54 protein-coding genes (1 of these 54 running past the window's edge) are annotated in these 55,403 nt (G+C 70.8%); 33 read left to right on the top strand and 21 right to left on the bottom strand.

The window, feature by feature from the left end; genetic code table 11:
- Positions 1–750, top strand: the 3' portion of a protein-coding gene (locus ACFY1U_RS47640; RefSeq protein WP_390700350.1) for a hypothetical protein. It extends 633 nt beyond the left edge of the window; 750 of the gene's 1,383 nt are visible here — the last part of the coding sequence; its start codon lies beyond the left edge, outside the window; its stop codon occupies positions 748–750.
- Between the two features lie 223 nt (positions 751–973).
- On the opposite strand, the gene ACFY1U_RS47635 is transcribed toward ACFY1U_RS47640, so the two are convergent.
- Complete coding sequence (locus ACFY1U_RS47635; RefSeq protein WP_390700349.1) at positions 974–2,311, bottom strand: PH domain-containing protein; 1,338 nt, start codon at positions 2,309–2,311, stop codon at positions 974–976.
- Positions 2,308–2,820, bottom strand: coding sequence for a PH domain-containing protein (locus ACFY1U_RS47630; RefSeq protein ID WP_390700348.1), 513 nt, complete (start codon positions 2,818–2,820; stop codon positions 2,308–2,310). The genes ACFY1U_RS47635 and ACFY1U_RS47630 overlap by 4 nt, the downstream gene beginning before the upstream one ends.
- Before the next feature lie 31 nt (positions 2,821–2,851).
- On the opposite strand from ACFY1U_RS47630, the gene ACFY1U_RS47625 reads away from it, so the two are divergent.
- Complete coding sequence (locus tag ACFY1U_RS47625; RefSeq protein WP_390700347.1) at positions 2,852–4,003, top strand: NADH-quinone oxidoreductase subunit D; 1,152 nt, start codon at positions 2,852–2,854, stop codon at positions 4,001–4,003.
- Positions 4,004–4,030: 27 nt separating this feature from the next.
- Here the strand turns inward: ACFY1U_RS47625 and ACFY1U_RS47620 are convergent, their stop codons facing one another.
- Positions 4,031–5,044, bottom strand: a complete 1,014-nt coding sequence (locus ACFY1U_RS47620) for an SAM-dependent methyltransferase (protein ID WP_390700346.1) — start codon at positions 5,042–5,044, stop codon at positions 4,031–4,033.
- 118 nt (positions 5,045–5,162) lie between these two features.
- On the opposite strand from ACFY1U_RS47620, the gene ACFY1U_RS47615 reads away from it, so the two are divergent.
- The 3 genes from ACFY1U_RS47615 to ACFY1U_RS47605 all read left to right on the top strand — a co-directional run bounded on the left by ACFY1U_RS47615 (position 5,163) and on the right by ACFY1U_RS47605 (position 7,816).
- Entirely contained in the window at positions 5,163–6,362 is a 1,200-nt protein-coding gene (locus ACFY1U_RS47615) for a sensor histidine kinase (protein WP_390700345.1), read from the top strand.
- Positions 6,363–6,461: 99 nt separating this feature from the next.
- Positions 6,462–7,133, top strand: coding sequence for a response regulator (locus ACFY1U_RS47610; protein WP_390700344.1), 672 nt, complete (start codon positions 6,462–6,464; stop codon positions 7,131–7,133).
- Positions 7,134–7,183: 50 nt separating this feature from the next.
- Positions 7,184–7,816: an AAA family ATPase gene (locus ACFY1U_RS47605; protein ID WP_390700343.1), complete on the top strand. Its 633-nt coding sequence runs from the start codon at positions 7,184–7,186 to the stop codon at positions 7,814–7,816.
- Positions 7,817–7,835: 19 nt separating this feature from the next.
- Here ACFY1U_RS47605 and ACFY1U_RS47600 read toward each other — a convergent pair whose 3' ends face one another.
- Entirely contained in the window at positions 7,836–8,936 is a 1,101-nt protein-coding gene (locus tag ACFY1U_RS47600) for a DUF5937 family protein (protein ID WP_390700342.1), read from the bottom strand.
- A 158-nt stretch (positions 8,937–9,094) separates the two neighbouring features.
- On the opposite strand from ACFY1U_RS47600, the gene ACFY1U_RS47595 reads away from it, so the two are divergent.
- Positions 9,095–9,310: a hypothetical protein gene (locus tag ACFY1U_RS47595; RefSeq protein WP_390700341.1), complete on the top strand. Its 216-nt coding sequence runs from the start codon at positions 9,095–9,097 to the stop codon at positions 9,308–9,310.
- Here ACFY1U_RS47595 and ACFY1U_RS47590 read toward each other — a convergent pair.
- Entirely contained in the window at positions 9,300–10,550 is a 1,251-nt protein-coding gene (locus tag ACFY1U_RS47590) for a threonine aldolase family protein (protein WP_390700340.1), read from the bottom strand. The genes ACFY1U_RS47595 and ACFY1U_RS47590 overlap by 11 nt on opposite strands.
- A 184-nt stretch (positions 10,551–10,734) precedes the next feature.
- On the opposite strand from ACFY1U_RS47590, the gene ACFY1U_RS47585 reads away from it, so the two are divergent.
- The 10 genes from ACFY1U_RS47585 (at position 10,735) to ACFY1U_RS47540 (ending at position 18,969) form a co-directional block, all read left to right on the top strand.
- Entirely contained in the window at positions 10,735–11,664 is a 930-nt protein-coding gene (locus tag ACFY1U_RS47585) for a Rossmann-like and DUF2520 domain-containing protein (protein WP_390700339.1), read from the top strand.
- Positions 11,661–12,662 (top strand): pantoate--beta-alanine ligase, encoded by a 1,002-nt coding sequence (gene panC / locus ACFY1U_RS47580; RefSeq protein ID WP_390700338.1) that lies wholly within the window; start codon positions 11,661–11,663, stop codon positions 12,660–12,662. The genes ACFY1U_RS47585 and panC overlap by 4 nt, the downstream gene beginning before the upstream one ends.
- Positions 12,659–14,380, top strand: coding sequence for an L-aspartate oxidase (locus ACFY1U_RS47575; RefSeq protein WP_390700337.1), 1,722 nt, complete (start codon positions 12,659–12,661; stop codon positions 14,378–14,380). The genes panC and ACFY1U_RS47575 overlap by 4 nt, the downstream gene beginning before the upstream one ends.
- 5 nt (positions 14,381–14,385) lie before the next feature.
- Positions 14,386–15,363, top strand: coding sequence for a carboxylating nicotinate-nucleotide diphosphorylase (nadC, locus tag ACFY1U_RS47570; protein ID WP_390700336.1), 978 nt, complete (start codon positions 14,386–14,388; stop codon positions 15,361–15,363).
- 9 nt (positions 15,364–15,372) lie between these two features.
- A complete protein-coding gene (locus ACFY1U_RS47565; protein ID WP_365831606.1) occupies positions 15,373–16,170 on the top strand; it encodes a type III pantothenate kinase in 798 nt (265 codons plus the stop codon).
- A 129-nt stretch (positions 16,171–16,299) separates the two neighbouring features.
- Positions 16,300–16,959 (top strand): hypothetical protein, encoded by a 660-nt coding sequence (locus tag ACFY1U_RS47560; protein WP_390700416.1) that lies wholly within the window; start codon positions 16,300–16,302, stop codon positions 16,957–16,959.
- Between the two features lie 72 nt (positions 16,960–17,031).
- Positions 17,032–17,211 (top strand): hypothetical protein, encoded by a 180-nt coding sequence (locus ACFY1U_RS47555; RefSeq protein ID WP_390700335.1) that lies wholly within the window; start codon positions 17,032–17,034, stop codon positions 17,209–17,211.
- 156 nt (positions 17,212–17,367) lie between these two features.
- The gene (locus tag ACFY1U_RS47550) at positions 17,368–17,799 is read left to right on the top strand and encodes a BlaI/MecI/CopY family transcriptional regulator (RefSeq protein ID WP_390700334.1); all 432 of its coding nucleotides are present in this window, start codon (positions 17,368–17,370) and stop codon (positions 17,797–17,799) included.
- A gap of 9 nt (positions 17,800–17,808) precedes the next feature.
- The gene (locus ACFY1U_RS47545; protein WP_390700333.1) at positions 17,809–18,360 is read left to right on the top strand and encodes an amino-acid N-acetyltransferase; all 552 of its coding nucleotides are present in this window, start codon (positions 17,809–17,811) and stop codon (positions 18,358–18,360) included.
- A gap of 273 nt (positions 18,361–18,633) precedes the next feature.
- Entirely contained in the window at positions 18,634–18,969 is a 336-nt protein-coding gene (locus tag ACFY1U_RS47540) for an Lsr2 family protein (RefSeq protein ID WP_007498879.1), read from the top strand.
- A gap of 8 nt (positions 18,970–18,977) precedes the next feature.
- Here ACFY1U_RS47540 and ACFY1U_RS47535 read toward each other — a convergent pair whose 3' ends face one another.
- Positions 18,978–19,589, bottom strand: a complete 612-nt coding sequence (locus ACFY1U_RS47535; RefSeq protein ID WP_390700332.1) for an SCO3374 family protein — start codon at positions 19,587–19,589, stop codon at positions 18,978–18,980.
- 431 nt (positions 19,590–20,020) lie between these two features.
- Here ACFY1U_RS47535 and ACFY1U_RS47530 point away from each other — a divergent pair, with 431 nt between their 5' ends.
- A complete protein-coding gene (locus tag ACFY1U_RS47530) occupies positions 20,021–22,546 on the top strand; it encodes an ATP-dependent Clp protease ATP-binding subunit (RefSeq protein ID WP_115906674.1) in 2,526 nt (841 codons plus the stop codon).
- A 68-nt stretch (positions 22,547–22,614) separates the two neighbouring features.
- Here the strand turns inward: ACFY1U_RS47530 and ACFY1U_RS47525 are convergent, their stop codons facing one another.
- Complete coding sequence (locus ACFY1U_RS47525) at positions 22,615–23,214, bottom strand: HAD family acid phosphatase (protein ID WP_390700331.1); 600 nt, start codon at positions 23,212–23,214, stop codon at positions 22,615–22,617.
- A gap of 447 nt (positions 23,215–23,661) precedes the next feature.
- Here ACFY1U_RS47525 and ACFY1U_RS47520 point away from each other — a divergent pair, with 447 nt between their 5' ends.
- Complete coding sequence (locus ACFY1U_RS47520) at positions 23,662–24,357, top strand: M23 family metallopeptidase (RefSeq protein ID WP_390700330.1); 696 nt, start codon at positions 23,662–23,664, stop codon at positions 24,355–24,357.
- Positions 24,358–24,371: 14 nt separating this feature from the next.
- Here the strand turns inward: ACFY1U_RS47520 and ACFY1U_RS47515 are convergent, their stop codons facing one another.
- Complete coding sequence (locus tag ACFY1U_RS47515; protein ID WP_390700329.1) at positions 24,372–24,968, bottom strand: TetR/AcrR family transcriptional regulator; 597 nt, start codon at positions 24,966–24,968, stop codon at positions 24,372–24,374.
- Between the two features lie 124 nt (positions 24,969–25,092).
- Here ACFY1U_RS47515 and ACFY1U_RS47510 point away from each other — a divergent pair, with 124 nt between their 5' ends.
- Positions 25,093–26,676 (top strand): MDR family MFS transporter, encoded by a 1,584-nt coding sequence (locus ACFY1U_RS47510; RefSeq protein ID WP_390700328.1) that lies wholly within the window; start codon positions 25,093–25,095, stop codon positions 26,674–26,676.
- Positions 26,677–26,921: 245 nt separating this feature from the next.
- Here ACFY1U_RS47510 and cseC read toward each other — a convergent pair whose 3' ends face one another.
- The 5 genes from cseC to ACFY1U_RS47485 all read right to left on the bottom strand — a co-directional run bounded on the left by cseC (position 26,922) and on the right by ACFY1U_RS47485 (position 31,453).
- Complete coding sequence (gene cseC, locus ACFY1U_RS47505) at positions 26,922–28,391, bottom strand: two-component system sensor histidine kinase CseC (protein WP_390700415.1); 1,470 nt, start codon at positions 28,389–28,391, stop codon at positions 26,922–26,924.
- Positions 28,280–28,984 carry a two-component system response regulator CseB gene (gene cseB / locus ACFY1U_RS47500; RefSeq protein ID WP_390700327.1) on the bottom strand — a complete coding sequence of 235 codons (705 nt, stop codon included), beginning with the start codon at positions 28,982–28,984 and terminating at the stop codon, positions 28,280–28,282. The genes cseC and cseB overlap by 112 nt, the downstream gene beginning before the upstream one ends.
- A 77-nt stretch (positions 28,985–29,061) precedes the next feature.
- Entirely contained in the window at positions 29,062–29,706 is a 645-nt protein-coding gene (locus ACFY1U_RS47495; RefSeq protein ID WP_390700326.1) for a hypothetical protein, read from the bottom strand.
- Complete coding sequence (locus ACFY1U_RS47490; RefSeq protein WP_030942678.1) at positions 29,694–30,233, bottom strand: SigE family RNA polymerase sigma factor; 540 nt, start codon at positions 30,231–30,233, stop codon at positions 29,694–29,696. Before ACFY1U_RS47490 ends, ACFY1U_RS47495 begins: the two co-directional genes overlap by 13 nt.
- 263 nt (positions 30,234–30,496) lie before the next feature.
- Positions 30,497–31,453: an A/G-specific adenine glycosylase gene (locus ACFY1U_RS47485; RefSeq protein WP_390700325.1), complete on the bottom strand. Its 957-nt coding sequence runs from the start codon at positions 31,451–31,453 to the stop codon at positions 30,497–30,499.
- 150 nt (positions 31,454–31,603) lie between these two features.
- Between ACFY1U_RS47485 and ACFY1U_RS47480 the strand changes: the two genes are divergently transcribed.
- On the top strand, positions 31,604–32,416 hold the full coding sequence (locus tag ACFY1U_RS47480) for a hypothetical protein (RefSeq protein WP_390700324.1): 813 nt from the start codon (positions 31,604–31,606) through the stop codon (positions 32,414–32,416).
- A gap of 98 nt (positions 32,417–32,514) precedes the next feature.
- Here the strand turns inward: ACFY1U_RS47480 and ACFY1U_RS47475 are convergent, their stop codons facing one another.
- The 3 genes from ACFY1U_RS47475 to radA form a co-directional block, all read right to left on the bottom strand.
- Positions 32,515–32,979, bottom strand: coding sequence for a ricin-type beta-trefoil lectin domain protein (locus ACFY1U_RS47475; protein WP_390700323.1), 465 nt, complete (start codon positions 32,977–32,979; stop codon positions 32,515–32,517).
- A gap of 138 nt (positions 32,980–33,117) precedes the next feature.
- Positions 33,118–34,242, bottom strand: coding sequence for a DNA integrity scanning diadenylate cyclase DisA (gene disA / locus ACFY1U_RS47470; RefSeq protein WP_390700322.1), 1,125 nt, complete (start codon positions 34,240–34,242; stop codon positions 33,118–33,120).
- 81 nt (positions 34,243–34,323) lie between these two features.
- A complete protein-coding gene (gene radA / locus ACFY1U_RS47465) occupies positions 34,324–35,733 on the bottom strand; it encodes a DNA repair protein RadA (RefSeq protein WP_390700321.1) in 1,410 nt (469 codons plus the stop codon).
- Positions 35,734–35,963: 230 nt separating this feature from the next.
- Here radA and ACFY1U_RS47460 point away from each other — a divergent pair, with 230 nt between their 5' ends.
- On the top strand, positions 35,964–37,652 hold the full coding sequence (locus ACFY1U_RS47460; RefSeq protein WP_390700320.1) for a hypothetical protein: 1,689 nt from the start codon (positions 35,964–35,966) through the stop codon (positions 37,650–37,652).
- Between the two features lie 12 nt (positions 37,653–37,664).
- Here ACFY1U_RS47460 and ACFY1U_RS47455 read toward each other — a convergent pair whose 3' ends face one another.
- Positions 37,665–38,540 (bottom strand): hypothetical protein, encoded by an 876-nt coding sequence (locus ACFY1U_RS47455; RefSeq protein ID WP_390700319.1) that lies wholly within the window; start codon positions 38,538–38,540, stop codon positions 37,665–37,667.
- Between the two features lie 71 nt (positions 38,541–38,611).
- Here ACFY1U_RS47455 and ACFY1U_RS47450 point away from each other — a divergent pair, with 71 nt between their 5' ends.
- The 4 genes from ACFY1U_RS47450 (at position 38,612) to ilvD (ending at position 43,125) form a co-directional block, all read left to right on the top strand.
- Positions 38,612–39,544, top strand: a complete 933-nt coding sequence (locus tag ACFY1U_RS47450; protein ID WP_390700318.1) for a Ppx/GppA family phosphatase — start codon at positions 38,612–38,614, stop codon at positions 39,542–39,544.
- A gap of 149 nt (positions 39,545–39,693) precedes the next feature.
- Entirely contained in the window at positions 39,694–40,515 is an 822-nt protein-coding gene (locus ACFY1U_RS47445; RefSeq protein WP_390700317.1) for a sugar phosphate isomerase/epimerase family protein, read from the top strand.
- Positions 40,512–41,126, top strand: coding sequence for a TetR family transcriptional regulator (locus ACFY1U_RS47440; protein WP_390700316.1), 615 nt, complete (start codon positions 40,512–40,514; stop codon positions 41,124–41,126). Before ACFY1U_RS47445 ends, ACFY1U_RS47440 begins: the two co-directional genes overlap by 4 nt.
- Positions 41,127–41,271: 145 nt before the next feature.
- Positions 41,272–43,125, top strand: coding sequence for a dihydroxy-acid dehydratase (gene ilvD / locus ACFY1U_RS47435; protein WP_390700315.1), 1,854 nt, complete (start codon positions 41,272–41,274; stop codon positions 43,123–43,125).
- Positions 43,126–43,170: 45 nt separating this feature from the next.
- Here the strand turns inward: ilvD and ACFY1U_RS47430 are convergent, their stop codons facing one another.
- Positions 43,171–45,249 (bottom strand): serine/threonine-protein kinase, encoded by a 2,079-nt coding sequence (locus ACFY1U_RS47430; RefSeq protein WP_390700314.1) that lies wholly within the window; start codon positions 45,247–45,249, stop codon positions 43,171–43,173.
- A gap of 181 nt (positions 45,250–45,430) precedes the next feature.
- On the opposite strand from ACFY1U_RS47430, the gene ACFY1U_RS47425 reads away from it, so the two are divergent.
- The 4 genes from ACFY1U_RS47425 (at position 45,431) to ACFY1U_RS47410 (ending at position 47,798) form a co-directional block, all read left to right on the top strand.
- Complete coding sequence (locus tag ACFY1U_RS47425) at positions 45,431–45,745, top strand: SH3 domain-containing protein (protein WP_390700313.1); 315 nt, start codon at positions 45,431–45,433, stop codon at positions 45,743–45,745.
- A gap of 21 nt (positions 45,746–45,766) precedes the next feature.
- Positions 45,767–46,111, top strand: coding sequence for an SH3 domain-containing protein (locus ACFY1U_RS47420; protein WP_390700312.1), 345 nt, complete (start codon positions 45,767–45,769; stop codon positions 46,109–46,111).
- A 43-nt stretch (positions 46,112–46,154) separates the two neighbouring features.
- The gene (locus ACFY1U_RS47415; protein ID WP_390700311.1) at positions 46,155–46,658 is read left to right on the top strand and encodes an EamA/RhaT family transporter; all 504 of its coding nucleotides are present in this window, start codon (positions 46,155–46,157) and stop codon (positions 46,656–46,658) included.
- A gap of 369 nt (positions 46,659–47,027) precedes the next feature.
- Positions 47,028–47,798, top strand: coding sequence for a class I SAM-dependent methyltransferase (locus ACFY1U_RS47410; protein ID WP_390700310.1), 771 nt, complete (start codon positions 47,028–47,030; stop codon positions 47,796–47,798).
- Here ACFY1U_RS47410 and ACFY1U_RS47405 read toward each other — a convergent pair.
- The gene (locus tag ACFY1U_RS47405; protein WP_390700309.1) at positions 47,762–49,195 is read right to left on the bottom strand and encodes a SulP family inorganic anion transporter; all 1,434 of its coding nucleotides are present in this window, start codon (positions 49,193–49,195) and stop codon (positions 47,762–47,764) included. The genes ACFY1U_RS47410 and ACFY1U_RS47405 overlap by 37 nt on opposite strands.
- Before the next feature lie 249 nt (positions 49,196–49,444).
- Between ACFY1U_RS47405 and ACFY1U_RS47400 the strand changes: the two genes are divergently transcribed.
- The 3 genes from ACFY1U_RS47400 (at position 49,445) to proC (ending at position 52,175) form a co-directional block, all read left to right on the top strand.
- Entirely contained in the window at positions 49,445–50,251 is an 807-nt protein-coding gene (locus ACFY1U_RS47400; protein WP_390700308.1) for an ABC transporter ATP-binding protein, read from the top strand.
- Positions 50,248–51,042 (top strand): ABC transporter permease, encoded by a 795-nt coding sequence (locus ACFY1U_RS47395; RefSeq protein WP_390700307.1) that lies wholly within the window; start codon positions 50,248–50,250, stop codon positions 51,040–51,042. Before ACFY1U_RS47400 ends, ACFY1U_RS47395 begins: the two co-directional genes overlap by 4 nt.
- Before the next feature lie 320 nt (positions 51,043–51,362).
- Complete coding sequence (proC, locus tag ACFY1U_RS47390) at positions 51,363–52,175, top strand: pyrroline-5-carboxylate reductase (protein WP_351472044.1); 813 nt, start codon at positions 51,363–51,365, stop codon at positions 52,173–52,175.
- A gap of 16 nt (positions 52,176–52,191) precedes the next feature.
- On the opposite strand, the gene ACFY1U_RS47385 is transcribed toward proC, so the two are convergent.
- Positions 52,192–52,779 carry a cysteine hydrolase family protein gene (locus tag ACFY1U_RS47385; RefSeq protein ID WP_390700306.1) on the bottom strand — a complete coding sequence of 196 codons (588 nt, stop codon included), beginning with the start codon at positions 52,777–52,779 and terminating at the stop codon, positions 52,192–52,194.
- Between the two features lie 75 nt (positions 52,780–52,854).
- Here ACFY1U_RS47385 and ACFY1U_RS47380 point away from each other — a divergent pair, with 75 nt between their 5' ends.
- Positions 52,855–53,877 (top strand): GlxA family transcriptional regulator, encoded by a 1,023-nt coding sequence (locus ACFY1U_RS47380; protein ID WP_390700305.1) that lies wholly within the window; start codon positions 52,855–52,857, stop codon positions 53,875–53,877.
- On the opposite strand, the gene trpS is transcribed toward ACFY1U_RS47380, so the two are convergent.
- Positions 53,805–54,842: a tryptophan--tRNA ligase gene (gene trpS / locus ACFY1U_RS47375; protein ID WP_390700304.1), complete on the bottom strand. Its 1,038-nt coding sequence runs from the start codon at positions 54,840–54,842 to the stop codon at positions 53,805–53,807. The genes ACFY1U_RS47380 and trpS overlap by 73 nt on opposite strands.
- Positions 54,843–55,403: the final 561 nt, after the last annotated feature.

Genomic DNA, 55,403 nt, shown 5'->3' with positions numbered 1-55,403 from the left:
GCGAAGGCGGTGCTGACGAAGTTCGACGAGGACGGTGACGGTTCTCCGAAGGACGAGGGCGGCGCGGACGGCGAGGCGGACCCGCCGGACGCCGCGAGCGCCGAGGCCGAGGACGACACCGACCCCGAGGACGACGACTCCCCGAAGGGCGGCGGCTCCCCCAAGGGCGACGAGCCTTCAAAGGACGTCCCCGCGAAGGGCGAGCCGGTGACGGTGAAGGCCGGTTCGGACTCGGCGGCGGCTCAGACGGCCGCGACCGAGCCCGCGGCCGCCGAGCCCGCCGCCGCTGTGACCGAGGCCGCCACCGGTGAGACCGAGGCCGCGGCGCAGGAGGATGAGTCGCAGGGGCAGCCCGAGGCGGTCGACGGGCACGAGCGCGCGGCCGCCACCTCTCCGGCCAGGCATGTCCCGGCCGCCCAGCCCGTGCAGCAGCCCGCCGGTCACTTCGTCGCACCGACCGCGGTGGCCGTCGTACCGGCCGCCCCCGTGCGGCGTCCGGCGGTCGAGGGCGGATTCGACTTCTTCGGTACGAAGACGGAAGAGGCGCAGGACGCCCTTGAGGCCGTGCAGAACGAGGACCTCGCCGATGTCGTCGGCCAGGAGGCGCTCGCCGTCCACAAGGCCGAGGCCGAGGCGGAGTTCAAGCCGGCCGACGAGGAGGCCCCCGCTGTCGGCCAGGTCATCGACCTGACGGCCCACGACGAGACCGAGCAGATCGACATGCAGGGGCTGCGGAGCGCGGTTTCCTGAGACCTTCGCTCTCTTGACGGCCCCGGGCGGTCCCTGACCGCCCGGGGCTCTCGCTTGCGCGGAGTTCTCGCCTTCGGCGGGGGTTTCGTTTGCGCGGCGCCCTCGCTTCCCCGGCTCTTCGCTTCCCCGGCTCTGGGGCTCCCGGGGTCTTCGCCTGGGCTTGGCTTCCCGGGGTCTTTGCTTTCCCGGGCCCCGGCTTTCGTGACGCCGTCGAGGCGTCGCCCTACAGCGCCATCCACCGGTCCGGCGGTGCGTCCCGTCGCCCGGTCCGCGACCGCTCGGCCTGTCGCCGTAGCAGTTGTGCCGCTTCTTGGGCGTCCCTGAGCCGGGCCGTCACGGTCTTGTTGGCTCCCGTGTCCACATGGACGTCGGCGAGCCGCCACAGCCGCTTCCAGGGGCCCTGGACCAGCCGCACGCTCTGCACCTTCGCATGCGGTACGAGGGCCAGGCTCCGGCGGAGCAGGCCGTGCCGGGCGGCGAAGACCGTGTCGGTGACGGCGATCGCCCGGCCCCGCCACCACACCGGCAGACACCAGCCGGCCCGCCTAGGGGGCCGTGACAGCGCCTCGGCCGGGGGCACGGTCACCCCGGGCAGCACGCGCGCGACGACGGACTCGGCGACCGCCCGTGGGGCGACCGGCACCAGCACGGAGTTGGACGAACCGGCCACGTCCAGCTCCACCCGCACCCAGCCGAGCCGCCGCCACAGCAGCGGCTCCACGATCCGCACGGTCTGCACCCGGCCGGGCGGCACCGTCTCGTGCGTACGGTCGAGGAGTCCGTGGTCGATGCGCAGCCCGTCCGGTGACTCGCCCACCGTCCAGTCGTACTCGCCGACGAACCGCCCCGCGCTGCTCGCGCCCGCCGCGCCCAGCAGCGGCAGGCCGGTGGCGAGGACCGTCCACACGCTGTGGGTGACCAGCCAGAGCAGCGGCGGGACGACGAGCGCGGCCGCCAGGGAGCACCAGGTGGCTCCCGTCAGCAGCACGGAGAGCGCGAGGTCGCGCGGCGGCGTGCGCAACAGCTCACGCGCGGGCGCCTCACCGACTTCGTGCGCCGTCTCGGGCGCGAAACCCGCGGCGCGCGCGAGCAGTTCCGCCCGCAGCGCACGCGCCTCGCGCTCCCCCAGGAAGGAGAGCTCGTCCTTCTTGTCGGTCCCGACGACGTCGAGTTTGAGCTTGGCGACGCCCGCCACGCGCGCGAGGAGCGGCTGGCTGACGTCGACGGCCTGGATGCGTTCCAGCCGGATGTGCGCGGTGCGCCGGAACAGCAGACCCGTCCGTATCCGCAGCTCGGTATCGGTCACCGCGAAGTGCGTGAACCACCAGGTCAGGAAGCCGTAGAGGGAGGCGGCCGGGACAAGGACCGCGAGCGCTATCAGGAGGGTCGTGGTCGTCAGCCGGGTCAGCTGCTGCTGCGCCTGGTCGGGATCGTGCACGGCCCACCCGATGACCACGGCCACCGGTGCCCAGGCCCGCCTGAAGGGCGTCACGGGGTGCAGCCGCCGCTCGATGACGGGTTCCTTCGCGGCCACGGCGTCCTCGACGCCCGGCGCGGTCACAGACCCGCCGATCGGGCCTCGCCGAGCTCGGTGAGCCGGTCGCGCAGCCGCTCCGCCTCGGCCGGGTCCAGGCCCGGGATGGTCGCGTCGGTCGCCGCGGCCGCCGTGTGCAGCTGCACGCTGGCCAGCCCGAAGTGCCGCTCGACGGGCCCCGAGGTCACCTCGACCAGCTGCATCCGCCCGTACGGCACCACGGTCTCCTCGCGCCACAGCACGCCCCGGCTGATCAGCAGGTCGTCGGCCCGCTCTGCGTACCGCCAGGAGCGCCAGTTGCGGCCGAGCAGCACCCAGCCCCAGGCCGCAAGCGCCAGTGGCAGCAGTGCGAACGCGGCCCAGCCGGGCCCGGCGAGCAGCCCGAGCAGCAGACCCAGGGCGAGGGCCAGCAGCCCCAGCCACACCACCAGCAGCAGCCGGCGCATCCGCAGCAGCCCGGGCGGCAGCCCGATCCACACCGGCTCAGCCGACCCGTCCCCCGTCGTCCCCGTACTCTGCGGGCTCCCCGTCTCCATACGGCCAGCGTACGTAGGAGAGACTGAGTCCATGACTCCTACGACGGAGACCATGGTCGGTATCGGCGGCGCCGCGGAGAGCACCGACATGGTGCTCAACATCGGGCCCCAGCACCCGTCCACGCACGGTGTGCTGCGGCTGCGCCTGGTACTGGACGGCGAGCGGATCACGCGCGCGGAGCCGGTCATCGGGTACATGCACCGCGGAGCGGAGAAGCTGTTCGAGGCACGCGACTACCGCCAGATCATCATGCTCGCCAACCGCCACGACTGGCTGTCGGCCTTCTCCAACGAGCTCGGTGTGGTCCTCGCGGTGGAGCGCATGCTCGGCATGGAGGTGCCCACGCGCGCGGTGTGGACGCGCACGCTGCTCGCGGAGCTCAACCGGGTGCTCAACCACCTGATGTTCCTGGGCTCGTACCCGCTGGAGCTCGGCGGCATCACCCCGGTCTTCTACGCCTTCCGGGAGCGCGAGGTCCTCCAGAACGTCATGGAGGAGGTCTCCGGCGGTCGTATGCACTACATGTTCAACCGCGTAGGCGGCCTCAAGGAGGACCTGCCGGCGGGCTGGGCCACGCGCGCGCGTGCCGCCGTCGCCGCCGTGCGCTCGCGCATGGACGTCTACGACGACCTGGTGCTCGGCAACGAGATCTTCCGGGGGCGCACGCGGGGCGTGGGGGCGCTGGCGCCCGAGACGGTGCACGCCTACGGCGTGAGCGGGCCGATCGCGCGCGCCTCGGGCGTCGACTTCGACCTGCGCCGCGACGAGCCGTATCTCGCGTACGGCGACCTGCAGGACACCCTGAAGGTCGTCACCCGGCAGGAGGGCGACTGTCTCGCCCGCTTCGAGGTGCTCCTGGAGCAGACCCATGTCGCCCTCGACCTCGCCGACGCCTGCCTCGACCGGATCGCCGAACTGCCGCCGGGGCCGATCAACCAGCGGCTCCCCAAGGTCCTGAAGGCGCCCGAGGGGCACACCTACGCGTGGACCGAGAACCCGCTCGGCATCAACGGCTACTACCTGGTCAGCAAGGGCGAGAAGACCCCCTACCGGCTGAAGCTGCGCTCGGCCTCGTACAACAACATCCAGGCGCTCGTGGAACTCCTGCCGGGGACGCTGGTCGCGGACATGGTGGCGATCCTGGGGTCGCTGTTCTTCGTGGTCGGGGACATCGACAAGTAGTGCGGCGCGGGCCCCGGGCGGACGCGGTCAGCCGACGAGCGGGTCGGGGATCCCCACCGGCTGCAGCAGCCAGCCGAAGTCGCCGAGGCCGCCCGGTGCGGTGAGTTCGGCGGCTTCGCCGGCGCTCGCGAGGGCTCGTACGTATGCGGCGGGTTGGGTGGACGCGAGTGCGAGCGGGGGGCGTGCGCCGGTGATGCCCAGGGCGCGCAAGGCATCGCGCTGCGGCAGGAGGCGCGCGCCGGAGGGCGCCCGCGCCGACCCGCGCGCCGCGCACGCGTCCAGTGCGACATGTGCCGTGATGTCGCACGACCCGTCCGGCACGGGCGCCGTCTCGCGCCCCGCGCGGAAGCCGGTGAGCGTGCCGAACGGGGGGCGCGCGTCCAGCGTGTGCGCATAGTCGACGGCGACCGCGAGCCCCCGCTCGAGCGAGGACACCGCGGCCGCCCAGGCCTCGTCCCGGGGGAGCCCGATCTCGGCCCGCAGCCCCTCCTCGGCCGGCAGCGGCCACCACCGGGCGAGCCATTCCGCTTCCGCACCGCCGACCGGAGGCCCGAGCCGTTCGGCCCCGTCCTGCCGTACGAGCACCTGCCGCGGTACGCCCGCCGGATCCACCTCGGCGACGTCCAGCGGCACGTTGTCCAGCCACTCGTTGGCGAACAGCAGCCCGGTGACCTGCTGGGGCGGTTCGGTGAGCCACTCGACCCGCTCGTCGAGGCCCGCCGGGCGGCCGGCGATCTCCACGGCGTACGCACGCGTGCGTGCAGCGACCTCGGCGGGCAGTGCAGCCAGCACACCGCCGACCAGCTCACCCCGGCCCGCGGCCATGTCGACGAAGGCCAGCGCGCCGGGCCGCCCCAGGGCTTCGTCGACCCGGCACAGCAGCCGTGCCACCGCCTCGGCGAACAGGGGGGACGCGTGCACGGACGTGCGGAAGTGCCCGGCCGGGCCCTCCGGCCTGCGATAGAACCCGCCGGGCCCGTACAGCGCGCCCTCCGCCGCCGCCCGCCAGCCCTGCCACCGGCTCGATGTCTCTTCCGTCACCGGCACAGGCTAAGCGCGCAGGCGAGGGGGGCCTCCACCTTGGGGAGTATGTACGCCGGGTGCGGATCGGTCCTCCGGTTGACCCCTGCACGCATCTCGCTTCCCTACGCTGGGTTACGTGCAGCGCCTCTATGACTTCCTCCGCAGACACCCGACAGGGGTCGACACCCTCTGGGCCGTCTTCCTGTTCGGGATCTCGCTGCTGAGCGGAACCGCCAGTACGGCGGTCCGGGGTACCGACTCACCGGCGCTGATCGTTCCGATCGCGTTTCTGCTGTGCCTGGTGATCGCGCTGCGCCGGCGGATGCCGGAGAAGATGCTGCTGCTGACGATCGGCCTCGGCCTGGCGCAGCTGGTGCTGAACGTCCAGACGATGGCCGCCGACTTCGCGATGCTGGTGATCGTCTACACGGTGGCCACGACGGGCAACCGATGGGCCTCCCGGCTCGCGCTGGCCGTGGGGCTGTGCGCGGCGCCGATGGCGCAGACGCGCTGGCCGCTGGACGGGAGCGCGCTGGGCAATGCCGCGAAGGCGGTCTTCCTGACCGTGCCGTTCGCGCTCGCCTGGGTGCTCGGCGACTCCATCCGCACCCGCCGCGCCTATTTCGCGCAGCTGGAGGAGCGCGCCGCCCGGCTGGAGAAGGAGCGGGAGGCACAGGCCAAGGTCGCGGTCGCGGCCGAACGCGCCCGGATCGCCCGCGAGTTGCACGACGTCGTCGCGCACAACGTGTCGGTGATGGTGGTGCAGGCCGACGGCGCCGCCTATGTCCTGGACGCCGCCCCCGACCAGGCCAAGAAGGCCCTGGAGACCATCTCCTCCACCGGCCGCCAGGCCCTCGCCGAGATGCGCCGCCTGCTCGGCGTCCTGCGCACCGGCGAGCACAAGGAGGTCGGCGAGTACGTCCCGCAGCCCGACGTCGACCAGATCGACGAGCTCATCGAGCAGTGCCGCACCTCCGGTCTGCCCGTCGACTTCAAGGTCGAGGGCACCCCGCGCCCGCTGCCCAGCGGCGTCGAGCTCACCGCGTACCGCATCGTGCAGGAGGCGCTCACGAACACGCGCAAGCACGGCGGTCCGAACGCGGGCGCCAGCGTGCGCCTGGTCTACTTCGACGACGGCCTCGGACTGCTCGTCGAGGACGACGGCAAGGGCGCCCCGCACGAGCTGTACGAGGAGGGCGGCGCCGACGGCCAGGGCCACGGCCTGATCGGCATGCGCGAACGGGTCGGTATGGTCGGCGGCACCCTGGACGCGGGACCGCGCCCCGGCGGCGGGTTCCGCATCAGTGCGCTGCTCCCGCTGAAACCCGCACACTGACGCCTGCGTACGTCCCTCGTTGACACCTGTAATGCCCCCGCGGACAGCAACCGCCGCAAACGGAAACCGCCGCAACGGAAGAGAACGGAAGAGGTCCCGATGACGATCCGCGTGATGCTCGTCGACGACCAGGTGCTGCTGCGCACCGGGTTCCGGATGGTGCTCGCCGCCCAGCCGGACATGGAGGTCGTCGCGGAGGCGGGGGACGGCGTCGAGGCCCTCCAGGTGCTGCGCTCCACCGCCGTCGACGTGGTGCTGATGGACGTGCGCATGCCGAAGCTGGACGGCGTGGAGGCCACCCGCCGCATCTGCTCGGAGCCCGAACCGCCGAAGGTGCTGATCCTGACCACCTTCGACCTCGACGAGTACGCCTTCTCGGGGCTGAAGGCGGGTGCCTCCGGCTTCATGCTCAAGGACGTGCCGCCCGGTGAACTCCTCGCCGCCATCCGCGCCGTGCACAGCGGCGACGCGGTGGTGGCCCCCTCGACCACGCGCCGCCTGCTCGACCGGTTCGCGCCGATGCTGCCGAGCGTCGGCAAGGAACCCCAGCACAAGGAGCTGGAGCGGCTCACCGAGCGCGAGCGCGAGGTCATGATCCTGGTCGCGCAGGGTCTGTCCAACGGCGAGATCGCGGCCCGGCTGGTGCTGTCCGAGGCGACCGTGAAGACCCATGTGGGCCGCATCCTCACCAAGCTGGGGCTGCGGGACCGGGTGCAGGTGGTGGTCCTGGCGTACGAGACGGGTCTGGTGCGCGCGGGCGGGCACGGCTGAGCCGCCGGGCGCGTGATTCCCGCGTAACCCGCGCCCACTAGGGTCTGCGCATGCTCCTGTGGATCAACGGCCCTTTCGGCGGTGGCAAGACACAGACCGCACACGAGATCCAGCGGCGCCTGCCCGGCAGCGTCATCTGCGACCCCGAGCACCCCGGCTTCGGTCTGCGCCGGATGCTCCCGCCCGAACTGCGCGGCGACTTCCAGGACCTGGCCTCCTGGCGGCAGGGCGTCGTCGAGGTGCTCGACCTCGCCCTCACCAAACGGGAAGGGGTCGTGATCGCACCCATGACGGTCACCGACACGGTCTGCTTCGAGGAGACCGTCGGTCGGCTGCGTGAACTCGGCCACGACGTACGCCACTTCACTCTCCTTGCTCAGCGCGAGACAGTCCTCAAGCGGTTGCGCGAACGCGGTTTCGGACACCTCCTTCAGTACGTCACCGGGAAGAACTCCGGCCTGGGCAGGGAGACCTGGGCCGTGCAGCAGCTCGACCACTGCCTGGAGCGGCTGCAGGAGCCGGAGTTCGCCGAGCACCTCTGGACGGACCACTCGACCGTGCCGAAGACGGCGGACCGCATCGCCGTACTGGCCGGACTGCAGCTCCGGCCGAACGACGAGGGCGCGCTCAGGACGCGGATGCGGCAGATGCGCGTGGGCATCCGGCACATCCGCTTCGACTGACGGCAGGGCGGAAGGGGACCTAGCGGAGTATCCCTTCCAGGAAGTCGCTGCCGAGCCGGGCCACGACCGCTATGTCCAGCTGGTGCTGGACGTACCTGCCACGGCGGCGCGTGGTGATCAGGCCCGCCTTCTTCAGGACGCCGAGGTGCCGGGATATCTCCGGGGCCGTCATGCCCTGCGTCTGCGCCAGCTCGGTCGTGGTGAGGGCGCTGCGAGCCAGATAACGGCAGATGCGCATCCGGACGGGGTGGGACAGGGCCGTCATGCGCAGCGCCAGCTGCTCGACGGAGGGCGGGGCGGCGAGCTCGGGGGAGCTGACCGGATAGTGCAGCGCCGGCTGCCAGCCGTGCCGGTACAGGACGGACAGGTGGGGCCAGCCGAAACTGGTCGGGACGAGGAGGAGGCCGCCGTCCTGCGTGGCCGTACGGCCCACGCTCAGCTTGTCGACCGTGATCCGTCCGGCGGCCTCGTCGAGCGTGACCACCGGAGACACGGCGGTCAGCGCCTCGGCCAGGCCCTTGCGGCGCAGGAGGTCGGTCTTGTGGCGGGCGTCCGCCGTCAGTTGGTGGCGCAGCCGGGACCATGCCTCCGCGAAGAACGCCTCGTCGCAGTCCTCGAGGAACTGGCGCAGCCAGCGCCGGATCCTGGGCGGATCGGTCAGCAGCAGCTCGCTGAACCGCACCTGCCCCGGGCCCCGCGCGGCGGCCAGCTCCAGTGCGCGTCGCCGTAGTCCGGCGTCGACGAGCGGGCTGGGCCCCTCGCCGTAGGGCATCGCGCAGCTGAACTCCAGGGCCGCGTCCACGAACTGCTCGTCCGTCAGCTTGTCCAGCAGGTCCAGCTCTTCGGCGAGCGTGGCCCCGGGCAGGGCGCCGCCGGGGATGCCCGCGGAGGGCAGGAACAGGTCCGAGAACGACGTCCGCCACAGGAAGTCCGCCTCGCACATCCGGTCGGCGAGATGGGAGTCGAGCCGGGCCGTCACCCCCGTCACCCAGCCCTGCAGGCCGGGATGGTGCCCCGGCTCGGACAGCGCGTGCAGCGCCATGCCGAGCTCGGCCAGGGGTGAGGGGACGACGGCGACCCTCTCCGGCCGCAGCCCCGCGATGTCGATGTGCACGCTCATGACCTCATGGTGCACCCCGCCACTGACAACGCCCGCGTCGATTGACGGCGGCCGTCAATCGACGCGACTTCACGGCCGCGGCGGCGCAGCCTGGGAGCGCCGGGGCAGCCGCGGAGCCCACGAATCCCCCTCTCCACGTCCCGAGAAGGCGAACAGCCATGAGCATCACGCAGCAGTACCTCCTCGACACCTACCGGGCCCGGAAGCTCGGCGAACCGGGCCCGCCCGCGCCCGGGGCCGAGGACTGGCAGGTCGTACGCGAGGTGCGCGAGCACCTGCAGTTCCGCGCGGTCCTCGCCGGGCGTGGGGCCCACGGGCGGATACGGCAGGCCCTGGGCCGGTGGCTGCACCTGCGGACGCGCTCTACCTGCTGACCGTCCCGGCCGCGCCGACCGCTGCCGCCCTGTCGGCCTCCTCTTCGAGCCGGGACACGAACTCGGCGACCGCCGACTTCACGTCGTCGGCGGTCCACTCCAGGCCCGCGGCCCGGACGGACACCTCGGTGAACGCCAGGCCCGGGCCCCTCGGGTCCCAGGCGTCCGCGAACAGAAGGGTGCCCGTCTCCTCTCCGTGCCGGACGGCGGCCTCCGCGAGCACGTCGGGGTCGTACGGCAGCCAGACCTGGAACTCGTTGGTGTGCGGCACCTCGGGGTGGACGCGCATCCAGGGCACCCCGGCCGCCGCGAACCCCTCGCGCAGCGCGCCGGCCACCACGCGCGCGTGGGCGACGTACTCGGGCAGCCGGGGCAGTTCCCGCTCCAGCCCGGCGAGGGCCGACAGCACCGTCGGGAACTGCTGGAAGATCTGGCCGCCGTACCGGTGCCGCCAGGTCTTCGCCTCCTCGATGAGGGTCTTCGGGCCCGCGAGCGCGGCTCCGCCGAAGCCGTCGAGCGACTTGTAGAAGGACACATAGACGCTGTCCGCGAGATCCGCGATCTCGTCCAGGGGGCGGCCGAAGTGGACGGTGGACTCCCACAGGCGCGCGCCGTCGAAGTGCACGACGGCGTCCCTTTCTCGGGCGGCCGCCACGACCTCGGTGAGTTCCTCCCAGGACGGCAGCACGAAACCGGCGTCCCTGAGGGGCAGTTCGAGCATCAGCGCCCCGAAGGGCTCCTCGAAGTCGCGTACCTCCTCGGCGGTCGGCAGCCGGGGCCCGCTCGTCACCCGTACCGGGCGCAGCCCGCTGACCTGGCTGAACGCGTTCCGCTCATGCACCTCGGGGTGAGCCAGCGCGTGCAGGGCGACGGTGGGGCTGCCCGTGCGGCCCGCCCAGCAGCGCAGCGCCACCTGCTGGGCCATGGTGCCCGTCGGGAAGAACGCGGCGGCCTCCTTGCCGAGCAGCCCCGCGACCTTCTCCTCCAGGGCCTCGACGACGCCGTTGCCGTAGATGTCCGCCGGCTCGTCCAGGTCGTGGAGGTCCTGCGCGCCGTCCAGCAGCGCCAGGCGCTCCCGGATCGTGCCCAGGAAACCAGGGCGCGCGAGGACGCGCTCCGCGCTCCGGTACACGCCGATGCGCCGCTTACGGCGCCGCTTACGCCGCTCCTCGTCCGATATCCGGTCTTCGTCCGATGTCGGGTCGGGGTGCCGCTCGACCTGCTGCGCCGCATCGCTCATGCCCCGGATCATGCCTCGCGCGGGTCCGGGCGGGCACGCGGATTTCCCCAGGCTTTCCCGTACGCCGGTGCCGTGGCGTAACCCACAGCCTGTGGACAAACGGACGCCCTTCGAACCGATCGCGTTAACATGACGAGAAATCGTCCGGTACCCGGAGCGGACTGGAACGGAAGGCCGCCGTCGCGTGAGTACAAGCCAACAGCCAGACCCCAGGGACCGTCCCGCGCGGCTCACCGTAGGCGTCGTCGGCGCCGGTCGTGTGGGCCCCGCGCTGGCCGCGTCCCTCCAGCTCGCCGGGCACCGTCCGGTGGCCGTCTCCGGAGTCTCCGACGCCTCCAGGAGGCGCGCCGCGCAGCTGCTGCCCGACGTGCCGCTGGTGCCGCCCGCCGAGGTCCTGGAGCGCGCCGACCTGGTCCTGCTGACCGTCCCGGACGACACCCTGCCCGGCCTGGTGGAGGGGCTCGCCGAGACCGGTGCCGTACGGCCGGGGCAGCTGCTCGTGCACACCTCCGGGCGGTACGGCGCCAAGGTCCTGGATCCCGCCCTGCGCGCGGGCGCGCTCCCGCTGGCCCTGCATCCGGCGATGACCTTCACCGGCACTCCCGTGGACGTCCAGCGCCTGGCCGGGTGCTCCTTCGGGGTCACGGCGCCCGAGGAGCTGCGGCTGGCCGCCGAGGCGCTCGTGATCGAGATGGGCGGCGAGCCGGAGTGGATCGCCGAGGAGATGCGCCCGCTGTACCACGCGGCGCTCGCGCTCGGCGCGAACCACCTGGTCACGCTGGTCGCCCAGTCCATGGAGCTGCTGCGCGAGGCGGGTGTCGCGGCCCCCGACCGGATGCTCGGCCCGCTGCTCGGCGCGGCCCTCGACAACGCCCTGCGCTCCGGCGACGCCGCCCTGACCGGCCCCGTGGCGCGCGGGGACGCCGGCACGGTCGCCGCGCACGTCGCGGAGTTGCGCGAGCACGCCCCGCAGACCGTCGCCGGCTATCTGGCGATGGCCCGCGCGACCGCCGACCGCGCGCTCGCCCACGGGCTGCTGAAGCCCGAGCTCGCCGAGGACCTCCTCGGGGTACTCGCCACCGGGACCAACGGCGCCGAGGGAGACGCCCGATGACCACCACCCTGTTGCGCACCGCCGGCGAACTGCACGCACGCACGCGTGCCGGCCGCCGCGCCGTGGTGATGACCATGGGTGCCCTGCACGAGGGCCACGCCACGCTGATCCGCACCGCGCGCGAGCTCGCCGGGCCGGACGGCGAGGTCGTCGTCACCGTCTTCGTGAACCCCCTGCAGTTCGGCGCGGGCGAGGACCTCGACCGCTACCCGCGCACCCTGGACGCCGACCTCGAGCTCGCCGGACTGTCCGGTGCGGACGTCGTGTTCGCGCCCTCGGTGGACGAGGTCTACCCGGGGGGCGAGCCCCAGGTGCGCATCACCGCGGGCCCCATGGGGGCGCGCCTGGAGGGCGCCTCGCGGCCCGGCCACTTCGACGGCATGCTCACCGTCGTCGCCAAGCTGCTGCACCTCACCCGTCCCGACCTCGCCCTGTACGGCCAGAAGGACGCCCAGCAGCTCGCCCTGATCCGCCGCATGGTGCGGGACCTGAACTTCGGCGTCGAGATCGTCGGCGTGCCCACCGTGCGCGAGGAGGACGGCCTCGCCCTTTCCAGCCGCAACCGCTACCTCTCGCCCGAGCAGCGGCGCACGGCGCTCAGCCTCTCCCGCGCGCTGTTCGCGGGCAGCGACCGGCACGCGGCCCAGGAGGCGCTGCGCGCGCGTGCCCTCGAAGTGCCCGCCACGCACGCGCGTGCCGAGGCGCTCAGCGCCATAGGGGAGTCCCGCGCGGCCGCCGACGCGCACGCCGTCGCGAAGGCGCTCCCGGGCGCCCCGACGGCCGTCCGCGCGGCCGCCCGGCTGATCCTCGACGACGCGGCGCGGCTTTCGCCGCCGCTCGAACTGGACTACCTGGCCCTCGTCGACCCCTCGGACTTCACCGAGATCGACGACGACTTCACCGGCGAGGCCGTCCTGGCCGTCGCCGCCCGGGTCGGGACGACCCGGCTGATCGACAACATCCCACTCGTATTCGGAACCCCCGGAGCCGCCTCGTGACCAGCACAGGCATACGACTGCACGCCCCCGCCCCAGGGTGGTCCATCGCCGCGGACGTCGTGGTCGTCGGCTCCGGCGTCGCCGGCCTCACCGCGGCCCTGCGCTGCGAGGCCGCCGGCCTGAAGACGGTCGTCGTCACCAAGGCCCGCCTCGACGACGGCTCCACCCGCTGGGCGCAGGGCGGCATCGCCGCAGCCCTCGGCGAGGGCGACACCCCCGAACAGCACCTCGACGACACCCTGGTGGCGGGCGCGGGCCTGTGCGACGAGAACGCCGTACGCATCCTCGTCACCGAGGGCCCGGACGCCGTGCGCCGCCTCATCGCGACCGGCGCGCACTTCGACGAGTCCGAAGAGGGCGACCTGCAGCTCACCCGCGAGGGCGGTCACCACCGCCGCCGCATCGCGCACGCGGGGGGCGACGCGACCGGCGCGGAGGTCTCCCGGGCGCTCGTCGAGGCCGTACACGCGCGTGGGCTGCGCACGATCGAGAACGCGCTGGTGCTGGACCTGCTCACCGACGCGCAGGGCCGTACGGCGGGCGTGAGCCTGCACGTCATGGGCGAGGGCCAGCACGACGGCGTAGGGGCCGTGCACGCCCCCGCGGTCGTCCTCGCGACCGGCGGCATGGGCCAGGTGTTCTCCGCGACCACCAACCCCCCGGTGTCCACCGGCGACGGCGTGGCGCTCGCCCTGCGCGCGGGCGCGGAGGTCTCCGACCTGGAGTTCGTGCAGTTCCACCCGACCGTGCTGTTCCTGGGCCCCGACGCCGAGGGCCAGCAGCCCCTGGTCTCCGAGGCCGTACGGGGAGAGGGCGCGCACCTGGTCGACGCCGACGGCGTGCGCTTCATGGTCGGGCAGCACGAACTGGCCGAGCTGGCGCCCCGGGACATCGTCGCCAAGGGCATCCTGCGCCGCATGCAGGAACAGGACGCCGAACACATGTTCCTTGACGCCCGGCACTTCGGCGCCGACATGTGGGAGCACCGCTTCCCGACGATCCTCGCCGCCTGCCGCGCCCACGGCATCGACCCCGTCACCGAGCCCATCCCGATCGCCCCGGCCGCCCACCACGCCTCCGGGGGTGTCCGCACGGACTCCCAGGGCCGTACGACCGTCCCCGGCCTGTACGCGTGCGGAGAGGTCGCCTGCACCGGTGTGCACGGTGCCAACCGCCTCGCCTCCAACTCCCTCCTCGAAGGCCTCGTGTACGCCGAGCGCATCGCGGAGGACATCGCCGCCGCCCACGCCGAAAACGGCCTCTACACGCGCGTGCCGGAACCGGTCGAGCACCCCGAGGTGCCCGCCCACCCCCTCCTCGCACCGGAGGACCGTTTCGCGATCCAGCGGATCATGACGGACGGCGCGGGTGTCCTGCGCTCCGCAGACTCCCTCGCCAAGGCCGCAGAACAGCTCCAGCAGCTGCACACCGAGGCCCGCGACGCCCTCGACGAGAACGGCAAGACGTCCGAGCCGGGCGTCGACACCTGGGAGGCCACCAACCTCCTGTGTGTGGCCCGCGTCCTGGTCGCCGCCGCCCTGCAGCGCGAGGAGACGCGCGGCTGCCACTGGCGCGAGGACCGCGCCGAGCGCGACGACACCGCGTGGCGGCGCCACATCGTCGTACGGCTGAATCCCGACCGGACGCTGGCCGTACACACCACGGACACCCCAGACTTCCCCCCGACCCGGCAGCAGCACCGTCCCCAGGAGCAGTGACAGAAGTGAGCACCCCCGATCTTCCCCTCGCCTCGTCCTCAGGCTGCGGCGACGGCTGTGCCTGCGGCGCGGACGCCGACGCCCAGTACCTGGAGTGCGGGCTCGACCCCGCGCTCGCGCAGCTGCTGGCCGACGCCGGACTCGATCCCGTGGAGGTCGAGGACATCGCCAATGTCGCCATCCAGGAGGACCTCGACCACGGTGTGGACGTGACCACCGTCGCGACCATCCCCGAGGAGGCCGTCGCCACCGCTGACTTCACCGCGCGCGAGGCGGGTGTCGTGGCGGGCCTCAGGGTCGCCGAAGCGGTGCTCTCGGTGGTCTGCACGGACGAGTTCGAGGTCGAGCGGCACGTCGAGGACGGCGACCGGGTGGCGGCCGGGCAGAAGCTCCTGTCGGTGACCACGCGCACGCGTGACCTGCTCACCGCCGAGCGCAGCGCGCTCAACCTCGTGTGCCGTCTGTCGGGCATCGCGACCGCCACGCGCGCGTGGGCGGACGTTCTCAAGGGCACCAAGGCACGCGTGCGTGACACCCGGAAGACGACCCCGGGGCTGCGCTCCTTGGAGAAGTACGCGGTCCGCTGCGGCGGCGGCGTCAACCACCGCATGTCGCTCTCGGACGCGGCCCTGGTCAAGGACAACCACGTGGTCGCCGCGGGCGGGGTCGCACAGGCCTTCAAGGCCGTACGGGAGGCCTTCCCGGACGTCCCGATCGAGGTCGAGGTCGACACGCTGCACCAGCTGCGCGAGGTCGTCGACGCCGGCGCCGACCTGATCCTCCTGGACAACTTCACGCCCGGCGAGTGCGAGGAGGCGGTGGCGCTCGTGCACGGCCGCGCAGCCCTGGAGGCGTCGGGCCGGCTCACCCTGGAGAACGCGAAGGCGTACGCCGACACCGGCGTCGACTACCTCGCCGTAGGAGCCCTGACCCACTCCTCGCCGATCCTCGACATCGGCCTCGACCTGCGAGCGGCGGAGTAGGTACCGGCCATGCTGCTGACGATCGACGTAGGGAACACGCACACCGTCCTGGGTCTCTTCGACGGGGACGACATCGTCGAGCACTGGCGCATCTCCACCGACGCGCGCCGCACGGCGGACGAACTGGCGGTGCTGCTGCAGGGCCTCATGGGCATGCACCCGCTGCTCGGCGACGAACTGGGCGACGGCATCGACGGGATCGCGATCTGCGCGACCGTGCCGTCCGTGCTGCACGAACTGCGTGAAGTGACGCGCAGGTACTACGGCGACGTGCCCGCGGTGCTGGTGGAGCCGGGCGTGAAGACGGGCGTGCCGATCCTGACCGACAACCCCAAGGAGGTCGGCGCCGACCGCATCATCAACGCGGTGGCGGCGGTCGAGCTGTACGGAGGGCCCGCGATCGTCGTGGACTTCGGTACGGCGACGACGTTCGACGCCGTCTCCGCGCGCGGGGAGTACATCGGCGGCGTCATCGCGCCCGGTATCGAGATCTCCGTCGAGGCGCTCGGCGTCCGCGGCGCACAGCTGCGGAAGATCGAGGTGGCCCGGCCGCGGAGCGTGATCGGCAAGAACACGGTCGAGGCGATGCAGTCCGGGATCATCTACGGGTTCGCCGGCCAGGTCGACGGGGTCGTGACCCGGATGGCACGGGAGCTGGCGGAGGACCCGGACGACGTGACGGTGATCGCGACCGGCGGACTGGCACCCATGGTGCTGGGGGAGTCCTCGGTGATCGACGAGCACGAGCCGTGGCTGACCCTGGTCGGGCTGCGGCTGGTGTACGAGCGGAACGTGGCGCGCATGTGAGGCCGGTCCCGCGACGCAACCGGGTGGCTCGGCCGCGCCACACCCACCCCCTGTTGCGAAATATGTCGAATTTGTCTGATTAGCGCGTATCGTCGCCGCATGCCCACGCCATACGGATCACGCGGCGGCATGGCGTTCGGCGTGGAGGAGCTGCGTGTGCTCCGCCGCGCCCTCGCCCTCGCCCTTCAGCCAGGCCCCACTCCTGCCGGGGACGTCCAGGACTGCCTCCGTCTCGCCGAGTCGCTCGACGAGGCGATGCGCGAGGGCGCCAGACTGCGTGCCTTCCTGGTGGCCGACCTCGCGCGCTACCGCGCCGCCCTGCCCGCAGCCACCGGCGACTACCTCGTGCTCCTCGAGGAGGCGCTGGGCGCCGGGTACCGCCCGGAGCCCGACGACCTCGCCGCTCTCCGGGCGCTGCGCGGCAACCCGGCCGCCTCCGTCCTCCTGGGGCGCTGCCGGATGCTCGCCGAGCAGGACGTACGTGCCCGCCTCGCGCGCGATCCGGCCCGTCCGGCAGCCCCGACCGTCCCTGCCGCCCGCAACCGCCTCACGGCCCTTCAGGGCGGCCTCAAGGGCACCGGGAAGCATCTCGGGCCGGACGTCGACCGGGACCCCGCCAGGAAGCCCGAGAAGAAGCCCGCCGAGAAGCCCGCGGCTCCCAAACCGGCCCCCGCCCCCGCCGCCCCGAAACCGGCCCGCCCCATCCCGACCCCGGGCGAGGTCTTCCCCCGCCGTAAACCGACCCCGCCGTCCGGCTCCAACCCGCCCCGGCACCTCGCCGCCGGCTGACCCGGCCCGAACCGTCGAAACCACCCCAACCCCGCCCCGTCCGCCCCGCCACCCCGTGGCTACCCTGGACGCATGGACTACGTCTCCGCGCTTGTGCCCCCGGTCGTCATGGCCGTGTTCTTCATCGGCGTGATCAGGGTGATCGTGAAGACCCAGGGCGGGGCCAACAAGGCCAAGGAGGACGCGGCCGTCGACGCCGCCATCGCGCGCGCGGACGGGGTCCGGCAGGGCCCCGCCAAGACCGACGGCTGAGTCCCTCCCGGGCGGCGCCCCCTCGGCGTACGGCTCCCGCGCGTACTCGCGCCTTCGAGCCGTACGCCCCTTTTGTTGCCGTATGGCAGGGAAAGTGCCCGTCCGGGGCGCCAATGGGGAGTTCTCCCACTATTGTGCTGAGGTGTGCCTCGCCCATTGGGAGAACTCGAAGACGCGGTCATGACGCGGGTGTGGAAGTGGAACCGCCCGGTGACCGTTCGAGAAGTCCTGGAAGACCTTCAGCAGGAACGGTCCATCGCGTACACCACGGTGATGACCGTTTTGGACAATCTCCATCAGAAGGGCTGGGTGCGCCGGGAGGCGGAAGGCCGCGCCTATCGATATGAGGCCGTCTCCACCAGGGCCGCCTACGCGGCCGCTCTGATGAACGACGCCTGGTCGCAGAGCGACAACCCCGCGGCCGCTCTCGTCGCCTTCTTCGGGATGATGAGCGATGAACAGCGAGGCGCCCTCAGTGACGCCGTACGCATCGTCCAAGGGCCGGAAACACCCGAAGCGGCGCCGGATACCGGCAGTGATACGGCCGGCGAGAACCCCGGCTCGGCACCGGAGGGCGACGGGCGATAGCGTCCGCTCATGTCAGCGATGAGTCCCGAAGGTCCCGAAGGCCCCGAAGTCAGCGCTAAAGCCATCACTGTCCGGCGGGCCCGCACCAGCGATGTACCGGCCGTGCGCCGTCTCCTTGACACCTACGTACGCGGCCGCATCCTGCTCGACAAAGCGACGGTCACCCTTTACGAGGACATCCAGGAGTTCTGGGTCGCCGAACGGGACGACAACGCCGAGGTGGTCGGCTGCGGCGCGCTGCATGTGATGTGGGAAGACCTCGCGGAAGTCCGCACTCTTGCGGTGAAGCCCGGCCTGAAGGGCGCCGGTGTCGGGCACCAGTTGCTGGAGAAGTTGCTGCACACCGCGCGCTGGCTGGGCGTTCGTCGCGTTTTCTGTCTGACCTTCGAAGTGGACTTCTTCGCCAAGCACGGCTTCGTCGAGATCGGGGAGACACCCGTCGACACCGATGTCTACGCGGAGCTACTGCGTTCCTATGACGAAGGCGTAGCGGAGTTCCTGGGTCTCGAACGGGTGAAACCGAACACCTTGGGCAACAGCCGGATGCTTCTGCATCTGTGATCGCCGATCACCGAGACGTATTCCGCCGACCGTGCCCCGGTTCCCTATGTCCGAAACGCGTATGTTTCCGGACGGAGTGGGTCTCTGCCCGGGAGTCGGCCCCGCACTGGGTCTCGCGCTCAGTGTCTCGCTCAGTCTCTCCAAGGGGTTTGTGTTTTTCCCGCAAAAGCGGTTTGCTTTCCGACGTACTGCAGTACTGCATATAACAGGGGACGGCGAAACGGCGGACGCCGCAGGCCCCCGGCCCTCAAGTTATGGATGAAAGGAAATCCGGTGGCACAGAAGGTTCAGGTCCTTCTTGTCGACGACCTCGACGGCGGCGAGGCGGACGAGACCGTCACGTTCGCGTTGGACGGCAAGACTTACGAGATCGATCTCACGACCGCCAATGCGGACAAGCTCCGTGGCCTTCTCGAGCCTTACGTGAAGGGTGGTCGTCGTACCGGAGGTCGCGCTTCGGGCGGACGCGGAAAGGCACGCGCCGCCTCCGGTGGCAGCCAGGACACCGCGCAGATCCGCGCCTGGGCGAAGGAGAACGGTTACGAGGTCAACGACCGCGGCCGTGTCCCGGCGTCCATCCGCGAGGCCTACGAGAAGGCCAACGCCTGATCGCTGGTCTACGGCAGGGCCAACGGCTGGGCGCATGCGCGCCGCAGCCGCAGCCGGTGGCAGTGCGTTGCCACCGTGTCCACAAGTCGCACGAGATCGGGGGCGCCCCCACCGCCCCTCACAGCCGACAGCGTCGGCAGCGAGGCCTCGACCGCGCACCCCGGCTCGGGGGGCCGCAGCCATACGGCGGCCCCCTGCACGCCCGAGCGGCCCACCGGCCGTACACCCGCCGACGGCGTCCCGGGCGGCAGTGGCGCGTCCATGACGCAGCCCGTGCCGAGCGCCCTCAGGTCGAGCGCCAGCGCCCCCCACTCCAGCCAGTCCAGCAGCCCCGGCAGCTCCTCCGCGCTGCCCGCGGCCACCAGCAGCCGCATCCGGCCCCCCTGCACGGCCACCGGAGAGGCCGGCGCGAGATGGCGCAGGCCCGCCCGGCCCGCCTCGGCCGGGACGTCCAGGACGTCGAAGCGGTCGCCCACGCGGAGCCGCACCGGCGACCCGGGGATTCCCGCGCGCGCGGGCACTGTCGCCCAGCCCAGTTCGTTCTCGTAGAACCGGCTGACCCGATCGCCCGGATCGATCGGCCGACGGGGGAGCGGGACCGTGGAGAGGCTGCCAACCATGCCAAGGGCAACCGCCCGAAGAGCTTGCAAGTTACGCTGGGTGTTCTGACAGATGCGAAGAGTGTCGAAAAAGGGGGCGTGCGAGGGTGCGGGGTAGCGCAAGGGTTGTTCGCCCATAGCGGAGGGAACCGGTGCGCGCGGCATGGAGTGTCAGTCCCAGCGGGTAAGACATCCCTAGTGGGAGGGGGCGACACGCAGGCAAGGTGGTCTCACGTTCGCCATCGGCGTACTGATGGTGAGAGTAACCACCTGGCCTGCGGGAACATCGTCTCGCACCATCGGGTTGGAGCAGATGTCGGCGTCACGGGTCAGGAGGCCATCGACGGTGTCGGCAGTTGGAATGAGCGGTCCCCGCTTGCGGGACTAAGCTGCGGAAGGACAGGGAGGGGAAGTTCCCCCCACTGCCTGACCGCTCTGAGGAGCGATTAACGATGTTCGAGAGGTTCACCGACCGCGCGCGGCGGGTTGTCGTCCTGGCTCAGGAAGAAGCCCGGATGCTCAACCACAACTACATCGGCACCGAGCACATCCTCCTGGGCCTGATCCACGAGGGTGAGGGTGTCGCCGCCAAGGCCCTTGAGAGCCTCGGGATTTCGCTCGAGGCGGTCCGCCAGCAGGTGGAGGAGATCATCGGCCAGGGCCAGCAGGCCCCGTCCGGGCACATCCCCTTCACCCCCCGTGCCAAGAAGGTCCTGGAGCTGTCGCTCCGCGAGGCCCTTCAGCTGGGCCACAACTACATCGGCACGGAGCACATCCTGCTCGGCCTGATCCGTGAGGGCGAGGGCGTCGCCGCCCAGGTCCTGGTCAAGCTGGGTGCAGATCTCAACCGGGTGCGGCAGCAGGTCATCCAGCTGCTCTCCGGTTACCAGGGCAAGGAGACCGCCGCCGCCGGCGGGCCTGCCGAGGGCACGCCCTCGACGTCCCTGGTCCTCGACCAGTTCGGCCGGAACCTCACCCAGGCCGCTCGTGAGTCCAAGCTCGACCCGGTCATCGGGCGCGAGAAGGAGATCGAGCGGGTCATGCAGGTGCTGTCCCGCCGTACCAAGAACAACCCGGTCCTGATCGGTGAGCCCGGCGTCGGCAAGACCGCCGTCGTCGAGGGTCTCGCCCAGGCCATCGTCAAGGGCGAGGTGCCCGAGACCCTCAAGGACAAGCACCTCTACACCCTGGACCTCGGCGCGCTGGTCGCCGGCTCCCGCTACCGCGGTGACTTCGAGGAGCGCCTGAAGAAGGTGCTCAAGGAGATCCGCACCCGCGGTGACATCATCCTGTTCATCGACGAGCTGCACACGCTGGTCGGTGCGGGTGCCGCCGAGGGCGCCATCGACGCCGCTTCGATCCTGAAGCCGATGCTGGCCCGCGGTGAGCTGCAGACCATCGGTGCGACCACGCTGGACGAGTACCGCAAGCACCTGGAGAAGGACGCGGCCCTCGAGCGCCGCTTCCAGCCGATCCAGGTCGCCGAGCCGTCCCTGCCGCACACGATCGAGATCCTCAAGGGTCTGCGCGACCGTTACGAGGCCCACCACCGCGTCTCCATCACCGACGAGGCGCTGGTCCAGGCGGCCACCCTGGCCGACCGGTACATCTCGGACCGCTTCCTGCCGGACAAGGCGATCGACCTGATCGACGAGGCCGGTTCCCGGATGCGCATCCGCCGGATGACCGCTCCGCCGGACCTGCGCGAGTTCGACGAGAAGATCGCGGGCGTGCGCCGCGACAAGGAGTCCGCGATCGACTCGCAGGACTTCGAGAAGGCCGCCTCCCTGCGCGACAAGGAGAAGCAGCTCCTGGCTGCCAAGGCCAAGCGGGAGAAGGAGTGGAAGGCCGGCGACATGGACGTCGTCGCCGAGGTCGACGGCGAGCTGATCGCCGAGGTCCTCGCGACCGCCACCGGCATCCCGGTCTTCAAGCTGACCGAGGAGGAGTCGAGCCGCCTGCTGCGCATGGAGGACGAGCTCCACAAGCGCGTCATCGGCCAGGTCGACGCCGTCAAGGCGCTGTCGAAGGCGATCCGTCGTACGCGCGCGGGCCTCAAGGACCCGAAGCGTCCCGGTGGTTCGTTCATCTTCGCCGGCCCGTCCGGTGTCGGTAAGACCGAACTCTCCAAGGCCCTCGCCGAGTTCCTCTTCGGTGACGAGGACGCGCTGATCTCCCTCGACATGTCGGAGTTCAGCGAGAAGCACACGGTGTCGCGTCTCTTCGGTTCGCCCCCCGGATACGTGGGCTACGAAGAGGGCGGCCAGCTGACCGAGAAGGTCCGCCGCAAGCCGTTCTCCGTCGTCCTCTTCGACGAGGTCGAGAAGGCCCACCCGGACATCTTCAACTCGCTGCTGCAGATCCTGGAGGACGGTCGTCTGACCGACTCCCAGGGCCGGGTCGTGGACTTCAAGAACACGGTCATCATCATGACGACCAACCTCGGCACCCGGGACATCTCCAAGGGCTTCAACCTGGGCTTCGCGGCGCAGGGTGACACCAAGTCCAACTACGAGCGCATGAAGAACAAGGTCTCGGACGAGCTCAAGCAGCACTTCCGCCCCGAGTTCCTCAACCGCGTCGACGACGTGGTCGTCTTCCCGCAGCTGACCCAGGCCGACATCCTCGCGATCGTCGACCTGATGATCAGCAAGGTGGACGAGCGCCTCAAGGACCGGGACATGGGCATCGAGCTCTCCCAGTCCAGCAAGGAACTGCTGTCCAAGAAGGGTTACGACCCGGTGCTGGGTGCGCGGCCGCTGCGCCGCACCATCCAGCGCGAGATCGAGGACACGCTCTCCGAGAAGATCCTCTTCGGTGAGCTGCGTCCCGGTCACATCGTGGTCGTGGACACCGAGGGCGAGGGCGACAGCCAGACCTTCACCTTCCGCGGCGAGGAGAAGTCGGCGCTGCCCGACGTCCCGCCGATCGAGCAGGCGGCCGGCGGTGCCGGGCCGAACCTGAGCAAGGAGGCGTAGGCCTCACGGCGACGCCAGAAGGGGCCGGTGCTTTCGAGCACCGGCCCCTTCGTCATGTCTGTCTGCGGTTACGACAACTGCCCGTTGTAGTCCGGGAGTTTGAAGGTCTTGTCGGCGTGGCCCCCCGAGAGGTCGGTGGCGCTGTTGCCGATGTTCGCGATGATGTCGTAGCCCTTGTTCTCGATGTCGACGCGCTGGGCGGTCTTGTAGGCGGCGACGTCCTTGAACAGGTCGAAGAAGCCGCGGACGTACAGGCCGGAGACGTCGTAGCCGTCGTGCTCGAGGTTCCACTCGGTGGGCTCTTCGATGATGCCCGGGCGGGCGGTGACGAAGAAGAGCGAGACGCCGTGCTCCTGGGCGTACTGGGCGACGTTCAGGACGGGCTTGTTGGCCGGCTGCGGGAAGCTGAAGCCGAAGTCCGTCTCCAGCGTGGTGTTGTCGATGTCGAAGACGATCGCCTGCTTCTCGCCCGGCTGGGCAGCGGCGATCCGCTCCTTCAGATAGGGCAGGGCCTGGTCCATCACCGTCTGGCAGTCCTTCTGCCAGGTCGCGTAGTCGACGCCCGAGGCGCTCGTCGCTGCGTCGGCGGGGGTGGCCAGGGCCACGAGGGCAGCTGCGGAGACTGCGGTGACCACTGCGCGGAGCGCCCAGGGGCGTCTGCTCGTCATGGTGGGGGGTCCTCTCACGTCCGTATGCCGTTGTCCTGTGCATGTTCGGCGCCGAGGGTGGCGTGAGGGGAACCGTAGGGTTACCGGGCGGTAAGTGGCCAGAGATGTGCGTCACATGACGGGCTGTTTGCAGGGAGGGTGGATCTTGCCGGGCGGTGACATGACGCACAGGCGATTCGGCCGGTACTAGGGCGGATAGTGGGAGGTCCGACGGGAGGGGAAAGCGTCGCTTTTCTGGAACCCCAGAGGTGATTCTGCCGTCGCCGAATGATTCGTCCGTTATTGGAGCTGTGTCAAGGAGAGGGAAGTTTTGGGGTGAAGTACTAGGAGCCGTCGTACATCACACGTTTTGGGCTTGGTGGGTCTCGGGGTTACCAAGGGATGGTCCATCCGGCAGCCGCTTGTGCGCCGGGTGGTTTTCTCTGCCCCCGTCCTCCCGAGGTTTCCATGTCTTCGCGTGTCACGTCCCGTTCTTCCCGTACGTCCCTGCTGCGCAGCCGCGCGGCCGTCCTGGCCGCCGGGCTCGGAATGTCGGTCGTGCTGGGGGCAGGGGTCGCGGCCGCCGCCGATGGCACTTCCGCGTCCAGTGCGGCCGGCGCCGTCAAGGCGCAGGCCGCCGCGCAGGCCAAGGCCGCCGCGAGCGCGAAGAAGGCCGCCCAGACAGCCGCCGCCAAGAAGGCAGCCGCCGAGAAGGCCGCCAAGGCCGCTGCCGCCAGGAAGGCCGCCTCCTGGATGCACCCGGTGAAGAAGTACCGGCTCTCCGCGAGCTTCAACCAGGCCGGCAGCATGTGGCAGTCCACCCACAGCGGGCAGGACTTCGCGGTCCCGAGCGGCACGGACGTCGTCGCCGCGCACGGCGGCACCGTCGTCAAGGCCGGCGGCAACGGCGCCGGGGACGGGCCCGCGTACGGAAACGCCATCGTGATCAGGCACGGCAACGGGACCTACTCGCAGTACGCCCATCTGTCGCGGATCGACGTCAGGGTCGGCCAGGTCGTCGCCACCGGCCAGCACATAGCCCGGTCCGGGAACACCGGTAACTCCAGTGGCCCGCACCTGCACTTCGAGATCCGTAGGACCGCGAACTACGGGTCGGCCGTCGACCCGGTCGCCTTCCTGCGTTCCAAGGGCGTCACCGTCTGAGGCGGGCTGTCCGTCTAGGACGGGTGGGTGGCCCGGTGCGCCCGGGTCACCAGGTCGGTGGCGACTTCGAGGACCGCCTTGCGCTTGTCCTCGGGGTCGGCCTCGATGTCTCCCAGCGCGAACATGCCGGCATGCAGCGTGAACATCGCGCTGACGCAGCGCACCTGGTCGATCAGCTCGGCGTCCGGGTCGATGAGGATGTCGCGCATGCCCATCATCCGGTTGCGGAAGGTCTCACCGATGCGCAGTTCCTTCACCGTGCTCTGGTTCTCCTGCATGAAGCGGAAGAGCGGGGCCGCACCGGCCAGGGTGTCGCTGTAGCGGCGGATGATCTCGTGCTTGGTCTCCAGTGACTGCGGCTGTCCCTTGCCCCACTCGATCAGTTCCACGATCGGCTGGGAGAGGTCGTCGAAGATGCTGACGAGGATCTCTTCCTTCGTCTTGAAGTGGTAGTAGAGCGCCGCCTTGGTGACGTCCAGGCGCTCGGCGATCTCGCGCAACGACGTCTTCTCGTAGCCCTGCTCGGCGAAGAGTTCGAGCGCCACGTCCTGAATGCGCTGGCGGGTGTCTCCGCGGCGCTGCTGCTTGGTGCCGTCCATGGTGCCGCCCATCCTCGCACTCCAGAGAAACTTACTTGACGCCCGGCTAGTTACGGGGCTACCTTCCCAGTGTAGTCAACTAGCCGGGCGGCAAGTAAGTAGCCGACCGAGGGGAATGCCCAGGGGAGTGGGGACGATGGCGGACACGCAGACGGTCGAGACGAAGCCGGACAAACAGCCGAAGAGCGTACGGGTCGTGCTGCTCGCGCTCATGATCACCATGATGCTCGCGATGCTCGACAACATGATCGTGGGCACCGCGATGCCGACCATCGTGGGCGAGCTCGGGGGACTCGAGCATCTGTCCTGGGTGGTCACGGCGTACACGCTCGCGACCGCGGCCTCCACCCCGATCTGGGGCAAGCTCGGCGACATGTACGGGCGCAAGGGCGCCTTCATGACGTCGATCGTGATCTTCCTGATCGGCTCCGCGCTCAGCGGCATGGCGCAGAACATGAGCGAGCTGATCGGTTTCCGCGCGATCCAGGGCCTTGGCGCGGGTGGTCTGATGGTCGGTGTCATGGCGATCATCGGTGACCTGATACCGCCGCGGGAGCGCGGCAAGTACCAGGGCATGATGGCCGGCGTCATGGCGCTCGCGATGATCGGCGGCCCGCTGGTCGGCGGCACCATCACCGACAACTGGGGCTGGCGCTGGTCGTTCTACATCAACCTGCCGCTCGGCGTCGTGGCGCTCGGTCTGATCAGTGCCGTACTGCATCTGCCGAAGAAGCGGGCGAAGGCGGGTATCGACTACCTCGGTGTCGCGCTGCTGACCATCGGCATCACCTCGATCGTGCTGGTCACCACCTGGGGCGGTACGCAGTACGCGTGGACGTCCGCGCGGATCATGGAGCTCATCGGGATCGGCGTCGCCGCGCTCATCGGGTTCGTGTTCTGGCAGACGAAGGCCGCCGAGCCGATCGTGCCGCTGCACATCTTCCGCAGCCGTAACTTCACGCTGATGTCGCTCATCGGCTTCATCACCGGGTTCGTGATGTTCGGCGCGACGCTGTACCTGCCGCTGTACCAGCAGTCCGTGCAGGGTGCGTCCGCGACCAACTCCGGGTTGCTGCTGCTGCCGATGCTCGGGGCGATGCTGGTCACCTCGATGGTGGCGGGGCGGGTGACCACCAACACCGGTCGCTACAAGGTCTTCCCGGTCGTCGGCAGTGTCCTGATGACCGTCGGGCTCTATCTGCTGTCCACGATGGACACCGGCACCTCGCGGTTCACGTCCGGTGTGTTCATGGCGGTCGTGGGGCTGGGCATGGGCTGCCTGATGCAGATCACCATGCTGGTCGCGCAGAACAGCGTGGAGATGAAGGACATGGGTGTCGCGTCCTCCTCGACCACCCTGTTCCGTACGCTCGGTTCGTCCTTCGGTGTCGCGATCATGGGCGCGCTGTTCAACAACCGGGTCCAGCACGTCATGTCCGAGCGGGCCGGGGCGCTGGGGGCGAAGATCACCGAGAAGTCGGCGGCGCTGGACGCCAAGAGCCTGGCGAAGCTGCCGGCCGTGGCGCGGGAGGCGTACCAGCACGCGGTGTCCGCGGGCACGCACTCCGCCTTCCTGCTCGGGTCTGTGGTGGCCGTGGGCGCGCTGGTGGCGGCGGTCTTCGTGAAGGAAGTCGCGCTGCGGGGGACGGGGCCGGCTGCGCCCAAGTCCGGCGACGACGCGGAGGCGGTGGCGCAGGCGCCGGTCGTCGAGGCCGTCTGAGCCGCGAGTGAGCTGAAGGTCCCCCGGTGGGTGTCCGCCCCGGGGGGCCTTCGTCGTGCTCCCTCGCCCCCGCCGCCCCTACCCGTCCCGTCCCAGGGGGCTCCGCCCCCTGGACCCCCGATCGGCCTGAACGGCCTCGTCCTCAAACGCCGGACGGGCTGACATTGCCTGCCCGGCCGAAACGTGAACGCCGGACGGGCTGACGTTGCCTGCCCGGCGCCAAAAGGTGGGGGATCGGGAATTGTCTACGGCAGCATCGGGTGACTGCCCGTGTTCGTCGGGGCATGCTCCGGCAGCCACAGCACCGCCACCGCTCCCTCCGCCGGTACATGATCCGGTGCGCCCGCCGGGCGTACGTTGCGGAAGGTCAGGCGGGCGCCCAGGACGCGAGCCTGGCCGGCGGCGATCGTGAGGCCGAGGCCGTGGCCGTGGCCCGCGCGGTCGGCGCTGCCCGTGCGGAAGCGGCTCGGGCCCTCGGCGAGGAGGTCGGACGGGAAGCCGGGCCCGTGGTCGCGGACCCGGATGACCCGGCCCTCGACGGTGACCTGGATCGGCGGCTTGCCGTGCCGGGCGGCGTTGGCGAGCAGGTTGATCAGCACACGCTCCAGGCGGCGCGGATCGGTCGTGACCATCGACTCGTGCACCACCCGCACCTCGACGGCCGGGTCCTTCGCCGCCACCCGCCGGGTGACGAACTCGCCGAGCAGGATGTCCTGCAGCTCGGCCCGCTCGGAGGCGCTGTCGAGGCGGGCCACCTCCAGGACGTCCTCGACCAGGGTGCGCATCGCCTTCGCGCGGTCCAGGACCAGCTCCGTCGGGCGGCCCGGCGGGAGCAGTTCGGCGGCCGTCAGCAGGCCCGTCACCGGGGTGCGCAGCTCGTGCGCGATGTCCGCGGTGACCCGGCGCTCGGCCTCGAGCCGCTGCTGCAGAGTGTCCGCCATGGCGTCCACCGCACGCGCCAGGTCGTCGGTCTCGTCCCGTACGACGCCGCCGATGGCGTCCCGGACCCGTACGTCCGACTCGCCCCTGGCGACCTGGTTCGCGGCGGCCGCCGCCTTGCGCAGCCGGCGCGAGAGCTGGCCGCCGATGAGCACGCCCAGCGCGCTGCCGCCGAGGACCACCGCGATGGAGCCGATCACCAGGGCCTGGTCGAGATCCTTGAGGATGTTCGTGCTGCGGTCGGTGAACCCGGTGTGCAGCGACAGCACATGCCCGTTGACCGGCATGGCCGCCCAGATGTCCGGCGGGCCGCCCGGCCGGTCGGTCACATACGTCGCCCGCCGACCCTCACCCTCCTCGACCTTCGCCCGCAGCGCCGGGGGCAACTGCGGGTCGTCGATCTTGATGTCGGGGAAGACGGTCCGGCTGGGGTTGCGCGCCGCGATCTGGATGCGCTCGTCCGCGAGGTCGCGCGCGTTGTCCAGCATCGAGACCCGGGCCGCGTTGTGCACGACCAGGCTCAGTGCGATCGCCACCAGTGCGCCGACCAGTGCGATGGCCGCGCTGAGCTTCCATCTGAGGCCCGTGCGCATGCCCGTACCGGCTGCGGCTTTCGCAGCGGCAGGGCTCCGGAAGATCCCCCGCATGTCCTTGGTGTCCCCGCTCAGGCCTTCAACTTGTAGCCGAAGCCGCGGACCGTCTCGATCCGGTCCTGGCCGATCTTCGTGCGCAGTCGCTGCACGTGGACGTCCACCACGCGCGTGTCCCCGCCCCAGCCGTAGTCCCACACGCGCTCCAGCAGCTTGTCGCGCGACAGGACCGTGCCCGGCGCGGAGGAGAACTCCAACAGGAGCCGCATCTCGGTCGGCGTCAGCGCCACCGGCTGCCCGGCCCGGCGCACCTCCATGCCCTCGGTGTCGATCTCAAGATCGCCGAAGCTCAGCACCCCGCCGGCCACCTCGGAAGGGGCCTCGTCGGCCCGGTCGCCGCCGCCGGCGTGCCCGAAGCGCCGCAGCACCGCCCGGATGCGCGCGACCAGCACGGCACCGTCGAACGGCTTGGTCACATAGTCGTCGGCGCCCGCCTCCAGGCCCAGTACGACGTCGATCGAGTCGGCACGCGCCGACAGCATGATCACCGGCACGGTCGACTCGTCGCGGATACGGCGGCACAGGCTCACGCCGTCCAGTCCGGGCACCATGACGTCGAGCAGCGCGATGTCGGGGCGGTTCGCCCGGAACGCCTCCAGGCCGGACAGCCCGTCGGGCATCGCGGTGACCGCGAAGCCGTCCCGCTCCAGGGCGAGCTGGGTGGCCTCGCGGATGACGTCGTCGTCCTCGACGAACAGGACGTGGGTCTGGTCTGCCATCCCGCTGCTCTCAGTTCTCGTGTCGGTCGTGGCGTGCGCACTGCTGCCGGGTGATCGGTCCGAGCGGCCCGAACGGTTCACGAAGACGGCGACGCGTCGCCCCCGGCGGCGTTGCCGTACTCGTTGCGCGTGTTGAACCGCTTGACGAAGTGGCCCGAGGCCCAGATGTACGTGGTCACGATCTCACCGGACGGACTCGACATCGGATCGTCCTTCTCGTACACCTGCTTGGCCACCACCAGGTCGCCGCGGTCTATCTCCGCGTAGACGGGGGGTTCCTCGGCCTGGAAGACATTCTCGTACCGACCGCCTCGTTCGCGATACACGTATGAGCCGACCCCGATCTCGTCCCCGCAGGTCCACACGTTCACCACTATGTCGTCGGCGGATCCGCCGGTCAGTTTGCCGTACGTCGCCTCGATCGGGTACTCGTCCGCGACGCACGGCTTCAGGCCGCGCTTGACCTCCGCCGAGACCATGGGGTCGTCCTTGACGAGCTTGACCGCGTCCACATGTGCGGTCTTCGAGGAGCCGGGCGTGGGCGAGGCGGTGGGCGTGGCAGCGGCGCCCATCACCGAGTCGGCGTGCGCCGGGCCCTCGTCACGGGCGCCGGTGCCGCCGGTACCGCAGGCGGAGACAAAAAGGGCGAGGGCGGCGAGCACGGCCACCGCCGTGTACGCCGCCTGCAAGGTCCCTCGGCCCGAGCCGGTCAGACCGCGCAACGCTCCTGCTCCCCACGCTCCAGCGCGCGTGCGTCCAGATCGCGGCTCTCCAGCTCCTCGCGGAGCCGGGCGAGCGCCCGGTGCAGCGTGCTCTTGACCGTTCCGGCCGACATGCCCAGGGCCGCGGCCGTCTCCTCCGTCGACATCTGCTCCCAGTGTCGCAGGACCACGACGCTTCGCTGCTTGGGAGCCAGCACCTTCATGATGTCCATCAGCAGAGCGCGGTCCGCGTGCTGCTCGGTGGAGTCGTCGACCGAGGCGTCCGGCAGCTGCTCGGTGGGGACCTCCTCCAGTTTCCGGGCCCGCCACCACTCGGTGCGCGTGTTGATCATCACGCGGCGCAGGTAGGCGTCCGCGAGGCGCTTGTCCGCGATGCCCTCCCAGCGGCCGTAGGTCCGCACCAGGGCGGTCTGGAGCAGGTCCTGAGCGTCCACGGGGTCCGGGACCAGCCGACGGGCGCTGCGCAGCAGCGCGTCCTGCCGCGTGCGGACATACTCCTCGAACTCGAGCACCTCGCCCTGCGCCATGTCGAACCGCCTCCCGATCCCCGTTGCCCGGCCGGCTTGGTCGTCGCCGGCCTGTTCCGTAACAGCCCGCTTCTGCCGGGCACGCAAATGAAGCTACGGAGGTGTTGTCACGGCGTTGTCCGGGACAACGCTCGGCTAGCAATCGGCTGTACGTCGGTTGTGTAACGGACGTAGGAACGGGGTAAACAGCTGCACCGAATTGCGCTGCTATGGGGCGATTTGGTAGGGCGAGTGTATGTAATCCGGCGTGATGTTACGAGGGGTTACGTCAACGGCAGCCGATACAAACCACCGGACAGCGGCTCCACGAGACCGTCCGCCACGAGCCCGTCGAGCGCCCGCGCGCGCTGCACCGGCTCGTGCCACACCCGGTCGAGGGCCGACTGCGGCACGGGCGCATGGGCCTCACGCAGGACGGCGAGCAGCTTGCCGCGCACCTGTCGGTCCGTCCCCGCGTACGTCTGGCCGCGCCGCGGGGGCCCCTCGTGCTCGGGCTTGCCCGCGAGCCGCCAGGCGCACTGCGCGGCGATGGGGCAGCGGTGGCAGCTCTCGTTCTTGGCGGTGCAGACGAGTGCGCCCAGTTCCATGGAGGCGGCCGCCCATCGCGCGGCGGTCCTCTCGTCCTCGGGCAACAGCGCGCGGGCCAGCTTGCGTTCGGCGGCGGTGGTCGCGTTCGGCGGGTACTGGACGCCCGTAACGGCACGCGCGAAGACCCGGCGGACGTTGGTGTCGAGCACCGCGTGCCGCTGCCCGTACGCGAAGGAGGCGACGGCCGCGGCCGTGTACTCGCCGATGCCGGGCAGCGCGAGGAGCTGGGCGTGGTCGGTCGGTACGTCCCCGCCGTGCCGTTCCGTTATGGCCACGGCGGCGCCGTGCAGTCGCAGGGCGCGGCGCGGGTAGCCGAGCCGCCCCCAGGCGCGGACTGCCTCACCCGGTGCCTCCCGGGCCAGGTCGGCGGGGCGCGGCCAGCGGGCCAGCCACTGCTCGTAGACGGGCAGCACGCGGCTGACCGGCGTCTGCTGCAGCATGAACTCGCTGACCATCACACCCCAGGGGCCGGCTTCCGGGAGCCGCCACGGCAGGTCGCGGGCGTGTTCGTCGAACCAGTCGATGACGGAGGCATGGAGGGTCTCGTGGTCCTCGCCGAGAGGGGAGCCGGCGAAGGTGTCGTCCGGGCCGTCGGCGGGGCTGCTGTGCGGGGGCTTAGTGGGCGCAGTCATGGCGTTTCCGATCCTGCCATGGCCTCGGTCCGTTGGGCCGCCGTCCCGCGCGCGGTGCGTCGTGCGGACCGGAATGATGATCCGGAAAAGTTGACGAACCGGCGGCGGGTGGGGCCAGCGAACCGCTCGATCTCTCGTACAGTTTGCGCCGTGGGATCTCTGCGCAATCCTGTCGGGCCGCTCCCCTCCTCCATCTACTGGCGCCGGAGGGCCGTACTCGTGTCTGTGGTGGCCTTGTTGGCGCTGCTGATCACGTGGATCGTCCTGTCGGGCGGTGGCGGCGGCAAGAAGGACGACGGGGCGAACGGCAACACCCCCGCACCCACGATCACTGCGGGGCCGTCGAGTTCGGGTCCCGCGATCAGCCAAGCGCCCGGCGGGCGCGACGAGTCGAGCGGCGGGGGCTCCAGCGGGTCGGATTCCGGGAGCAGTTCGGGGTCCGGTTCCGGTTCGGACTCCGGGGCCGGGGGCTCCGACGGGTCGTCCGGCGGCGGTACGGCCGGTGCCGGCTCCGGTATCGGGGTCGGCCGGGGCGACGCGATTCCGGCGAGTTCCTCGATCCCCAACTGCACGACGAGCTCCGTGAGATTGTCCATGCGTAGCCTGCGCAACACGTACTCGCCCGGTCAGACGCCCACGCTGCTGCTGACCGCCACGAACACCTCGGGCTTCGACTGCAAGATCGATCTCGGGCCGAAGAGCGCGGTGTTGACGATCACCCAGGCGGACAGCCACAGCAACTACTGGTCCTCCGCGGACTGCCCCCAGGGCACCGGGAACCTGGTGTTCCGGGTGCCCAACCGCAGCAGTATCACCTACTCCGTGAAGTGGGACCGGAAGCCGAGTGCTCCCGAGTGCGCGACGCCTGCGGCGGGGTCTGCCGGGTACGGCACGTATCTGGTGGAGGCCTCGGCGCCCGGGTTCGGGAAGGTGCAGGCGTCCTTTGTGCTGTCGGCCGACTGAGCAGGGCCTCTGCGGGCCGTCCGGGACGGTCGGGAAAGGGGACACCCCCGGTCTCGACGAGGCCGGGGGTGTCTCTTCACTGTGGTGTGAACTGAGGTTCAGCTCCAGTGCTGGGCCGCGTTCGGGGAGCCGGCCTGCCTGTCGGTGTAGACCACTCCGGTGCCCCCCGTGTCGAGAACGAGCCCGGTGGCCTTGTCCTTGAGGACCCAGCCGGAGGAGTCGTGGTTCTCGTACCACTTCTGGTAGTTGCCACCGTTGCAGTCGAGCAGGTACACGTCACCGTCGCTGTTGCTGTCGAGGCACTTCCCGTTGCCAAACTTCATCAAGTAGGTGCCGTCGGACTGCCTGTACTCGGTCCACCACACGGTCGAGCTCTGGCCGGGGTCTACGCCGTCCCCCGACAAACGGACCCGGCTGTTGACGTACATCAGATACCCGCCGTACCAGTTGTTCTTCCAGGTCACGCGGTTGCCGGCGGCGAACGCCTGCCCTGTGCCCGCAAGGGTCAGGGCCGGGGCGAGAACCGCCGCGGCGACGAACGTGCCGATGAGGCGCTTGTTCATGAGACTTCCCCCTACACGGTTCGAATTGGAAATCGAACACTTTGGTCGAGGGAAAGTTACCCCGCCGTGATCGCCGCAGGCAAGGTCATTTGAGTCAACTGAGGGAAGGTGCAAGCGAGTTGGGGCACCCGGCCGGAATCAGACGTACCGCTCCAGAATGGAGGACTCGGCCAGCCGCGAAAGACCTTCCCGAACGCTGCGGGCCCGGGCCTCGCCCACGCCGTCCACCGTCTGGAGGTCGTCGACGCTTGCGGCGAGCAGTTTCTGCAGGCCCCCGAAGTGCTCCACGAGACGGTCGATGATGGCGCCCGGGAGGCGCGGCACCTTGGCGAGGAGGCGGAAGCCTCGGGGCGAGACCGCCGAGTCGAGCGCTTCCGGTGAGCCCGTGTAGCCCAGCGCCCTTGCCACCGTGGGAAGTTCGAGGAGCTCGGCGTGGGTGAGGGCGTCCAGCTCGTAGAGGGCCTCGTCGACCGTGCGGGAGCGCTTGGCGGTGGGCTCGGGGACGTAGTCCCGGACGACCAGTTCGCGCTCGGGCTCCACGCCCGCGATCAACTCGTCCAGCTGCAGGGCGAGAAGACGCCCGTCGGTGCCCAGTTCGACCACGTATTCGGCGATTTCCGTGGCGATGCGGCGCACCATCTCCAGGCGCTGGGCCACCGCCGACACATCGCGGACCGTCACCAGGTCCTCGATCTCCAGCGCGGACAGCGTGCCCGCGACCTCGTCCAGGCGGAGCTTGTAGCGCTCCAGGGTCGCGAGGGCCTGGTTGGCACGGGACAGGATCGCCGCGGAGTCCTCCAGGACGCGGCGCTGACCGTCGACGTACAGGGCGATCAGGCGCATCGACTGGGAGACGGAGACGACCGGGAAGCCGACCTGCTTGGAGATGCGGTCCGCGGTGCGGTGCCGGGTGCCCGTCTCCTCGGTCGGGATCGTGGCGTCGGGCACGAACTGGACGCCCGCCCGGAGGATCTTCGACAGGTCGGAGGAGAGCACGATGCCGCCGTCGAGCTTGCACAGCTCGCGCAGGCGGGTGGCCGTGAACTCGACGTCCAGCACGAAACCGCCGGTGCACATGGTTTCGACCGTCCGGTCGAAGCCGAGCACGATGAGACCGCCCGTGTTGCCGCGGAGTACCCGCTCGAGCCCGTCGCGCAGGGCCGTGCCGGGAGCCACGGCGCTCAGTGAGGCGCGCATCAGGCCATCGGCACCGGAACTCCCGCCGGACTTTCCGGGAGCTGCCGCCCGGTCGTTGGCTGCCACTGCACTCCTCCGGTCGCAGGTTCTGGGGCGCCCCCGTGTCGCACATTCTGTTCGTACGGACGGGCGAGACCAGGGCAAAGTCTACCGGCGGTCCTCCTCGTCCCGTGGGGCCTCTCGGCGACGGGAGCGTGGAAGGACTCTCAGAGCGTCCCCTATGTCGGCGACTTCCAGGACCTTCATCCCGGAAGGGATCTTGCCCGGGTCGCCCGGAACGAGCGCGTGGGTGAAGCCCAGGCGGTGTGCTTCGGCGAGTCGCCGCTGGACGCCCGTGACCCGTCTGACCTCGCCCGCGAGGCCGACCTCGCCGATCGCGACCAGGTTCTTGGGCAGCGGGGTGTCGCTGGCGGCCGAGGCCAGTGCGAGGGCGACGGCGAGGTCGGCGGCGGGCTCGGAGAGCTTCACCCCGCCGACCGTCGCGGAGTAGATGTCCCGCTTGCCGAGCGCGCTGATCCGGCCGCGCTGCTCCAGGACGGCGAGCATCATCGAGACGCGCGAGGTCTCAAGACCCGAGGTCGTACGGCGCGGCGAGGGGATCTGCGAGTCGACGGTGAGCGCCTGGACCTCGGCGACCAAGGGGCGGCGGCCCTCCAAGGTGACCGTGAGACAGGTACCGGGGACCGGTTCGGCACGTCTGGTCAGGAAAAGTCCGCTCGGGTCGGCGAGGCCCGTGATGCCCTCGTCGTGCAGTTCGAAGCAGCCGACCTCGTCCGTGGCGCCGTAGCGGTTCTTGACGCCCCGGACGAGCCGCAGGCGCGCGTGCCGGTCGCCCTCGAAGTGCAGGACGACGTCCACGAGGTGTTCCAGGAGCCGGGGCCCGGCGATGGCTCCGTCCTTGGTGACATGGCCCACAAGGAGGGTCGACATCCCGCGCTCCTTGGAGGCGCGGATGAGCGCGCCGGCCACCTCGCGGACCTGAGCCATGCCGCCGGGGGCGCCGTCGATCTCCGGGGAGGCCACGGTCTGCACGGAGTCGAGGATGAGCAGCGACGGCTTCACCGCGTCCAAGTGGCCGAGGACGGCGGCCAGATCGGTCTCGGCGGCGAGATACAGATGGTCGTCGATGGCCTTGATCCGGTCGGCGCGCAGCCGCACCTGGCTCGCCGACTCCTCACCCGTGACATACAGCGTGCGGTGCTCGTCGCTCGCCGACTTGGCCGCCACGTCCAGCAGCAGCGTCGACTTGCCGACGCCGGGCTCGCCCGCCAGCAGCACCACGGCGCCGGGTACCAGCCCGCCGCCGAGCACCCGGTCCAGCTCGGGCACACCGGTCGAGCGGGCGGTGGCCTGGCGCCCGTCGACCTGGCCGATGGGCACCGCGGAGGTGGTGACGCGCCCCGGTGTCGTCGTACGGACCGCGGGCGCGCCGTACTCCTCGATCGTCCCCCACGCCTGGCACTCGGGGCAGCGACCGAGCCACTTGGCCGTCTGCCAGCCGCACTCCGTGCAGCGGTAGGACGGGCGGTCCTTGGTGGACTTGGTACGGGCAGCCATGCGGAGAACCGTAACCGAGGCCACTGACAACGCCGGACGGTCCGGACGCGGACGCTCGCCGCCCACCGGCCGAGCACATGATCCGACACTCCGCGAACCAGCCATCGCCGTCGGTAACCAGCCACGGAACAAGCGGTTCCTGTACCCGATTGAGGGATCGTTTCACCCGTATGGATTAAAAGTGCTCAAGGAGGAAGAAGGGTTCATCCCGAGCCGCCTACGGTCCACGGATGAGCAGCAGCCCGGAGACCTCGCCCCGCATCACCGGCGCAGACCAGACGCGCCGGGAGGCACGTGACCGTGCCGCTGCGCGCACGCTCGCGCAGCGGCCGCCCGGGCGTTACGAGCCGTATCTGGACGGACTGTTCACCTACTGCCTGTCGGTGCTGTGCGACCACGACGCGGCGACCGCCGCCCTGGGCGAGGCCCTCGCGCTCGCCGAGAAACGCCGCGGCCCCCAGGCGCCGGGGGACCGCCGTGCCTGGCTGTACGCGCTGGCCCGCTGGGCCTGTCTGCGCAAGCTCGCGGAGGCCAAGCAGAAACGTCAGGGCACGCACGCGGCGGGCCGGCACAGCGCCGGGAACCAGCGGGCGACGGAGCCCCCCGTCGCAGAGGCGACCCAGGAGGAGCGCCGCCGCGAACTCGCCCTGCTGGCCTGGCCGGAGGCCGCCGGCACCAGTCCGGAGCAGCGCGAGGCGCTCGAACTCGCCGTACGCCACCACCTCGCCGCCCACGAGGTCGCCGCCGTACTGGGCCTCGGCCTCGCCGCCGCCCGCGAACTGCTGGCCTGTGCCGCCTGCGAGGTGGAGCGCACGCGCGCGGCCCTCGCCGTCGTCGAGACCGGCGGCTGTCCGGACGTCGCCCGGCTCACCGGTGACAACCAGCTGGTGCTCAGCTCGGCCCTGCGCAAGGAACTCGTCCGGCACGTCGACGACTGCCCGCGCTGCCGACGCAGCGCCGAGCGTGCCGTGCCCGGCCGCTGGCCCGGCGCGATGATCACCCCCGCCGAGCTGCCCGTCCTCGAGGCGCCCCGAGCGGCCCTGCACATGGCGATCACCCATCAGCCACGCGCGCGTGGCGGCGCACTTCCCCGGTTCGACCGGCGCGGCTTCCCGATGGACCCCAAGGACCGCGCCGCCCGCCGCGACCGCCTACGCGCGCGTGCCGTCACGACGACGGTCGTCGCCACCGTGGTGGCGGCCCCCGTGTTCGCCCTGTGGGCCGCCTACCGGGGCTCCCCCGCCGAGGGCGCGGACGGCCGCTCCGCCACCGCCAGCGAGGCGCACGGCCCCGTCAGCCTGGACGGCGAGGCGTCCGGCGGCGGCTACGAGAACGCCGGCAACGCCAGCCTCCGCCCCGGCGGCGACTTCGGCAGAGGCCACCGGCGGCCCGACATCTCCGTGGAGGTCATCAGCGTCACCGGTCTCAGCGGGAAGAGCGCCGGACACCTTCACGTGTCGGCCGGCCACGACAGCGACACCACGCTCGTCACCCTCACCGCGACCGGACCCGCACCCGTGCACTGGTCCGCGTCGACGGGAGCCGCCTGGCTCTACCTCAGCCAGTCCTCGGGAACGCTGGCGCCCGGCGAATCGCTGACGATCAAGGTGTACGTGGACCACCTGCGCGAGCCGTCCGGCCCGTGGAGCGCACGGGTGGCCGTCTCACCGTCCGGAGCCGTCGTCTCCATCGAGGGCTACGGCGCCGCGCCCAGCCCGACCGCCCCCGGACCGAGCAGCCCCGCCACCCCGCCGCCCTCCTCGGACCCGGCACCGACCCCGACCCCGACCGCCTCGGACCCCACCCCGAGCGCCCCGCCCTCGTCCCCCGGCCCTGACCCCACCCCCACCGACTCCGCCTCGTCCGACCCGTCACCACCGCCCTCCGACAGCGGGAACCCGAGCCCTACTTCGTCGTGAGCGCGGCCCGCGTCAGTCGACCGGGTCCGCCGGATGCGGGGCGACCAGCGGCAGCTGCGCGGCCAGGCGCTGCTCGCACAGCTCCACCAGGCGGTCGTAGCCGGCCTTGCCCATCAGCTCGGTCAGCTCCGCCCGGTAGGACACGTACACCGGGTCCCCCGCGCCGTGCGCCGAGGTCGCCGACGTGCACCACCAGTGCAGGTCGTGGCCGCCCGGGCCCCAGCCCCGGCGGTCGTACTCGCCGATCGACACCTGCAGCACACGGGTGTCGTCGGGCCGGTCGATCCAGTCGTACGTCCGCCGCACCGGCAGCTGCCAGCACACGTCCGGCTTGGTCTCCAGCGGCTCGCGGCCCTCCTTCAGGGCCAGGATGTGCAGCGAGCAGCCCGCGCCGCCCGCGAACCCGGGCCGGTTCTGGAAGATGCACGAGCCCTGGAACGGACGGGTCTGACGGTCGCCGTCCTCGTCCTCGGACACCCAGCCGTGCTTCCTGCCCTCGTCATGGTGCTGCCAGATGTCGGGCGTGAGCCTCGCCACATGCTCGGCGACGCGCTTCTCGTCGTCCTCGTCGGAGAAGTGGGCGCCCAGCGTGCAGCACCCGTCGTCCGCGCGGCCCGCCTTGATGCCCTGGCAGCCGCTGCCGAAGATGCAGTTCCAGCGAGAGGTGAGCCATGTCAGATCGCACCGGAAGACCTGCTCGTCGTCCGCCGGATCAGGGAACTCCACCCACGCGCGCGCGAAGTCGAGGCCCTTCTCGTCCGCTTCCCTGGCCTTCTTCGACAGCTTCGCCGACTGCGGTGGCTTCACCTGCGAAGAACCCTTCGCGGACTTGGAGGCCTTGGCAGCCTTGGCAGCCTTGTCGTCCTTCGCCCTTTTCGTCTTTGGCACAGGACCAGCGTACGGGTCCGGCAGCGCCATCCCATACGGAGGACCGCCCAGGTGGCAGTAGCGTTCCGTACATGAGACTCGGTGTCCTCGACGTGGGATCGAACACGGTGCATCTGCTGGTGGTGGATGCGCACCCAGGCGCGCGCCCGCTGCCCGCGCACTCGCACAAGGCGGAGCTGCGCCTTGCCCAGCTGCTCGACGAGAGCGGAGCGATCGGCCCCGAGGGGGTCGACAAACTGATCGCCGTCGTCCACGAATGCCTGCAGGCCGCCGAGGACAAGGGCGTCGAGGACGTGCTCCCCTTCGCGACCTCCGCCGTGCGCGAGGCCAGCAACGCCGACGACGTTCTCGCGCGCGTGCAGGCCGAGACCGGCGTCGAGCTGCAGGTCCTCTCCGGCGAGGAGGAGGCCCGGCTCACCTTCCTCGCCGCCCGCCGCTGGTTCGGCTGGTCCGCGGGCAAGCTGCTCGTCCTCGACATCGGCGGCGGCTCCCTGGAGATCGCCTACGGCATCGACGAGGAGCCCGACGCGGCCGTCTCCCTCCCGCTCGGCGCCGGCCGCCTCACCGCCGGCTGGCTCCCCGGCGACCCGCCGGCCCCGGAGTCCATAAGGGCCCTGCGCCGCCACGTAAGGGCCCAGATCGCCCGCACGGTCGGCGAGTTCACCCGCTTCGGCGCCCCCGATCACGTCGTAGCCACGTCGAAGACCTTCAAGCAACTCGCTCGTATCGCGGGCGCGGCCCGGTCGACGGAGGGCCTGTACGTCCAGCGCGATCTCAAGCGCGAGTCCCTGGAAGCGTGGGTCCCGCAGCTGGCGGGCATGTCCGCGGCCCAGCGCGCAGAACTGCCGGGCGTGAGCGAGGGCCGAGCGGGCCAGATACTGGCGGGCGCCCTGGTGGCAGAGGGCGCGATGGACCTGTTCGGGGTGGAGAGCCTGGAGATCTGCCCGTGGGCGCTCAGGGAGGGCGTGATCCTGCGCAAACTGGACCACATGGGCTCGGTGTGAGCGCCCCTGCAGGGTCGCGGGGCTGTGACATCAGCGACTCCGTCGCGGGGCGCGACAAGCCACGACGAAAGCCGCACTCGCCCGTGGCGAACCCCACAACGGCGAATAGGCGCACGGCCACAGCCAACCGCACCCCGTAACCTGTCGGCATGGCGGAGCCAGTCTGCATCCCGGATGCGAAGGTCGCGCTGTCCACGGCCTCCGTGTACCCGGAGTCCACGGCGACGGCCTTCGAGATCGCCGCGCGCCTCGGGTACGACGGCGTCGAGGTCATGGTGTGGACCGACCCGGTCAGCCAGGACATCGAGGCGCTGCGCAGACTCAGCGACTACCACCGCGTCCCGATCCTCGCCGTGCACGCCCCCTGCCTGCTCATCACGCAGCGGGTGTGGTCCACCGACCCGTGGACCAAGCTCCAGCGCGCCCAGGCGGCCGCCGAGAAGCTGGGGGCGACCACGGTCGTCGTCCACCCGCCGTTCCGCTGGCAGCGCCAGTACGCCCGTGACTTCGTCACCGGAATCTGGCGCATGGCGAACGAGACGGACGTGCGGTTCGCCGTGGAGAACATGTACCCCTGGCGCTACCGCGACCGCGAGATGCTCGCGTACGCCCCCGACTGGGACGTCACGAAGGAGGACTACCGGCACTTCACGATCGACCTCAGTCACAGCGCCACGGCCCGCTCCGACGCGCTGCACATGGTCGACCGCATGGGAGACCGCCTCGGCCACGTCCACCTCGCGGACGGCAGGGGATCGGCCAAGGACGAGCACCTCGTCCCCGGCCGCGGCAACCAGCCCTGCGCCGAACTGCTGGAACGTCTCGCCCTGACCGGTTTCGACGGTCACGTCGTCATCGAGGTCAACACCAGGCGCGCCATGTCCGGCGCCGAACGCGAGGCCGATCTGGCGGAGGCGCTGGCCTTCACCCGCCTCCACCTCGCCTCCGCGGTGAGGGTGCCCAGACCGTGAGCGAGGCCCCCGACCCGACCGCCCGCCGCCGCGGCCGGCGCCCCCGTACGGAGTCCGCCGACACCCGCGACCGCATCCTGACGGTGGCCCGCGAGGAGTTCTCCGAGCGCGGGTACGAGAAGACGTCCGTACGGGGCATCGCCAAGGCGGCCGGCGTGGACTCGGCGCTGGTGCACCACTACTTCGGCACCAAGGAGCAGGTCTTCGAGGCCGCGATCGAGGTCGCCTTCGCGCCCGCGCTGAACGCGCCGGAGGCGCTCGCCGACGGTCCGGCGGACGGTGTCGGCGAGCGGCTCACCCGCTTCGTCTTCGGCATCTGGGAGAACCCCACCACCCGTACGCCCCTGCTGGCGATCGTGCGTTCCGCCGTCAACAACGAGGCCGCGGCCGCCGTCTTCCGCCGGCTGATCGCCTCACAGCTGCTGCGCCGCATCGCCGCCCAGCTGGACCGGCCGGACGCGGAGCTGCGCGCCGAGCTGGCGGCCGCGCAGCTGGTGGGGTGCGCCATGATGCGATACGTGATCAAGGTGGAGCCGCTGGCGTCGGCGGACGTGGAGCAGATCATCGCGCGGGTGGCGCCGGTGGTGCAGGGGCACCTGACCGGGCCCTGACACCCCGCGAGGCCGCCTGCCGTCCGCTTCCCTCTGATTCCCTCTGAGCGAGACGTGCATCCCGCATTCCGGACACAGTGTCCATCCCTTGGAGCAACGGGCGTACGCTCGACTCAGTCAGAACTCTCCGAAGGAGCGAGCGACGATGCCCGAGCTGAGGTCCCGCACAGTCACCCACGGCCGCAACATGGCGGGCGCCCGCGCCCTTATGCGCGCCTCCGGTGTACCCGGCGCGGACATCGGCCGCAAGCCGATCATCGCGGTCGCCAACTCCTTCACGGAGTTCGTGCCGGGCCACACCCATCTGCAGCCGGTCGGCCGGATCGTCAGCGAGGCGATCACCGAGGCGGGCGGCATCCCGCGCGAGTTCAACACGATCGCCGTGGACGACGGCATCGCGATGGGCCACGGCGGCATGCTGTACAGCCTGCCCTCGCGCGACCTGATCGCGGACAGCGTGGAGTACATGGTCGAGGCGCACTGCGCCGACGCCCTGGTCTGCATCTCCAACTGCGACAAGATCACGCCCGGCATGCTGATGGCGGCGCTGCGCCTGAACATCCCGACGGTCTTCGTCTCCGGCGGCCCCATGGAGGCCGGCCGCGCCACTCTCGTCGACGGCACGGTCCGCACGCTCGACCTGGTCGACGCGATCTCGGACGCCGTGAACGACAAGATCTCGGACGAGGACATCCTCCGTATCGAGGAGAACGCCTGTCCGACCTGCGGCTCCTGCTCCGGCATGTTCACCGCCAACTCGATGAACTGCCTGACCGAGGCCATCGGACTCTCCCTGCCCGGCAACGGCTCGGTCCTGGCCACCCACACGGCCCGCAAGCAGCTCTACGTCGACGCGGCCCGCACCGTCATGGACATCACCCGCCGCCACTACGAGCAGGACGACGAGACGGTCCTGCCGCGCTCGATCGCGACCTTCTCCGCCTTCGAGAACGCGATGGCCCTCGACATCGCGATGGGCGGCTCGACGAACACGATCCTGCACCTGCTGGCCGCGGCCCAGGAGGCGGGCGTCCCGTTCGGCCTGGAGGAGATCAACGAGGTCTCCCGGCGCGTGCCGTGCCTGGCGAAGGTGGCGCCGAACGTCGCGAAGACCCGCACGTACTACATGGAGGACGTGCACCGCGCCGGCGGCATCCCGGCCCTGCTGGGCGAACTGCACCGCGCCGGTCTCCTCAACGAGGACGTGCACGCGGTCCACAGCCCGTCCCTGGCGGACTGGCTGAAGACGTGGGACGTGCGAGGCGGCTCCCCGTCCCCCGAGGCCGTGGAACTGTGGCACGCGGCCCCCGGCTGCGTCCGCTCCGCGGAGGCCTTCTCCCAGTCCGAGCGCTGGGAGGCCCTGGACGAGGACGCGGCGGAGGGCTGCATCCGCTCCGCCGAGCACGCGTACTCCAAGGACGGCGGCCTCGCGGTCCTCAAGGGCAACCTCGCCGTCGACGGCTGCGTGGTCAAGACGGCCGGCGTCGACGAGTCGATCTGGACCTTCGAGGGCCCGGCGGTCGTCTGCGAGTCGCAGGAGGAGGCCGTCGAGAAGATCCTCAACAAGCAGGTGACCGACGGCGACGTGGTCGTCATCCGCTACGAGGGCCCCAAGGGCGGCCCCGGCATGCAGGAGATGCTCTACCCGACGTCCTTCCTCAAGGGCCGCGGCCTCGGCAAGACCTGCGCGCTGATCACGGACGGCCGCTTCTCGGGCGGCACCTCCGGCCTCTCGATCGGCCACGCCTCCCCGGAGGCGGCCTCCGGCGGCACGATCGCCCTCGTCGAGGACGGCGACCGCATCCGCATCGACATCCCGAACCGCACGATCGAGCTCCTGGTCGACGACGCCGAGCTCGCCCGCCGCGAGCAGGCCCTGGGCGGCGTGTACGCGCCCAAGAGCCGGGAGCGCAAGGTGTCGGCGGCCCTGCGGGCCTACGCGGCGATGGCGACCAGCGCGGACAAGGGTGCGGTGCGGGACGTCTCGAAGCTGGGCTGAGCTTGCGGTGAGGGGCCGTTCCTCCGGGGCGGCCCCTTTCGCGTGCTACCAGGCCGCTGGATTGCGGGCGTTCACGGCGAAGACGGTGCCGTCGGGCGCGGTGGCGTAGACGTGGCCGTGAGCGAGGGCGGGCGCGGGCAGGGTGGCTGTGACCTGGCCGGAGTCGCTGCCGATGCGAGGTGGGGTCTGCCCGAGGAGGGTGCCTTTGCGGGCGTCGACGGCGAGCAGTCGCCCGTCCGCGGCGGTGAAATACACACAGGTGGGCCCCACGACGGGCGCAGAGCCTCTGCTCACGGATGTCTCAAGGACCCACAAGCGCCTGCCCGCGTCCATGTCCATTGCCTCCAGCGAACCGCCGGCGGCCAGAAGATAGACGACGTTCCCGCGTACGGTGGCCCGGGCGCCGACGCGCGAGACCGGCAGCGCCACTCGGCTTGCCGTTCCGGACTGCACGTCGTAGCGAACGATGGCCGTGACACCGCCGGTCGCCTTGTCGGCGGCCAGGAAATAGACCGCCCCGCCCGAGACGCCGAACGGCTCGAGTGTTCCCCTCAACTGCGTGGCCCACTGGACGTCACCGGTGGTCGGGGCGATGGCGGTGATCTGCGTGCTCAGTCCGCCACCAGTGGTGCTCGTGGCGTAGGCCAGCGAATCCCCGGCGAACGAGGCGAAGTACGGAGTGCTCTGGCCGGGGATCCGCCGTTCCCACCGAGTCTTGCCCGAGGCGCTGTCCACGCCGGTGACCTGCCCGTCGGCGCCGGTGAGCAGAAGCATGCTCCCGGCGGGCTGCAGACCGTCGTACGCGGGCATGGTGCGCTTCCAACGAATGCCGCCGGAGGCCGGATCGAGCGCCGCCAAGCGGCGGCTCTGATCCGTCAGAGGCTGCACGAGGCCGCCCGAAACGACCGGCGGCCCGCTCCTTGGCGCCGTGGCCACGGAGTGCCGCCACAGCAGGGCGCCATCGGCGGGGTCGAGGGCGAAGACCAATCCGGACTGTCCACAGATCAGCTTGCCGCTGTACGAACACTGGGGCATTCCGGCGGCCAAGGGCTTCGTCTGCCAGGTGCCGAACCTGACTGCCGCCCCGGGCGGGGTGGTGGCCCGTGGCGCGCTGTCTCCTCCGTCGAGCAGCCGAACCGAGGCGAGTGCACCGGCTGCTACGAGGACGAGCGCGACAGCCGACACAACGGCCTTTCGGTGCGGGCGTCTGCGGGGCCGCGGTTCCGGCTCCCGAGGCTCGGGGCTCGCCACATCGGCCGTCCGTTGTGCCGGTATGAAGGCCTGCGTGTCGTACGAGGCCGCCACAGACCGCAGTTCGCGCATCAATTCGTCGGGCGTGGGCCGGTCCTCGGGTTCCTTGGCCAGGCAGCGAAGCACCAGCGGCGCAAGGTTCTCGGGTACGCCAGTCAGGTCCGGCTCGTCGTGGACGACCTGGTAGGCGACCACGTACGGACTGTCGGAGTCGAACGGGCCGCGGCCCGTCGCCGCGTGCACCAGAACGGACCCGAGCGCGAAGATGTCGGCGGCCGGTCCGACCTCCCGGGGCCGCCGGAACTGCTCGGGCGCCATGAACGGCGGAGTACCGATCAACTTCCCGGTCTCGGTCCGCAGTTCGCTGTCCTTTGGCCGAGAAATGCCGAAGTCGATGACCTTCGGACCGTCCTCGGCGAGCAGCACATTGCTCGGCTTCAGGTCCCGGTGCACCACTCCGACCCGATGGATGTCGCGCAGTGCCTCGGCCAGTCCCGCCATCAGCCGGCGCAGCTGCGCCGGAGGCATCGGGCCGTTCCGCTTCACATGATCGGAGAGGGTCGGTCCCGGTATGAACAGCGTGGCCATCCAGGGCCGTTCCGCTTCCGGATCGGCGTCGACGACGGACGCCGTGAAGGCGCCGCTCACCCGCCGTGCCGCCGCCACCTCTTGCCGGAAACGTCCCCTGAACTCAGGGTCCTTGGCGAACTCGGCATGCACGACCTTCACCGCGAGCTTCATGCCGGAGGTGCTCCGCGCGAGGTGCACGACACCCATGCCGCCCGAGCCCAGACACGACTCAAGACGGTAGTGACCGGCGTACTCGGGAAGTTCCGCTTCCGCGCCCGCTCCGGTGTTGCGTTCAGGCGCCATGGGACCACCCCCGTGCTGTTCGTCCGCGCGCGCGACGCACGGAGCCTAGTCGATGACTCGTGAGAGACAGAGGCGGCTTGCTAGTCTCCGCGTGCGAGTTGCGCACATGTGTTTCATGGCGTGTTTCGGGGGAATCAATGCGGTCCCATGGCAGTCATGGGGCCAACGGGGGAGGTTTTTCATGTCTGTTGAGCGCGCTGAAGAAGCCGCGAGCGTCGCGAGTGCGGACGCGACGGCTGCTGCAACCGTGCAGACGTATGCAGTCGCACCCGGCGTCCGACTCAACGTCCGGAGCGGTCCGGGCACCAACTACACGATCGTCCGGGTGCTGCCCGAAGGTTCGCGAGTTCCGATCTTCTGCCAGACACCCGGTACGTCCGTGACGGGCCCCTACGGCACATCGAAGATCTGGGACAACATCGACAGCGGTGAGTACGTCTCCGACGCCTACGTACTCACCGGCACCGACGGCTACGTGGCCTCCCGCTGCGGCTGACTCATCAACCAGAGGAATCTGATGACATCCCGACGACGCAGATCCGTCCTGTTCGCCGGCGCCGCCGGAGCCCTCCTCATGGTGATGGGCTCGGCGGCCACGGCGAACGCGGCCACCATCCGCTACTACGACGTCGCCCCGGGCGTACGACTCAACGTGCGCAGCGGTCCAGGCACCCAGTACAGCATCGTCCGGATCCTGCCCGAAGGCGCGAAGGTCCCGATCTACTGCCAGACCCCGGGGACATCCGTGTCGGGTCCGTACGGCACCTCCAACATCTGGGACAACATCGACGACAACCAGTTCGTCTCGGACACCTATGTGCAAACCGGCAGCGACGGATACGTGGCCCCGCGCTGCGGCTGATCCCATGGGGAGCCCGCGCTCGCCCCGGAGCCATAATCGTCCCGTGAGCGACGAAACCGGCACCGAGGGCACCGCGGGCTCCACCGGCGGTCCCCGCCCTGAACCCCTGCGCTTCTTCGGCACCACCTGGGTGAACCACGACGACGGCTACACATCCCGCCGCATCGGGGTGGCCGCCGGTTCCCTCGTGGCGGCCGCAGCCTCCTGTGTGGTTCTCCGCCTCGCCTACCAGGGTCTTCAACTCGCCGACAGCGGCTCCTTCGTGACCCTCCTCATCGTGGCCATGTTCGCGATCTGCAGCGCCCTCGCCTTCCGCAACACCTGGGACAGCTTCGGCAAGCGCCCCGATCCCACCCGCCAGGCCTCCCTCCGCGGCCTCCTGGCCATCGGCTTCGTCGGCTCCCTCCTCGCCTACTTCTTCCGCTCCCTCACGGAGGCCCCCGGCGAAAAACTCCACCGCGAGGAGTACGAGGCAGCCCTCACCCAACACAAGAAGCGCACCACCCGCCGCACAGGCAACCCGTCGAAGAAACGCCGCCGTTCCTGAGCGGTGCGTCTCCGGCGCGCCGGGCTTGGGTTGTCGGGCCTGCGGGCCCGGGCTTGGTTCGGTCGGCGTCGATCGGTTGGGCGCTGCTGTTCTCGGCTCGGCCAGGTCCGGTCCGGCATGCGCCGCAGGCTCACAAGCAGCGTCGTCGGCACGCGCACAAGGCTGCCGGATCGTCGAAGCCACGGCTGTCATCTGCCGCCGCCGCGGTGCCACGGCTGTCATCGGCCGCCGCCTCGCGGTGCGGTCCCGTCCGCGGCCTCAGCCAGGCGCGGCACAGCTCGGCGTGCAGGACAGACCCGCCCGCCGGAGCGTGGTTCTCTCACCGAAAACTCGCTGCCCCCTGCACCCAAGCCGCGCCACCATGGCCTCATGACCGCCCCCTCGCAGTCCACCCGCGCCCACTCCTTCAACGCCGTCGCAGCCCAGTACGCCGCCAACCGCCCCTCCTATCCACCGGCCCTCTTCGATGCCATCGAGGACCTGACCGGCCGGCCTCTCCAAGGCGCCCGCGTCGCGGACATCGGCGCCGGCACGGGCATCGCGACCGCGCTTCTGGCCGCCCGCGGCGCGGACGTCGTCGCCGTCGAGCCCGGCGACGGCATGGCGGTCGAGTTCCGCCGCGCCCACCCGGGCCTCCCGATCGTCCGGGGCAACGGCAACGAGCTGCCGCTCGCCACCGCCTCCGCCGACCTCCTCACCTACGCCCAGGCCTGGCACTGGACCGAGCCCACCCGCTCGGTCCCGGAGGCCCTGCGCGTGCTGCGGCCGGGCGGAGCACTGGCCCTGTGGTGGAACACCACCGACCTCGGCGTCCCCTGGCAGGCTTCCCAAGCCGGCCGCCTGGAGCGCCACTTCGGCATCAGGCGCAAGGTCGACAGGACCGGCAACGGAGCACCCACCGCTCTCGCCGACCCCACCGGCACCCTCGACTTCACCCGCCGCCATGTCCGCTGGAGCCGCCCGGTCACCGTCGACACGCACCTCGCCAACATCGGCAGCCACTCGGCGTTCCTCGTGCAGACCGAGGAACGCCGTGCGGCCATCCTCGGCGACGAACGCGACCACCTGCTCGCCGCCTTCCCGGACGGGATCCTGGAGGAGACCTACGTCGTCGACCTGCTCGTGGCCATCAACTCATGACCGCGCGCGGCGGCCCACCCCTCCAGGGCCGCCGCACACGCATGGTCCACGTGCCGCAGTCCGCCCAACTCCAGCCGCACCTCCCGGTCGTGCGGCAGTGCCTCCAACGCGTCCAGCAGCTTCGGCAGCCGCAGGAACGTCGCATGCCCCAGCACCCGTACGACGATCCCCGCCTCGCCCCGGTCCTCGGTCTCCACATGCACATGGCTGATGTCCCACGCCGTCTTCGCCACGGCCAGCGTCAGCCCCACCAACACCCCCTCCAACAGATTCCCCAGCACGATCGCCCCAGCGGTCACCGCGAGCACCACGACCTCCCCACGGTGCTCACGCCACAGCACCCGCACCTCCCGCACCGGCACGAGCCTGCATCCGGCGTGCACCAGCAGCGCGGCCAGCGCCGCCACCGGAAGCAGCCCGAGCACCCCGGGCAAGACGACCGTGAACAGCAGCAGCCACCCTCCGTGCAGCACCCGCGAGGCCTTGGTCCGCGCCCCCGCCTGCACGTTGGCCGCGCTGCGCACGATCACCGCGGTCATCGGCAACGCCCCCAGCACCCCGCACACCGCATTCCCCGCGCCCTGGGCCATCAGCTCCCGGTCGAAGTCCGTCCGCGGCCCCCGGTGCAGCCGGTCCACCGCAGCAGCGCTGAACAACGACTCCGCCGACGCGATCAAAGCGAACGCCACAACGGTCCCGATCACCCCCACTTCCGTAAGCCGTCCGAAGTCCGCCGCCTCCGGCACCCGTACCGCATCGACGAGCCCCCGCACCTCGACCCGCCGCACATCCAGGCCGCACACCCCGGTCACCGCCGACACCACCGCCACCGCGACCAACGGCGCAGGCACCACCCGCGCACCCCTGCGCCAACGCGGCCACAGCAGCAATACGGCAAGGGTGGCACCCGCCACTGACAACGCCCCCAAATCCACCCGCCCGGGCAGCCACACCAGCCCGGCGATCTTCCCCGGCCCACTCGCCGGCGCGGCCGCGTCGCCCATCGCATACACCTGCCCGGCGACCAGGAGCAGCCCGATCCCGGCGAGCATCCCCTGCACCACGGCTACGGACACGGCCCGGAACCACCGCCCGAGCCGCAGCGCCCCGAGCCCCAGCTGCACCAGCCCGGCCGCGAACACCAGCACGCCGAGCGCCTGGACGCCGTACGTGTCGACGGCCTCGTAGACGAGCACCGTCAGCCCGGCCGCCGGCCCGCTCACCTGCAGGCTGCTGCCGGGCAGCGCCCCGGCGACCAGCCCGCCGACGATCCCGGTGACCAGCCCCAGCTCGGCGGGGACCCCGGAAGCGATCGCCACGCCCACACACAGCGGCAGTGCGACCAGGAAGACGACCAGCGAAGCGAAGAGATCGGCCTTGCGTATGCGACAGCGCATGACAACAGCACCTCCGTCGGTGAGGGGAGATGCGTGGGCGCCGAGCCGGGGGAGGGCACGGCGAAGTGAAATCCATTGTCAGGAGCGGGAGTTGGTTCCGCATCCGGTTCGTGTTTCCGGCCGGTGAACGCGGAGGCGCGCGGACCGGACTCTCCACCTCCGATCACGCCGCCACGCGCCTGCGCCGCCGAACGCACCCCTTGGGGGAATCGCTTGACGACGCTGCCGCTCCGGAGCATTATTCATCGCATGATGAATTATTCCGAAGGCGGCTCGGCGGACCCCCCTGCCGCCCCTGGTCCCGCCGTCCGGGCCGAAGGCCTCGCCGTCGTCCGCGGCCCCCGCACCGTCCTGCGCGGCCTCGACTTCACCGTCCCGCGCGGCCAGATCACCGGCCTCCTCGGCCCCTCCGGCTGCGGCAAGTCGACCCTCATGCGCTCGATCGTCGGCACCCAGGCCAAGGTCACCGGCACCCTGGAGGTCCTGGGCAGCCCGGCCGGCCACCCCACCCTCCGTACCCGCATCGGCTACGTCACCCAGGCTCCTTCCGTCTACGACGACCTGACGGTCCGCCAGAACCTCGACTACTTCACGGCGATCCTCGCCCCCGGCGGCTCCGCCGCCGACCGCCGCCACGAGATCGACCGCGTCCTCACCGACGTCGACCTCACCTCCCACGCCGACGCCCTCGCCGGAAACCTCTCCGGCGGCCAGCGCAGCCGCGTCTCCCTGGCCGTCGCCCTGCTGGGCACCCCCGAACTCCTGGTCCTCGACGAACCCACCGTCGGCCTGGACCCGGTCCTCCGCCGCGACCTGTGGACCCTCTTCCACTCCATCGCCGCCGACCGCGGAGCGACCCTCCTCATCTCCTCCCACGTCATGGACGAGGCCGAGCGCTGCCACCGCCTCCTGCTGATGCGCGAGGGCGAGATCCTCGCCGACGACACCCCCGACGCCCTGCGCACCCGCACCGGCGCCGACACCGTCGAGGCGGCCTTCCTGCACCTGGTCGACGAGGCGGCCACCGCCGCCCGCGAGAAGGAGACCACCCGATGAGCACGATGAAGACCACGACCGGTACGGCGACGACACCCGCCCCCACCGGCGCCCTGAACGCCTCCCGCACCGCCGCCACCGCGGCCCGGGTCCTGCGCCAGCTCCGCCACGACCCGCGCACCATCGCGATGATGATCCTCATCCCCTGCGTGATGCTGTTCCTGCTCCGCTACGTCTTCGACGGCAGCCCGCGCACCTTCGACAACATCGGCGCGTCACTCCTCGGCATCTTCCCCCTCATCACGATGTTCCTGGTCACGTCGATCGCCACCCTGCGCGAACGCACCTCGGGAACCCTCGAACGCCTCCTCGCCATGCCGCTGGGCAAGGGCGACCTGATCGCGGGCTACGCCCTCGCCTTCGGTGCCCTCGCGATCATCCAGTCCGCCCTGGCCACGGGCCTCGCGGTCTGGTTCCTCGGCCTGGACGTCACGGGCAGCCCCTGGCTGCTCCTCCTGGTCGCCCTCCTGGACGCCCTCCTCGGCACCGCCCTCGGCCTCTTCGTCTCGGCCTTCGCCGCATCCGAATTCCAGGCGGTCCAGTTCATGCCGGCCGTGATCTTCCCCCAGCTCCTCCTCTGCGGGCTGTTCACCCCACGCGACAACATGCACCCGGCCCTGAAGGCGATCTCGGACGTCCTGCCCATGTCCTACGCCGTGGACGGCATGAACGAGGTCCTCAAACACACGGACATGACCGCCAACTTCGTCCGCGACGCCCTGATCGTGGCGGGCTGCGCCCTGCTCGTACTCGGCCTGGGAGCCGCAACACTGAGGCGAAGGACAGCGTGACGGAGCGGGCCTGCACGGTGGATGCCGAGCAGGCGCTTTCAGCCCGTCCGGCGTTCACGTTTCGGCCGGGCAGGCATTTTCAGCCCGTCCGGCGTTTGAGGACGAGGCCGTTCAGGCCGATCGGGGGTCCAGGGGGCGCAGCCCCCTGGCGGGGTCGAAGGGGCAGTGCCTCTGGGGACGGGACGGGTAGGGGCGGCGGGGGCGAGAAACCCGACGGGGACCACCCGCCAACATCCCGCCCACCGGACACCCAAGCCACCCACCCGCCCCCGGTGCGACGATGTACCCCGGACGACGCACCCCCGGAGGGCACCCAAGCCATGACCCAGAAAGTCGCAGTCCTCGGCACCGGCAAGATCGGCGAAGCCCTGCTCAGCGGAATGATCCGCGGCGGCTGGGCCCCCGCCGACCTCCTCGTCACCGCCCGCCGCCCGGAGCGAGCCGAAGAACTCCGCACCCGCTACGGCGTCACCCCGGTCACCAACCCGGAAGCCGCCAAGACCGCCGACACCCTGATCCTCACGGTCAAGCCGCAGGACATGGGCACCCTCCTCGACGAACTCGCCCCCCACGTCCCCGCCGACCGCCTGGTCATCAGCGGAGCCGCCGGCATCACCACCGCCTCCATCGAGGACCGCCTCGCCACCGGCACCCCGGTCGTCCGCGTCATGACGAACACCCCCGCGCTCGTCGACGAGGCCATGTCCGTGATCTCCGCCGGCAGCCACGCCACCGCCGACCACCTCGCCCACGCCGAGGAGATCTTCGGCGCCGTCGGCAAGACGCTGCGCGTCCCCGAGTCCCAGCAGGACGCCTGCACCGCCCTCTCCGGCTCCGGCCCGGCGTACTTCTTCTACCTGGTCGAGGCCATGACGGACGCAGGCATCCTGCTCGGCCTGCCCCGCGACAAGGCCCACGACCTGATCGTCCAGTCCGCGATCGGCGCCGCGACGATGCTCCGCGACAGCGGCGAGCACCCGGTCAAGCTCCGCGAGAACGTCACGTCCCCCGCGGGCACCACCATCAACGCCATCCGCGAACTCGAGAACCACGGCGTCCGAGCCGCCCTCATCGCCGCCCTCGAAGCCGCCCGCGACCGCAGCCGCGAACTCGCCTCCGGCAAGAAGGACTAGCGCCCGCCGGGGGCGGTCAGCCCGCCGCGTCCACCACCTCCTTCGTGGCCACCACACGCGCGAAACCGCCCCCGTGCAGCGACACCGCCGACGCCTGCGCGACCTCGTCGGCACTGCGCCGCCAGCCGAACGGCCCCTCCAGATCGAAGGTGTACGTCGCGTCATACGCGACCACCACGTCGTACCCCAGGTTGCCGCCCATCCGAGCCGTCGTCTCCACGCACATATTGGTCTGGATCCCGGCCACCACGATCTGCGAAATCCCCTCCGCCTTCAGCCAGGCACCCAGGTCCGGCGTCCCGTAGAAGGCCGAGTTCACGCTCTTCGTGATCAACAGCTCGGCCCCACCGGCGCCCCTGCCGCGCCGCTGCTCCACATACTCCTTGAACCGGTTCCCCTCGTACCCCGGCCGCAGCGGCGACCGGGGCTTCGGCGAGTCATGCCGTACGAAGACGACCGGCCGTCCCGTCGCCTGCCACACGTCGATGAGCGAAGCGATGTTGTCATCGGCCTCCGGGTTGTTCCGCGGCCCCCAGAAGTCGGCCTCGTCGAAGCCCTTCTGCACGTCCACGACCACCAGCGCTGCGTTCTCTGCGATCTCCATGCCTACGATCCTGCCGCCGGGAGCACCAGCGCCCCAGAGGGTGAAAAGTCAGCGATCGATGGTTTACTGCCACCCATGGAGAACACCGCAGTGGACACCTATCGCGTCGCCCTGGTCGCCTTCCCCGGCATCCGCGCCTTCGACGTCTCCGTCATCACCGAGGTCTGGGGCACCGACCGCACCGACCGCGGCGCCCCCGCCTTCGACCTGCGCCGAGTCGCCGCCGACACCACCGGCCCCGTCCTCATGCGCGGAGGCATGACCCTCCACCCCGACCGCACCCTCAGCTGGCTGTCCCGCGCCGACCTGATCGTGATCCCCGGCCTCGACGACCACCTCACCCCCGCGCCCGCCCCCGTCCTCGACGCCCTCCGCCGCGCGCACGCCCACGGCACCACCATCGCGGCCCTCTGCGGCGGCGCCTTCACCCTCGCCCAGGCCGGCCTCCTCGACGGCCGCCGCGCCATCACCCACTGGAACCTCGTCAGCCTCCTCCGCGCACACCACCCCCAGGTCACCGTCGTCCCCGACGCCCTGTTCATCGAGGACGACAACCTCTGGACCGCGGCCGGCACCGCAGCCGGCATCGACCTCTGCCTCCACCTCGTCCGCCAGTCCCACGGCGCCGAAGCCGCAGCCACCATCGCCCGCTCCATGGTCACCGCCCCCTTCCGCACCGGCACCCAGGCACAGTTCATCGAGCACCCCACACCCCGCGCGGACCGCGACGCCGACACCCTCGCCGCCGTACGCGAGCACGCCCTGCGCCACCTGCACGAACCACTCACCGTCGCCGACCTGGCCGCCCACGCGGGCATGTCCCCCCGCAGCTTCGCCCGCCACTTCGCCGCGCAGACCGGCACGCCCCCGCTCCGCTGGCTCCTCGACCAGCGCATCGCTGCGGCGCAGAAACTCCTCGAACGCACCGATCTGCCCATGCCCGAAGTAGCCCGCCGCGCCGGCTTCGGCAGCGAGGTCACGATGCGCCAGCACTTCGCATCGCGCCTCGCCACCAGCCCGCGCGCCTACCGCGCCGCGTTCAGCACCACCCCGGCACCGGTGTCCGCAGCAGCAGGCAGCAACCCGATCGCGCGATAAGCGGCGTCCACGGTCGGCCGGGCCAACGCCCGCGCCCTCTCCGCACCATCCCGCAGCACCCCCTCCACATAGCCGGGATCAGCGCACAGCACCCTGTGCCTCTCCTGTACGGGCCTGAGGAGCTCGACCACGGCCTCCGCGGTGTCCTTCTTCAAGGACCCGTACGACTCACATGCACCGCTCAAGGCCTCCGGGTCCCCACCCGTGCAGGCCGCCAGGATTTCCAGCAGATTCGTCACGCCGGGCCGCTCCTCCCGGTCGTACACGATCTCCCGCCCGCTGTCGGTCACGGCCCGCATGATCTTCTTCCGCACGACATCCGGCTCGTCGAGCAGATAGACGATCCCCGGCCCGGAGTCGTCCGACTTCCCCATCTTCGACGTCGGTTCCTGCAGATTCATGACCCGCGCCGCCACCGCAGGAAGCGTGGCCTTCGGCACCACGAACGTATGCCCGTACCGCTGGTTGAACCGCACCGCCAGATCCCGCGTCAGCTCCACGTGCTGCGCCTGGTCGTCCCCCACCGGCACCTCGTCCGCCCCGTACACCAGGATGTCCGCCGCCATCAGCACCGGATACGTCAGCAGGGACAGCCGCACACTCCCACCCCGCTCGCGCTCACGCGCGGCCTTCTCCTTGTACTGGATCATCCGCCGCATCTCACCGTCGGTCGCCACACACTCGAGGACGTACGACAGCCGCGCGTGCTCATCGACATGGCTCTGTACGAACACGGTGCACAGCGCCGGATCCAGCCCCGCGGCCAGCAACAGCGTCGCCGCCTGCCGACTGAGCCTGCGTACCCGGGCCGGATCGTGGTCCACGGTCAGCGCGTGCAGATCGACGATGCAGAACAGCGCATCCGCCCGATGCTGGTCCACCGCGGCCCACTGCCGCATGGCTCCCAGGTAGTTCCCCAGCGTCAGGTGCCCGGTCGGCTTGACCCCGCTGAAAACCCGCGTCATCTCTTCTCCACCTCCTGGTCGAGACCGCCGTCCCGGCGGCCGGCCCTCAGGAGCTCTGGAGGGAGAAACGAGAACGGCCGCCGAGGCGGCGGCCGTTGAACGCATACGTGAGCACGGCCGCCGTCAGGCGGCCCACCACTGCTGGGTACACGTACGCTCAGTCATGCGGCTCAGGGTACGCCTCCCGGGTGCCGCCCGGAGGCAAGTTGACACACCCCCGCGCGCTACGTAGTGTTCTCCGAGTTGTCCGACGTGAGCGCCGACCACGGTCGGTCCCCGGACAGCCACTTCGCAAGTACCAACCACTACTCGACGACCAGTCGATCTGTCTGGCGTCGCTCTATTGGCATGCGTATTTACGAATTGAGGAATCCACGTTCGAAAGGACGCGGACCCCGATTAGCTCGGGGGCCGGGAATCCGCTAAAGTCTCACTCGTCGGAACGGCCCAACGGCCGGGAGGACAGCCCCTCTGACTGGGAGTCAGGCCCGAAAGGATCTGATAGAGTCGGAACCGCCGGAAAGGGAAACGCGAAAGCGGGAACCTGGAAAGCACCGAGGA

The sequence above is a fragment of the Streptomyces sp. NPDC001351 genome, from assembly GCF_042896045.1.
Classification (GTDB): Bacteria; Actinomycetota; Actinomycetes; order Streptomycetales; family Streptomycetaceae; genus Streptomyces.
Note: the sequence above shows the minus strand (reverse complement) of the source record. Positions and strands in the feature narration are given on the sequence as shown.

Coding starts and splice junctions, on each gene's coding strand:
- ACFY1U_RS47630 (WP_390700348.1), bottom strand. CDS start 2,820: ATGGAGACGGGGAGCCCGCAGAGTACGGGGACGACGGGGGACGGGTCG.
- ACFY1U_RS47625 (WP_390700347.1), top strand. CDS start 2,852: ATGACTCCTACGACGGAGACCATGGTCGGTATCGGCGGCGCCGCGGAG.
- ACFY1U_RS47610 (WP_390700344.1), top strand. CDS start 6,462: ATGACGATCCGCGTGATGCTCGTCGACGACCAGGTGCTGCTGCGCACC.
- ACFY1U_RS47605 (WP_390700343.1), top strand. CDS start 7,184: ATGCTCCTGTGGATCAACGGCCCTTTCGGCGGTGGCAAGACACAGACC.
- ACFY1U_RS47600 (WP_390700342.1), bottom strand. CDS start 8,936: ATGAGCGTGCACATCGACATCGCGGGGCTGCGGCCGGAGAGGGTCGCC.
- ACFY1U_RS47595 (WP_390700341.1), top strand. CDS start 9,095: ATGAGCATCACGCAGCAGTACCTCCTCGACACCTACCGGGCCCGGAAG.
- ACFY1U_RS47590 (WP_390700340.1), bottom strand. CDS start 10,550: ATGAGCGATGCGGCGCAGCAGGTCGAGCGGCACCCCGACCCGACATCG.
- panC (WP_390700338.1), top strand. CDS start 11,661: ATGACCACCACCCTGTTGCGCACCGCCGGCGAACTGCACGCACGCACG.
- ACFY1U_RS47565 (WP_365831606.1), top strand. CDS start 15,373: ATGCTGCTGACGATCGACGTAGGGAACACGCACACCGTCCTGGGTCTC.
- ACFY1U_RS47560 (WP_390700416.1), top strand. CDS start 16,300: ATGGCGTTCGGCGTGGAGGAGCTGCGTGTGCTCCGCCGCGCCCTCGCC.
- ACFY1U_RS47555 (WP_390700335.1), top strand. CDS start 17,032: ATGGACTACGTCTCCGCGCTTGTGCCCCCGGTCGTCATGGCCGTGTTC.
- ACFY1U_RS47545 (WP_390700333.1), top strand. CDS start 17,809: ATGTCAGCGATGAGTCCCGAAGGTCCCGAAGGCCCCGAAGTCAGCGCT.
- ACFY1U_RS47535 (WP_390700332.1), bottom strand. CDS start 19,589: ATGGTTGGCAGCCTCTCCACGGTCCCGCTCCCCCGTCGGCCGATCGAT.
- ACFY1U_RS47530 (WP_115906674.1), top strand. CDS start 20,021: ATGTTCGAGAGGTTCACCGACCGCGCGCGGCGGGTTGTCGTCCTGGCT.
- ACFY1U_RS47525 (WP_390700331.1), bottom strand. CDS start 23,214: ATGACGAGCAGACGCCCCTGGGCGCTCCGCGCAGTGGTCACCGCAGTC.
- ACFY1U_RS47520 (WP_390700330.1), top strand. CDS start 23,662: ATGTCTTCGCGTGTCACGTCCCGTTCTTCCCGTACGTCCCTGCTGCGC.
- ACFY1U_RS47515 (WP_390700329.1), bottom strand. CDS start 24,968: ATGGGCGGCACCATGGACGGCACCAAGCAGCAGCGCCGCGGAGACACC.
- ACFY1U_RS47510 (WP_390700328.1), top strand. CDS start 25,093: ATGGCGGACACGCAGACGGTCGAGACGAAGCCGGACAAACAGCCGAAG.
- cseB (WP_390700327.1), bottom strand. CDS start 28,984: ATGGCAGACCAGACCCACGTCCTGTTCGTCGAGGACGACGACGTCATC.
- ACFY1U_RS47490 (WP_030942678.1), bottom strand. CDS start 30,233: ATGGCGCAGGGCGAGGTGCTCGAGTTCGAGGAGTATGTCCGCACGCGG.
- ACFY1U_RS47485 (WP_390700325.1), bottom strand. CDS start 31,453: ATGACTGCGCCCACTAAGCCCCCGCACAGCAGCCCCGCCGACGGCCCG.
- ACFY1U_RS47475 (WP_390700323.1), bottom strand. CDS start 32,979: ATGAACAAGCGCCTCATCGGCACGTTCGTCGCCGCGGCGGTTCTCGCC.
- radA (WP_390700321.1), bottom strand. CDS start 35,733: ATGGCTGCCCGTACCAAGTCCACCAAGGACCGCCCGTCCTACCGCTGC.
- ACFY1U_RS47460 (WP_390700320.1), top strand. CDS start 35,964: ATGAGCAGCAGCCCGGAGACCTCGCCCCGCATCACCGGCGCAGACCAG.
- ACFY1U_RS47450 (WP_390700318.1), top strand. CDS start 38,612: ATGAGACTCGGTGTCCTCGACGTGGGATCGAACACGGTGCATCTGCTG.
- ACFY1U_RS47445 (WP_390700317.1), top strand. CDS start 39,694: ATGGCGGAGCCAGTCTGCATCCCGGATGCGAAGGTCGCGCTGTCCACG.
- ilvD (WP_390700315.1), top strand. CDS start 41,272: ATGCCCGAGCTGAGGTCCCGCACAGTCACCCACGGCCGCAACATGGCG.
- ACFY1U_RS47430 (WP_390700314.1), bottom strand. CDS start 45,249: ATGGCGCCTGAACGCAACACCGGAGCGGGCGCGGAAGCGGAACTTCCC.
- ACFY1U_RS47425 (WP_390700313.1), top strand. CDS start 45,431: ATGTCTGTTGAGCGCGCTGAAGAAGCCGCGAGCGTCGCGAGTGCGGAC.
- ACFY1U_RS47420 (WP_390700312.1), top strand. CDS start 45,767: ATGACATCCCGACGACGCAGATCCGTCCTGTTCGCCGGCGCCGCCGGA.
- ACFY1U_RS47410 (WP_390700310.1), top strand. CDS start 47,028: ATGACCGCCCCCTCGCAGTCCACCCGCGCCCACTCCTTCAACGCCGTC.
- ACFY1U_RS47405 (WP_390700309.1), bottom strand. CDS start 49,195: ATGCGCTGTCGCATACGCAAGGCCGATCTCTTCGCTTCGCTGGTCGTC.
- ACFY1U_RS47400 (WP_390700308.1), top strand. CDS start 49,445: ATGATGAATTATTCCGAAGGCGGCTCGGCGGACCCCCCTGCCGCCCCT.
- ACFY1U_RS47395 (WP_390700307.1), top strand. CDS start 50,248: ATGAGCACGATGAAGACCACGACCGGTACGGCGACGACACCCGCCCCC.
- proC (WP_351472044.1), top strand. CDS start 51,363: ATGACCCAGAAAGTCGCAGTCCTCGGCACCGGCAAGATCGGCGAAGCC.
- ACFY1U_RS47385 (WP_390700306.1), bottom strand. CDS start 52,779: ATGGAGATCGCAGAGAACGCAGCGCTGGTGGTCGTGGACGTGCAGAAG.
- ACFY1U_RS47380 (WP_390700305.1), top strand. CDS start 52,855: ATGGAGAACACCGCAGTGGACACCTATCGCGTCGCCCTGGTCGCCTTC.
- trpS (WP_390700304.1), bottom strand. CDS start 54,842: ATGACGCGGGTTTTCAGCGGGGTCAAGCCGACCGGGCACCTGACGCTG.